54 protein-coding genes (2 of these 54 only partly in view) are annotated in these 55,916 nt (G+C 68.8%); 32 read left to right on the forward strand and 22 right to left on the reverse strand.

What is annotated here, in order from left to right; translation table 11 throughout:
• A protein-coding gene (locus tag QMG86_RS12845; RefSeq protein WP_281879723.1) for an ABC transporter permease crosses the window boundary here: on the reverse strand, positions 1-669 show its 5' portion. 216 nt of this gene lie to the left of the window's left edge; only the first 669 of its 885 coding nucleotides appear in the window; its start codon is at positions 667-669; the stop codon falls past the left edge of the window.
• Positions 669-1,454, reverse strand: a complete 786-nt coding sequence (locus QMG86_RS12850) for an MlaE family ABC transporter permease (protein WP_434086203.1) — start codon at positions 1,452-1,454, stop codon at positions 669-671. Before QMG86_RS12850 ends, QMG86_RS12845 begins: the two co-directional genes overlap by 1 nt.
• 369 nt (positions 1,455-1,823) lie before the next feature.
• Between QMG86_RS12850 and QMG86_RS12855 the strand changes: the two genes are divergently transcribed.
• Positions 1,824-2,708 carry an alpha/beta fold hydrolase gene (locus QMG86_RS12855; RefSeq protein ID WP_281879724.1) on the forward strand — a complete coding sequence of 295 codons (885 nt, stop codon included), beginning with the start codon at positions 1,824-1,826 and terminating at the stop codon, positions 2,706-2,708.
• Positions 2,709-2,725: 17 nt separating this feature from the next.
• On the opposite strand, the gene QMG86_RS12860 is transcribed toward QMG86_RS12855, so the two are convergent.
• Positions 2,726-2,932, reverse strand: coding sequence for a hypothetical protein (locus QMG86_RS12860; protein WP_281879725.1), 207 nt, complete (start codon positions 2,930-2,932; stop codon positions 2,726-2,728).
• 118 nt (positions 2,933-3,050) lie between these two features.
• Here QMG86_RS12860 and QMG86_RS12865 point away from each other — a divergent pair, with 118 nt between their 5' ends.
• Positions 3,051-3,725, forward strand: a complete 675-nt coding sequence (locus QMG86_RS12865; RefSeq protein WP_281879726.1) for a cyclase family protein — start codon at positions 3,051-3,053, stop codon at positions 3,723-3,725.
• A 162-nt stretch (positions 3,726-3,887) separates the two neighbouring features.
• Here the strand turns inward: QMG86_RS12865 and QMG86_RS12870 are convergent, their stop codons facing one another.
• Complete coding sequence (locus QMG86_RS12870) at positions 3,888-4,739, reverse strand: crotonase/enoyl-CoA hydratase family protein (protein WP_281879728.1); 852 nt, start codon at positions 4,737-4,739, stop codon at positions 3,888-3,890.
• A gap of 237 nt (positions 4,740-4,976) precedes the next feature.
• Here QMG86_RS12870 and QMG86_RS12875 point away from each other — a divergent pair, with 237 nt between their 5' ends.
• Positions 4,977-5,738, forward strand: coding sequence for a 3-hydroxyacyl-CoA dehydrogenase (locus QMG86_RS12875; protein WP_281879730.1), 762 nt, complete (start codon positions 4,977-4,979; stop codon positions 5,736-5,738).
• A gap of 431 nt (positions 5,739-6,169) precedes the next feature.
• Complete coding sequence (locus QMG86_RS12880; protein ID WP_281879731.1) at positions 6,170-6,484, forward strand: hypothetical protein; 315 nt, start codon at positions 6,170-6,172, stop codon at positions 6,482-6,484.
• A 425-nt stretch (positions 6,485-6,909) separates the two neighbouring features.
• On the opposite strand, the gene QMG86_RS12885 is transcribed toward QMG86_RS12880, so the two are convergent.
• A complete protein-coding gene (locus QMG86_RS12885; RefSeq protein WP_281879732.1) occupies positions 6,910-7,671 on the reverse strand; it encodes a bestrophin-like domain in 762 nt (253 codons plus the stop codon).
• A gap of 606 nt (positions 7,672-8,277) precedes the next feature.
• On the opposite strand from QMG86_RS12885, the gene QMG86_RS12890 reads away from it, so the two are divergent.
• The 5 genes from QMG86_RS12890 to QMG86_RS12910 all read left to right on the forward strand — a co-directional run bounded on the left by QMG86_RS12890 (position 8,278) and on the right by QMG86_RS12910 (position 14,330).
• The gene (locus tag QMG86_RS12890; protein ID WP_281879734.1) at positions 8,278-9,393 is read left to right on the forward strand and encodes a hypothetical protein; all 1,116 of its coding nucleotides are present in this window, start codon (positions 8,278-8,280) and stop codon (positions 9,391-9,393) included.
• A gap of 358 nt (positions 9,394-9,751) precedes the next feature.
• Positions 9,752-11,023, forward strand: coding sequence for a cytochrome P450 family protein (locus QMG86_RS12895; protein ID WP_281880933.1), 1,272 nt, complete (start codon positions 9,752-9,754; stop codon positions 11,021-11,023).
• A 166-nt stretch (positions 11,024-11,189) separates the two neighbouring features.
• Entirely contained in the window at positions 11,190-12,626 is a 1,437-nt protein-coding gene (locus tag QMG86_RS12900; protein WP_281879736.1) for a hypothetical protein, read from the forward strand.
• A gap of 185 nt (positions 12,627-12,811) precedes the next feature.
• Positions 12,812-13,633 carry a DUF4231 domain-containing protein gene (locus QMG86_RS12905; RefSeq protein ID WP_281879737.1) on the forward strand — a complete coding sequence of 274 codons (822 nt, stop codon included), beginning with the start codon at positions 12,812-12,814 and terminating at the stop codon, positions 13,631-13,633.
• Positions 13,634-13,946: 313 nt separating this feature from the next.
• Positions 13,947-14,330, forward strand: coding sequence for a VOC family protein (locus QMG86_RS12910; RefSeq protein WP_281879739.1), 384 nt, complete (start codon positions 13,947-13,949; stop codon positions 14,328-14,330).
• 124 nt (positions 14,331-14,454) lie between these two features.
• On the opposite strand, the gene QMG86_RS12915 is transcribed toward QMG86_RS12910, so the two are convergent.
• From QMG86_RS12915 to QMG86_RS12925, 3 genes are all read right to left on the reverse strand, one after another.
• Complete coding sequence (locus tag QMG86_RS12915) at positions 14,455-14,886, reverse strand: hypothetical protein (RefSeq protein WP_281879740.1); 432 nt, start codon at positions 14,884-14,886, stop codon at positions 14,455-14,457.
• A 132-nt stretch (positions 14,887-15,018) separates the two neighbouring features.
• Positions 15,019-16,578: a serine hydrolase gene (locus QMG86_RS12920; protein ID WP_434086204.1), complete on the reverse strand. Its 1,560-nt coding sequence runs from the start codon at positions 16,576-16,578 to the stop codon at positions 15,019-15,021.
• A 169-nt stretch (positions 16,579-16,747) separates the two neighbouring features.
• Complete coding sequence (locus QMG86_RS12925; protein WP_281879741.1) at positions 16,748-18,469, reverse strand: GMC oxidoreductase; 1,722 nt, start codon at positions 18,467-18,469, stop codon at positions 16,748-16,750.
• Positions 18,470-18,656: 187 nt separating this feature from the next.
• Between QMG86_RS12925 and QMG86_RS12930 the strand changes: the two genes are divergently transcribed.
• Positions 18,657-19,355, forward strand: a complete 699-nt coding sequence (locus tag QMG86_RS12930) for a TetR/AcrR family transcriptional regulator (protein WP_281879743.1) — start codon at positions 18,657-18,659, stop codon at positions 19,353-19,355.
• Positions 19,356-19,515: 160 nt separating this feature from the next.
• Complete coding sequence (locus tag QMG86_RS12935) at positions 19,516-20,397, forward strand: NAD(P)H-dependent flavin oxidoreductase (protein ID WP_281880936.1); 882 nt, start codon at positions 19,516-19,518, stop codon at positions 20,395-20,397.
• Positions 20,398-20,402: 5 nt separating this feature from the next.
• On the opposite strand, the gene QMG86_RS12940 is transcribed toward QMG86_RS12935, so the two are convergent.
• Positions 20,403-20,597 (reverse strand): hypothetical protein, encoded by a 195-nt coding sequence (locus QMG86_RS12940; protein WP_281879745.1) that lies wholly within the window; start codon positions 20,595-20,597, stop codon positions 20,403-20,405.
• 41 nt (positions 20,598-20,638) lie between these two features.
• On the reverse strand, positions 20,639-21,958 hold the full coding sequence (locus QMG86_RS12945; RefSeq protein ID WP_281879746.1) for a family 1 glycosylhydrolase: 1,320 nt from the start codon (positions 21,956-21,958) through the stop codon (positions 20,639-20,641).
• Between the two features lie 398 nt (positions 21,959-22,356).
• On the opposite strand from QMG86_RS12945, the gene QMG86_RS12950 reads away from it, so the two are divergent.
• The 5 genes from QMG86_RS12950 to QMG86_RS12970 all read left to right on the forward strand — a co-directional run bounded on the left by QMG86_RS12950 (position 22,357) and on the right by QMG86_RS12970 (position 27,838).
• Entirely contained in the window at positions 22,357-22,839 is a 483-nt protein-coding gene (locus QMG86_RS12950) for a nitroreductase family deazaflavin-dependent oxidoreductase (protein WP_281879747.1), read from the forward strand.
• Positions 22,840-22,957: 118 nt separating this feature from the next.
• Complete coding sequence (locus tag QMG86_RS12955) at positions 22,958-25,186, forward strand: molybdopterin-dependent oxidoreductase (protein ID WP_350356406.1); 2,229 nt, start codon at positions 22,958-22,960, stop codon at positions 25,184-25,186.
• A gap of 21 nt (positions 25,187-25,207) precedes the next feature.
• On the forward strand, positions 25,208-26,209 hold the full coding sequence (locus tag QMG86_RS12960; RefSeq protein ID WP_281879750.1) for a LysR family transcriptional regulator: 1,002 nt from the start codon (positions 25,208-25,210) through the stop codon (positions 26,207-26,209).
• The gene (gene lexA, locus QMG86_RS12965) at positions 26,206-26,868 is read left to right on the forward strand and encodes a transcriptional repressor LexA (RefSeq protein ID WP_281879752.1); all 663 of its coding nucleotides are present in this window, start codon (positions 26,206-26,208) and stop codon (positions 26,866-26,868) included. Before QMG86_RS12960 ends, lexA begins: the two co-directional genes overlap by 4 nt.
• Positions 26,869-26,938: 70 nt before the next feature.
• Positions 26,939-27,838: a Sir2 family NAD-dependent protein deacetylase gene (locus QMG86_RS12970; protein ID WP_281879754.1), complete on the forward strand. Its 900-nt coding sequence runs from the start codon at positions 26,939-26,941 to the stop codon at positions 27,836-27,838.
• Between the two features lie 20 nt (positions 27,839-27,858).
• Here QMG86_RS12970 and QMG86_RS12975 read toward each other — a convergent pair whose 3' ends face one another.
• Positions 27,859-28,422 (reverse strand): PadR family transcriptional regulator, encoded by a 564-nt coding sequence (locus tag QMG86_RS12975; protein ID WP_281879755.1) that lies wholly within the window; start codon positions 28,420-28,422, stop codon positions 27,859-27,861.
• Between the two features lie 122 nt (positions 28,423-28,544).
• Here QMG86_RS12975 and QMG86_RS12980 point away from each other — a divergent pair, with 122 nt between their 5' ends.
• From QMG86_RS12980 to QMG86_RS12990, 3 genes are read left to right on the forward strand one after another with little or no spacing between them, the layout of a single operon-like run.
• A complete protein-coding gene (locus QMG86_RS12980) occupies positions 28,545-28,961 on the forward strand; it encodes a nuclear transport factor 2 family protein (protein WP_281879756.1) in 417 nt (138 codons plus the stop codon).
• The gene (locus QMG86_RS12985) at positions 28,958-30,445 is read left to right on the forward strand and encodes a phytoene desaturase family protein (protein ID WP_281879757.1); all 1,488 of its coding nucleotides are present in this window, start codon (positions 28,958-28,960) and stop codon (positions 30,443-30,445) included. Before QMG86_RS12980 ends, QMG86_RS12985 begins: the two co-directional genes overlap by 4 nt.
• Before the next feature lie 14 nt (positions 30,446-30,459).
• Complete coding sequence (locus QMG86_RS12990) at positions 30,460-31,596, forward strand: 2Fe-2S iron-sulfur cluster-binding protein (RefSeq protein ID WP_281879758.1); 1,137 nt, start codon at positions 30,460-30,462, stop codon at positions 31,594-31,596.
• A gap of 161 nt (positions 31,597-31,757) precedes the next feature.
• Here QMG86_RS12990 and QMG86_RS33710 read toward each other — a convergent pair whose 3' ends face one another.
• Positions 31,758-31,883 carry a DAPG hydrolase family protein gene (locus QMG86_RS33710; protein WP_434086205.1) on the reverse strand — a complete coding sequence of 42 codons (126 nt, stop codon included), beginning with the start codon at positions 31,881-31,883 and terminating at the stop codon, positions 31,758-31,760.
• 339 nt (positions 31,884-32,222) lie between these two features.
• Here QMG86_RS33710 and QMG86_RS33555 point away from each other — a divergent pair, with 339 nt between their 5' ends.
• Together QMG86_RS33555 and QMG86_RS13005 are read left to right on the forward strand one after the other, a co-directional pair.
• On the forward strand, positions 32,223-32,876 hold the full coding sequence (locus tag QMG86_RS33555; protein WP_350356383.1) for a VldE C-terminal domain-containing protein: 654 nt from the start codon (positions 32,223-32,225) through the stop codon (positions 32,874-32,876).
• 146 nt (positions 32,877-33,022) lie between these two features.
• Entirely contained in the window at positions 33,023-34,102 is a 1,080-nt protein-coding gene (locus QMG86_RS13005; protein WP_281879759.1) for a saccharopine dehydrogenase family protein, read from the forward strand.
• A gap of 247 nt (positions 34,103-34,349) precedes the next feature.
• Here the strand turns inward: QMG86_RS13005 and QMG86_RS13010 are convergent, their stop codons facing one another.
• Entirely contained in the window at positions 34,350-34,790 is a 441-nt protein-coding gene (locus QMG86_RS13010; protein WP_281879760.1) for a hypothetical protein, read from the reverse strand.
• A gap of 656 nt (positions 34,791-35,446) precedes the next feature.
• On the opposite strand from QMG86_RS13010, the gene QMG86_RS13015 reads away from it, so the two are divergent.
• From QMG86_RS13015 to QMG86_RS13040, 6 genes are all read left to right on the forward strand, one after another.
• Entirely contained in the window at positions 35,447-36,292 is an 846-nt protein-coding gene (locus tag QMG86_RS13015; protein ID WP_281879762.1) for an ABC transporter permease, read from the forward strand.
• Positions 36,293-37,021, forward strand: coding sequence for an ABC transporter ATP-binding protein (locus tag QMG86_RS13020; RefSeq protein WP_281879763.1), 729 nt, complete (start codon positions 36,293-36,295; stop codon positions 37,019-37,021).
• Positions 37,018-38,610: an FAD-dependent oxidoreductase gene (locus QMG86_RS13025; RefSeq protein ID WP_281879764.1), complete on the forward strand. Its 1,593-nt coding sequence runs from the start codon at positions 37,018-37,020 to the stop codon at positions 38,608-38,610. The genes QMG86_RS13020 and QMG86_RS13025 overlap by 4 nt, the downstream gene beginning before the upstream one ends.
• Positions 38,607-38,948, forward strand: a complete 342-nt coding sequence (locus QMG86_RS13030) for a 4Fe-4S dicluster domain-containing protein (protein WP_281879765.1) — start codon at positions 38,607-38,609, stop codon at positions 38,946-38,948. Before QMG86_RS13025 ends, QMG86_RS13030 begins: the two co-directional genes overlap by 4 nt.
• 16 nt (positions 38,949-38,964) lie before the next feature.
• Positions 38,965-39,966, forward strand: coding sequence for an ABC transporter substrate-binding protein (locus tag QMG86_RS13035; RefSeq protein WP_281879766.1), 1,002 nt, complete (start codon positions 38,965-38,967; stop codon positions 39,964-39,966).
• A 214-nt stretch (positions 39,967-40,180) separates the two neighbouring features.
• Positions 40,181-40,771, forward strand: coding sequence for a 2-phosphosulfolactate phosphatase (locus tag QMG86_RS13040; RefSeq protein WP_350356384.1), 591 nt, complete (start codon positions 40,181-40,183; stop codon positions 40,769-40,771).
• A gap of 26 nt (positions 40,772-40,797) precedes the next feature.
• Here the strand turns inward: QMG86_RS13040 and QMG86_RS13045 are convergent, their stop codons facing one another.
• The 5 genes from QMG86_RS13045 to thrS all read right to left on the reverse strand — a co-directional run bounded on the left by QMG86_RS13045 (position 40,798) and on the right by thrS (position 46,554).
• Positions 40,798-41,415, reverse strand: a complete 618-nt coding sequence (locus QMG86_RS13045; protein WP_281879767.1) for a TetR/AcrR family transcriptional regulator — start codon at positions 41,413-41,415, stop codon at positions 40,798-40,800.
• A 31-nt stretch (positions 41,416-41,446) separates the two neighbouring features.
• Entirely contained in the window at positions 41,447-42,967 is a 1,521-nt protein-coding gene (locus QMG86_RS13050) for a flavin-containing monooxygenase (protein ID WP_281879768.1), read from the reverse strand.
• Positions 42,964-43,821, reverse strand: coding sequence for an SDR family NAD(P)-dependent oxidoreductase (locus QMG86_RS13055; protein WP_281879769.1), 858 nt, complete (start codon positions 43,819-43,821; stop codon positions 42,964-42,966). Before QMG86_RS13055 ends, QMG86_RS13050 begins: the two co-directional genes overlap by 4 nt.
• A 48-nt stretch (positions 43,822-43,869) precedes the next feature.
• Entirely contained in the window at positions 43,870-45,213 is a 1,344-nt protein-coding gene (locus tag QMG86_RS13060) for a cytochrome P450 (protein WP_281879770.1), read from the reverse strand.
• Between the two features lie 120 nt (positions 45,214-45,333).
• A complete protein-coding gene (thrS, locus tag QMG86_RS13065) occupies positions 45,334-46,554 on the reverse strand; it encodes a threonine--tRNA ligase (RefSeq protein WP_281879771.1) in 1,221 nt (406 codons plus the stop codon).
• Between the two features lie 272 nt (positions 46,555-46,826).
• Between thrS and QMG86_RS13070 the strand changes: the two genes are divergently transcribed.
• Genes QMG86_RS13070 through QMG86_RS13085 form a run of 4 tightly spaced genes read left to right on the forward strand, consistent with a single transcriptional unit; the run spans position 46,827 to position 52,268 of the window.
• Positions 46,827-48,119: an ABC transporter substrate-binding protein gene (locus QMG86_RS13070; protein ID WP_281879772.1), complete on the forward strand. Its 1,293-nt coding sequence runs from the start codon at positions 46,827-46,829 to the stop codon at positions 48,117-48,119.
• On the forward strand, positions 48,116-49,930 hold the full coding sequence (locus QMG86_RS13075; RefSeq protein WP_281879774.1) for a hypothetical protein: 1,815 nt from the start codon (positions 48,116-48,118) through the stop codon (positions 49,928-49,930). Before QMG86_RS13070 ends, QMG86_RS13075 begins: the two co-directional genes overlap by 4 nt.
• 37 nt (positions 49,931-49,967) lie before the next feature.
• Positions 49,968-51,665 carry a tetratricopeptide repeat protein gene (locus QMG86_RS13080; RefSeq protein WP_281879775.1) on the forward strand — a complete coding sequence of 566 codons (1,698 nt, stop codon included), beginning with the start codon at positions 49,968-49,970 and terminating at the stop codon, positions 51,663-51,665.
• Positions 51,666-51,686: 21 nt separating this feature from the next.
• Positions 51,687-52,268 carry a histidine phosphatase family protein gene (locus QMG86_RS13085; RefSeq protein WP_281879776.1) on the forward strand — a complete coding sequence of 194 codons (582 nt, stop codon included), beginning with the start codon at positions 51,687-51,689 and terminating at the stop codon, positions 52,266-52,268.
• A 32-nt stretch (positions 52,269-52,300) separates the two neighbouring features.
• Here the strand turns inward: QMG86_RS13085 and QMG86_RS13090 are convergent, their stop codons facing one another.
• Genes QMG86_RS13090 through QMG86_RS13105 form a run of 4 tightly spaced genes read right to left on the reverse strand, consistent with a single transcriptional unit; the run spans position 52,301 to position 55,238 of the window.
• Positions 52,301-53,110, reverse strand: coding sequence for an MBL fold metallo-hydrolase (locus tag QMG86_RS13090; protein WP_281879777.1), 810 nt, complete (start codon positions 53,108-53,110; stop codon positions 52,301-52,303).
• On the reverse strand, positions 53,107-53,514 hold the full coding sequence (locus QMG86_RS13095) for a hypothetical protein (RefSeq protein ID WP_281879778.1): 408 nt from the start codon (positions 53,512-53,514) through the stop codon (positions 53,107-53,109). The genes QMG86_RS13090 and QMG86_RS13095 overlap by 4 nt, the downstream gene beginning before the upstream one ends.
• Positions 53,515-53,550: 36 nt before the next feature.
• Entirely contained in the window at positions 53,551-54,114 is a 564-nt protein-coding gene (locus QMG86_RS13100) for an ester cyclase (RefSeq protein ID WP_281879779.1), read from the reverse strand.
• 14 nt (positions 54,115-54,128) lie between these two features.
• Positions 54,129-55,238 (reverse strand): MBL fold metallo-hydrolase, encoded by a 1,110-nt coding sequence (locus QMG86_RS13105; protein WP_281879782.1) that lies wholly within the window; start codon positions 55,236-55,238, stop codon positions 54,129-54,131.
• Positions 55,239-55,332: 94 nt separating this feature from the next.
• On the opposite strand from QMG86_RS13105, the gene QMG86_RS13110 reads away from it, so the two are divergent.
• Positions 55,333-55,916, forward strand: the 5' portion of a protein-coding gene (locus QMG86_RS13110; RefSeq protein ID WP_281879783.1) for a TetR/AcrR family transcriptional regulator. The gene runs 109 nt beyond the window's last position; only the first 584 of its 693 coding nucleotides appear in the window; it begins with the start codon at positions 55,333-55,335; its stop codon lies beyond the right edge, outside the window.

Consider the following 55,916-nt stretch of genomic DNA (forward strand, 5'->3'; position numbering starts at 1 on the left):
CATCGGGGCGACGACCAGCTGGAAGTAATGCGTGAACGCGCCGGACGCCTGGCCGTGTGCCGCGGTGACGGTGAGGCGGGTCGTGCAGAAGCCGAGCGCCAGCGCGATCAGATACGTGGGCACCACCGTGATCACCGCGGCGATCAACCGGGTGGACACCACATACGGGATCGGGTCGATCGCCTGGGCTTCGAGCGCGTCGATCTCCTCGGAGATGCGCATGGCCCCGATCTCGGCGGTCATCCGGCATCCGGCTTGCGCCGCGAAGCCCACCGCGGCGATCAGCGGGGCCAGTTCCCGCGGGTTCGCCAGGGCCGACATCGCCCCGGCCAGCGGCCCCAAGCCGAGCATGTCCAGTGCGGTGAAGCCGACGATGCCGATCATCGCTCCCGCCACCACACCCATGACGACCAGCACAGGCACCACGCCGCCGCCGACGATCACCGATCGGCCGCCGCCCCAGGCCAGATCGGTGAAGACGGCCACGACCTGCTTGCGGTAGCGGCGCAGTGCGTAACCGGCGCCCAGGCAGGCCGCGGTGGCGAAACGAAGTTGAAAACCCAACTCCTCCAGGGGATCCCACAGCCGTGCGAGACGTCGTGTCCAGCGCAGCCCCCAGGGGCGATACTCCGACGGCCGGGCGGTCCGCAGCCCACTGCGCAACGCCATCACAGGAACTCCAACGGCAGGAACAGCAGCACCACCTGCGTGATGACGAGGTTCACCACCAGGCACGTCAGCAGACCGAGCACGACCGCGGCGTTGACGCAGTCGGCCACGCCCTTCGGCCCGCCCTGCGCCTCCAGTCCGCGCTGGCAGGCGATCACCGCGACCAGATAGCCGAAGACCGCCGCCTTGCCGATACAGATGCCCAGGTCGGTGACGGTGGCGAAACTGCCGAACGACGACCAGTACGAACCCGGTGCGACGCCTTGCCCGAGGGAGGCGACGAGGAAGCCGGCCAGGATGCTCATCAGGATGACGAGCACGGCCAGCATCGGCGCCACCACGGTCATCGCGAGAAGACGCGGGGCGACGAGCCGGCGATGCGGGTCTATTCCCATGGTGCGCAACGCGTCGATCTCTTCTCGGATCGTGCGGGCCCCCAGGTCCGAGGCGATCGCCGACGCGCCGGCGCCGCCGACCAGCAACGCCGCGGCGAGCGGAGCGATCTGCTGCATGACGCCCATGCCGCCGACCGCGCCCGCCATCGAACCGGCGCCGACGTTCTCGGTGATGCTGCCGACCTGGACCGCGATCACCACGCCCATCGGCAGCGAGATCAGGATCGCGGGCAGCAGCGACACCGAGGCGAAGAACCAGGCCTGAACCAGCGCCTCGCGTGCCGGGAAGCGGCGCAGGAACAGATCGGAGACGAGCAACGCGGTGGAGCGGACGCCGAGCCGGACCGTGCGACCGAAATTGCGTGCGTTCGCGGCGGTTCGGCTGCTCAGCGCGACCAGGAGCGGAACCGGCTCCCGGCCTTCGCCGGGGAACCGCTGAGCGGGCGCCGCGTACTCGGACACGTTCTACTCCTCGGCGCGACAACCCATCCCGGCGCGCGAAGCGGTCGGCTGTCGCTCCGTGCGGGAGGGTTGAGCAATTGATAGTTCAACCGGGATAAGACTATCAATCAGGAGGCAGAGGCGGATCTGGATTCAGGAAAACGATCGAAGATTACCTGTCTAGGACTCGTGACGCGGGTATCGTCGCGCACGGAGAAGCCGCACGGTTCAGTGCCGTCGAGTCCGCCGGAATCGCAGCCGTTTCGACCAGAGGGCGATGCCCCGCGCCTGTCGGTGCCGTGCTCTACCGTCCGAGAGATGAGCAACAGAATCGCCGGCTTCAGCTACGAGCGGGTGCCGGTCGGTGACGTCGGTCTGCACGTCGCCATGGCCGGGTCCGGCGCTCCGATCGTGCTGCTGCACGGCTTCCCGCAGACCCATCTCGCCTGGCGCCATGTGGCGACCGACCTCGCGCGGGATCATCTGGTGATCTGCCCGGATCTGCGCGGTTACGGCGACAGCGACAAGCCCGTCGGCGAGCCGGATGGCGACATGTACGCCAAGCGGACGATGGCCGCCGACGTCATCGAGCTCATGCGGTCACTCGGCCATGATCGTTTCGCGCTCGCGGGTCATGATCGAGGCGGATTGGTCGCTTTCCGTGCGGGTCTGGACCACCCGGACTCGATCAGCCATCTCGCGATACTCGACGTGCTGCCGGCAGCGGACATGTGGTCCACACTGCGGGGCACCTCCGGGATCTTCGCCTTCCATCTGTACCTGCTCGCGCAACCGTCCGAGCTGGCCGAGCGCATGATCCTCGCCGACCCCGATCTGTTCTTCGGGCACTTCCTCGACGGCTGGTGCCGGATCCCCGGCGCGATCCCCGCCGACGTCCGCGCCGCGTATCTCGCGGCGTCCCGCGCCCCCGACGCTGTCCGTGCGATCTGCGCCGACTATCGAGCCGGCGCATACCTCGACAATGTCCACGACGAAGCCGACCGTCGTGCGGGTCGGCGGCTGAGCATGCCGGTCGCCGCGCTCTGGCAGGATCCGGGTGAGATCGTCCTTCCGTTCGACCCACGGTCCATCTGGTCCGGCTGGGCGCGCGATCTGCGGGCCGGCACAGTGCGATGCGGTCATTTTCTTCCGGAGGAGATGCCCGGCGTCGTCATCGAAGCCCTCCGCGACCTGATCGACTGACGCGGCGGCGAGAGTCCTCAGGGCAGACGCATCAGCTGCCGGGAGAGACTGAACAGACGGCGGGCGAGTTTCACGACCGGTAGGCCCAGCGGAAGCAGGAGGATCGTCACGCACAGTACCGCGCCGACCAGCCACAGCACGGCCGCCAACACCCCCAGTACCGTGCCGAGCACGGCCGTGAGGATTCCCAGCACCACGCCGAGTAGACCCTGTAGCAATCGCATAACGACCTTCCGGTTTCCATTCTGCGCTTCTTCGGACCGATTCGCATGTACCGATTTCGACCGGCACGGCGCCGCCGAAGGGAACGCCTCCCGGCGCGAGCGCGGTAGCGTCCCTGGCATGAGCCGAGCGATCATGGAGCTGTCGCATCCGATCTCGGACGGCATGCTCACCCAGCCGGGCCTGCCCGCGCCGCGGGTCACTACGGCGGTGGGGCGTGACCAATCGCCGCTGGTCGGCATGACCTACGACATCGCGCGCGTGGATATGGTGGGTCCCACCGGGACCTATATCGACGCACCCTTCCATTTCCACGCCGGGGGAGCCGATGTCGCCGAGCTGCCGGTGGAACGGCTGTTCAACGTGCCGATCGTGATGATCCGCGCCTCGGGCCTGCGCGCGGTCGGGCCGGATGTGCTCGGCGATCCCGCGCGCCTGTGGGGCAAGGCGGTGCTGGTGCACACCGGGTGGTCGGCCAAGTGGGGCTCGCCGGCGTATCGGGAACCCGGGCATCCGTTCCTGATCGGTGAGGTGGCGGATGCCCTGGTGGCGGCGAATGTGGCTCTGGTGGGTATCGACTCGCTGAACATCGACGACACGTCCCTGCCGACGCGGCCGTGTCACCACACGCTGCTAGGCGCCGGAATTCCGATCATCGAGCAGATGACGAATCTGGACGCGGTCCCCGGCGCAGGCGCCAGGCTGGTCGCACTGCCGGCGCCGGTGCGCGGAATGGGTTCGTTCCCGCTGCGCGCCGTGGCGTGGACCGAGCTCGGGGGAGCAGGGCACCGGTAACGGCTTTCCGGACTCAGTATCCGTCCGTGGGAACGTCGTGCGGGATTTCGACTTGATACGGCCGGTGGCGATCACCGCGTTGCCGCGGGAGTTCCTCGCGACGGTCGGCGGATCCTGATCGCGGCCGACCGGACCGTCGAATGTGCTTGTGCCGCGGACGATCTAGGGCCGAAACGGCGGGACCGCGAGATCGTCGCCGAAGATGTCCGGGAGGTCGCGCTCGACGCTGTCCGGGAAACGGGCGGGCCGCTTCTCCAGGAACGCCGTCACGCCTTCCCTGGCGTCGGCGGCGGCGCCGCGGTGGTAGATGCCGCGGGATTCGATGCGGTGGGCGATCATCGGATGCTCGGATCCGAGGTTGCGCCACAGCATCTGCCGGGACAGCGCCACCGAGACGGGTGCGGAATGCTCGGTCACGCGGCGGGCGAGCGCGCTGGCCTCGTCGAGCAGGGTGTCCGCCGGATACAGCGCGGAGAACAATCCGGCGTCGAGCGCTTCGGCCGCGTCCACGAGACGGCCCGAGTACACCCAGTCCAGCGCGGTCTGCATCGGTACCAGCCGGGGCAGGAACCAGCTGGAGCAGGACTCGGGAACGATGCCGCGCCGATTGAAGACGAACCCGATCCGGGCATTGTCCACGGCGAGCCGGAAGTCCGCCGCGAGCGTCATGGTGATGCCTACCCCGACGGCCGGGCCGTTGACGGCGGCGATGATCGGCTTACGGGATTCGAACATGCGCAACACGACTTCGCCCCCGCTGTCGCGGAAGGATTCGGCGGCATCCGGGTCGTCCGCCACGAAGGTCTCCGCGCCCGCCGACAAATCCGCGCCGGCACAGAAGGCGCGCCCGGCGCCCGTGAGGATGACCGCGCGGATCCGATCGTCGCGGTCGCAGGTGTCGAAGGCCTCGATCAGCTCGGCCCCCATCGCTGTGGTGAACGCGTTGAGCCGCGCGGGACGGTCGAGGGTGATGGTGGCGATGGCGTCGGAGACGTCCAGGCGAATATCGGCCATAACGGACAGCTTGCCATCACGCCGAGGTGCCCGCTCTTGCAGGGGGTTCGCGTCGCCCCGGGTGGCCTCCGCGCCATTTCGAAGGAGAATGGCTGTTTACTTAGTGCTCCCTGGGCGGTTAGCCTGTCGCCGTGTCCCGAACGGACACGGCGCCTGGCTCCCCGCACCGGGGTGACAGCGGAAACCGTCGGCCGGCGGCTCGCGCCGCCGTTCGACGACCCGGAGAGAAGGAGTGGGATGGAGATCAGCAACTCGGTCGCCGCGGTGACCGGTGGCGCGTCGGGACTCGGCTTGGCGACCGTGCGGGAGCTGCACGGCAAGGGGGCGAAGGTCGTGATCATCGACCTGCCGTCGTCCTCCGGGGAAGCCGTCGCCAAAGAGTTCGGTGACGGCGTGGTCTTCGCCGCGGCCGACGTCACAAACGAGGAGCAGGTCACGGCGGCCCTCGATGCCGCGCAGGAGCTGGGCGACCTGCGGATCGCGGTGAACTGCGCCGGTATCGGCAACGCCATCAAGACCGTGGGCAAGAACGGGGCGTTCCCGCTGGCGGACTTCACCAAGGTGATCAACGTCAACCTGATCGGCACCTTCAATGTGATCCGGCTGGCCGCCGAACGGATCGCGAAGACCGAACCGGTCGGCGAGGAGCGCGGTGTCATCATCAACACCGCGTCGGTGGCGGCGTTCGACGGCCAGATCGGGCAAGCGGCGTACTCGGCCTCCAAGGGCGGGATCGTGGGCCTGACCTTGCCGGTGGCGCGTGACCTCGCGGCGATCAAAATCCGCGTGGTGACCATCGCGCCGGGTCTGTTCCACACCCCGCTGTTCGCCACGCTACCCGACGAGGCCATCGCCTCCCTGGGCGCGCAGGTGCCGCACCCCTCGCGACTCGGCGATCCCGCCGAATACGCAGCGCTCGCGCGCCACATCGTGGAGAACCCGATGCTGAACGGCGAGACCATCCGTCTCGACGGCGCCATCCGGATGGCCCCGCGCTGACGTAGTCGCGGGCGTTGCCGAGGGTGCGGGTGTCGGGCTGAACCGACACCCGCACGAGCGTTTACGACCGTACCGTCCGGCAGCTCGCACCCGGGGCTGTAATTCGTGGCAGCGACCGGCTGTCCGCGCGCCCCGGCGCTCAGCGGGCTCGTCTCGCGCCGGGCGAGATGCGGATGCCGACGACGGTGATGACCGTGACCACCAAAACCGTCATCAGCTTCATGAGATTCCACGTTTCGGGGTCGTGGAGCGGTTCGACAGCTCGAACGTCTTTTCCCCGCGGGCGATTCGGCGGGGGCGTGGGCGACTGAATCGAAGGGCTCTCGGCTCGCGGCTGTGTCCGCATGGGTATGTCGGCCGGAGCAGGAACGATGCGGACTTCGGGGGGCGGCGGCCCGAGCTGGAGGGGGCTCATAGGCACCGGCGGGGCGGTGGGAAGCAGCAACAAGCAGGTCAGCAAAGCGCTGCCGGAGAAGGCGCTGCCGACGGCGGCGCTGCCCAGACTCGACCCGCTGGACCCGGGACCGATGAGGCCCGGCACGAGGGAGCTGGAGCCGAGGGAGCCGAAGCCGCTGCCCGTCGCGAGCCCGAGCAGCAACAGTGCGCTACCGGTGGCGGCGCTTCCGGAACACGCCAGCTGGACACTGCCCGTGTCGAGTTCCAATGTTTCGGCCGGACTCGCCGTCATGGCGGTCGGCGTGGGTGCGGCGTCTGCCGTCGGCGGTGTGCCGTTGCCGAGTTCGTGATCACCGGTGGCGAGCAGGCCACCGCGTGCACCGCCGGCCCCGGCGCTGCCGGTCGCGACATTGCCCGCACTGCCGGAAGGCAGTCGAATCGGCCCGAGCGCCAGAGATCCACCGCCAGTGGGACTTTCGGAACCGGGTCCGGAGGCGCTGCCGGATGAGAGAAGGTCGGAGCCGAAGCTCGGATCACTGCTCGCGTGGGGGCTCACGGGACCGGCAGCGTCCCCTGAACTTCCGGTCGCCAGGTCGCCGAGTGGCAGCCACGGCGGGGCTTCCGCCGATGCTTCCAGCGGCCGAGCCGCGAATACCATCACGGTCAAGGGCAGCATCGCCGTGGCCAAACCCTTTGCCCATCTCGGAGTTCGAGTTGCGTCTCGGTTGCTTCGCATGTGCAGTCGCCTCGTCGTAGTCGAAACCGGGCCGGAAGGTCACGTGGTGTGCTGATACCGGGACAGAGCGAGTTCGAAGGCTTCCTTCGGGACCACGTTCCCGCCGGAGAACGGCTCGTCGAGGTTGTAGATCGCCCGGATCACCACACCGACGATCGCGCCGAGCAGCGCAGTGGTCACGACGCTGCGCTTGGTGACCTGGACGCCGGAGAGAACCACGCTGAACAGCAGCAGGACGGTGCAGATCCACATGGCCAGGTAGAGGAAGCCGGGAACTCGGTAAGCAGCGTCGAGGGCACGGTCGGCGCGGGCTTGGGCCACCGCGTCGAGACTGGTCAGAGCGCTGGTGCGGAGTTCGTCGACCCCGTCGTCCGCCGGGTTCACCGCGGCCACCGCGTCACGCAGGTCGTCGAGGGTGTCCTGGGTGGATTGACTGAGACGACCGTCATCGGCCATGACCGCCCATTCCTCGGTGAGGACCTGCTCGGTGTACTCGCGGACCAGTCCCTGGATTCTCGCGTGGTCGGGCTCGGGCATGCCGTGCGCGGCCCAGTAGGTATCGATGAGCGCCTTGGCTTCGGCGATGGTGTGATTGCGCGCGTTGTCGTACTGCTGCCAGGCGATCACCACGATGAACGCGACCACCGCCATGAAAATCGTGTTGATCAAATTGAGCACCAGCGCGCCGACGGTGTCGTCGTCGGTGTGCCGCCACGCCTTCGGATGTAGGCGATCCCCGGCCACGAAGACGACCACCGCGACCAGCGCGGTGAGTGCGGGCACGAGAAATTCGAAGGCCATGCGGTACTCCGTTCTGTCTGATGGTTCTCGCGACCGTCGCGCGGGCGAGGCACCGCGGATCTACCGCGCCGACGGGTGGGTGAACCGGCGTACTTCGAGCACCGCAGGGCGCGCGGGTGCCGAAATTGCTTCGAATCGTCGATCGGATCGCGGGGAGACGGATTTCACCGGCGAACAGCCGGGAACGCCTCGACCCGAGCATTTCGATTGTCCTGCGTGGCCCTCACCCCCGAGATCTCTACCGAGACGATCGACGATGACGCTGTCGACAGTCTACGTTTGTTCGGCTCTGATCAGTGGTGCACAGCAAATCGGTACGCGACACACGGCGCCGGTACGAACCGGCCGCCGTCGGATTGTCCTACCCGGCGAACCGTTCCGGACGAGACCGATGGTAGACCGCGAATCCATCTGCGTGTGGCGAAATTTCGCAGATTCGGTGTGACGGTACGGATCCACGCGACCATCCTGCGCTTCTCCATAGCGGGTGGACATCAGGGGGTGCGGGATCGGAGCGCGTCCGTGTACGCTTGCACAGCTACCGATCGGCGTAACGGAGATGCCCTGGGTCGCGTATCCCGCGGCCCGACAACAGAAGAGCCACAGATGACCAGATTCGCGCATTATGTCGGCAGCCTGCCTGCCGAACTGATGACGGGTGATCGTGCCGTCATGCAATGGTTTGCCGACCACAGTGAGGGGCGGCCGGTCACCGCGCTGCCGTGCGACCTCGATCCGGACTGGATCATGGACTACCTGCGCACGCGCAAGCAGCACGCCGACGTCTTCGAGATCGTCCGGGCGGGCGAGTATGCCGACTACGGAGATTTCCCCAGCTACGGCCTGCGGTCCGGGTGCACGCTGGAGCCCCGGCATGTCTCGATGAATCGGGTCGAGCGAATCGGCCGGGTCGTGGAGGCGTTCGAGTCGCTGCGAAGCGATCGCCCGGAGCTGGCCACGACGAAAGTCCAGATCAGCCAACCCAACCCGCTGGATCTGGCGATGTTCGTCTTCGCGGCCGCCGCCGTCTCCGGTGGGCTCCCGGTCTGGCCCGCGGTGCGGCGCTCCGGGCTCGTGGTCGATGCGCTGCGGCAGCTGCCGGTGTTCACCGAAGCGGTGGTCCAGGAGATGGCCGAGATCGTCGAGCGGTACGGCGATCGTGTGGTCTGGCAGCTCGAGTCGCCCATCGCGTTGCTGAGCATGGTCAAAGCCGAGCAGCTGCGGTCGCAGTGGGCACTCGCCCCGCTGGTCGCGCGGCAACTCGCCGGTGTCCTCGGCCGCATGCACGAGATCGGGGCGGAAGCGATCGTCCACCTGTGCTACGGCGATTACCAGCACAAGAGCCTGCTGAGCCCACGCACTCTCGCCCCGGCGGTGAAGCTGCTCGGCCGCACCGCACGATTGCTGCGCGAACAGGGGACTCCACTACCCCCGGTGCATATCCCGTGCGCCTACGGCGCCGAGCCGGCTCCGCAGGACCCACGGTTCTACGCACCATTGCGCAAGCTCGATCCGGACTGGAAAGTGATCGCCGGCGTGGTCTCTCCGGACTCCGGCGAGGACAGCGCTCGCGCGCTCGCTCTGTTCGAGCAAGCGGCCGGACGCGCGGCCTACGGCGTCGCCACCGCCTGCGGGCTCGGCCGATGCACTGTGGACGCCGCGCGGCAAGCGGCCGCGACCACGGTGACCTTGGCCGGAGCCGGTGACGGCCGCGAACAGTGATCTGCCCCGCGATAGCCGACGCCGAATCGCCGTCGGCGGGTTGCCACGATAGCCACGGGCCGAGTACGGTTCCGAGCTGGTTCGCGATGACCGTGCCGTACCGAGTCGACCAGCGCGTTCGCCGGGATGCCGCCGGATGATTCGGCGAATTGCGTTGTCCGCTAGCGGCTCTCGTGGACCGGCCGATGCCGCCTTCGTCAGCGCCACGAACGGAGCGTTGCTATGTTGCTAGCGTAAGCGGGTCGCCCAGCTCTGGACGACAGGTCTTGGAAGGCACGTGCGCCCGCTCACCGATCACGTTCGTCGAATTGCTGTTCCATTACCTGGAGTCACGTTCTTGACCACACCACAGTCCCCGATGGCCGCGCCGCACCCCACTGGAACCGGAGCGTGCCCCGTCCAGCACGGATTCCCGACCGACGCGGATGCCTCGCGCGTGCAGCTGTACACGACGGAGTTCGTCTCCGACCCGCACCGCGCATACCGCGAGATGCGTCGCGAGCACGGCTCGCTGGTTCCGATCGAGCTGGCACCCGGCGTCCCGGCCACCCTGGTGATCGGCTACCAGACCGCGGTGCGCATCCTCAGTGATCCCGACCATTTCCCGGCCGATCCCCGCACGTGGCAGAAGACCATCCCGGAAGACTCGCCCGTCCGGCCGATGATGGAGTGGTATCCGGCCGCGCGGTACAACACCGGGCTCGCCCATGATCGCTATCGGCACGCCTCCGTCGACGCCATCGACGGAATCGATCTGTTCGACGTGCCTGCCATGGTCGAGCAGATCGCGGTCCCGCTGATCAATTCGTTCTGCCAAGCCGGATCCGCCGATCTGGTGAGCCAGTACGCCTTTCCGCTCGTCCTCGAAGTCCTCAACCAGATGGTCGGCTGCCCGGCCGAGATCGGCGAGCGGGTCGCGACCGGTATGGCCGCGCGCTTCGACACGGTGCGGGGGCCCGAGGGCATGAAGATGCTGAAAGAGGCGCTGATGCAGCTCATCCGGCTCAAGCGCCAACAGCCCGGCGAGGACGTCACGTCGCGGCTGGCGCATCACTCGACCGAGCTCGACGACATCGAGATATTCGCCCAGCTCATGAGTTTCTACGGGGCCGGATTCGAGGCGCAGCGCAACCTGATCACGAACGCCCTGCTGCTGATGATCACCGACGACCGGTTCCGCTTCGGCGACGTCCTCGGCCGGAATCTGTCCACCACCGACGCGCTCGACGAGGTCCTGTTCAACGACCCGCCGATGGCGAACTTCTGCACGACATACCCGCGGCAGCCGATCATGGTCGACGGTGTCTGGCTGCCGGCCGACCAGCCGGTCGTCATCAGCCTCGCCGGTTGCAACAACGACCCCCAGATCCGGGGGACCGACGAGCCCGGCGGCAGCCGGATCGGCAACCGCTCCCACCTGGCGTGGAGTGCGGGACCGCACGCCTGCCCAGCCAAATCCGTCGCCTACATGACGGTGCAGAATGCCATCGATCAGCTGCTCGACGCGCTGCCGGAGATCCAGTTGGCCACGCCCAAGAGCGAACTGCAATGGCGGCCCGGCCCGTTCCACCGGGCGCTCGGGGCCTTGCCGGTCGTCTTCCCGAAGTCCGCGCCGGTGCGCATCGTGTAGCGCTGCGGCGAGCCGTCGCTCGTCACCGGAACAGTCCGACGGCGGGGTGCGGGAATAGCGGATGTGCTCGCCCGGGCCCGGGTCCATACTGGTGCTCGGCGAGAAATGCGGCCGGAGTGCGCGGCGGCTCGTGGATGTTCGTCGGCAGGGGCGGGACGGTACGCCAGTGGTAGTCAGCGGAATCGGCGACAACGAGTTGTACAGGCGCGTCCGCGAGGAGGAAACCGCGTCGATACGCTCGGCGGCCGGGAACGCCGTCCGCTTCGCGGCGGCGGTGGCGGCTGTCGTCGTGGTCTGGGCTCGCGGGCCGCAACTGCTGGCGGTATGGGTGCCCGTGGTGGATCTGTCGTCGTGGCGGCAGCTGGTGTTGTTTCCGCTGGCGGTGCTCGGTGTGGGGGCCTTCGCCGCCGGTGCGGAGGCCGTCGGCGACGCATCGCGCGGATTGCGAGCGAGGTCGATCCGGCGGCGCGTGGAGCGCGCTCCCGATCAGATCGCGATGCTGGTGCCGCCACGGGAGACGCACATGGCCACGGTGCAGGCGGTCCGGAGTCATCGATCGGCTGCGGTGCGGCGCCTGCTCTGGGTAGGCGTGCCGGTCGCGCTGTTCGTCGGGGTCCTGGTCGGCGGTGTGTCGGTGGAGGAGCCCGACGGGACGCGGCGTCCCGCGCCGGAATTGGAGCCGGCCGTCCTCGGGTTCGTGACACTGCTTGCCGCCGTGCTGTTGGTGTCGGTCGCCCTGCGGTGGCGGCGGTGGAATGCGAGCCGAACTGTCGAGAAGTGGTCCACGGACCCCGCGTACAGCGCCCGGATCAGTCCGATCGGACCGGATCCGGCCTGGTCTCGCGCAGCGGAGATCCCGGCGCTCACCGTGAAGTTCATTACCCCGCCGCGAGGCGGGGGCGCTCTTCGGCAGGTGTCGCTGCGATCCAACGTCATCGGCGCGAAGCCGGTACAGATCGTCTATCTTCGCCTGTTCGACAATCGGGCGCGCGCCCGCGAGTTCCTGCGCGGCGCGTGGCGAGAATTCGGGTATGTGCACCTATTGCGCAGCGCCGCGTCGGTCAGCCCGGAAGAAGTCCGGAAAATCCGCCAGGACAATACCTTCCGCACCATGTTCGTGGCTTCGCCCCGCATGCTGCGCGAGGAGCTGGCCAAGCACCCGGCCGAGCCGTTCCCGCCAGGGCGCAGGCGGCTGATGGGCGTGACGGATCTAGGGGTGCGGGTCCGCGACCCTGCGGGCAGTTACCCGGTCCGTCCCATTCTCTGCCACGTCAGTTTCTGGCAAGCGGCAGTGGACATGCTGCTGTCCCGCGTCGATTACGTCGTACTGGATCTGGCCGGATACGTCCCGGCCAACGCCGGAACGCGGTTCGAATTGCAACGCGTGATCGACCGCTTCCCCATCACCAAGGTCGTCTTCCTCTGCGACGACAAAAGCGATCGAGCATTCCTGAAAGCGCAGGTGCTGCACCACTGGTCTCGAATGGACAGCCGTTCACCGAATGCCGGTACCACCCCGCGGGTCGCCCGGATCGCCGTGACGGATGGTCATCGGGCCACGACCCGGTATCTCATGGCGGATCTGCAGGTCCGTCATGGATGACGCGCCGCGTCGCGTGGAACACGGATCTTCGGCGCGCGCAATCGCAATTGTGAAGCTGCGCAAATCGTTTCGAGAAGTAGCACCCGACTGCTACCCTTCGGCCATGTCGGTTCGAGGGGGGTGCGCGGCCTGTGCAGCACGCTGACGATTATCCCGGGCTCTTCCAGTCCGCGGACACGGCGGCAATGTACGGCCAGAAATTCTATCTCCGCGCCTATGGGGCCCGGCTCTGGCTGGCTGTGGTGGCAGCGGCATGCGCGGCCTTCACCGTCCGCGTCGGCTCGTCGGGCACCGACATAGCGGCCATCCTGACCGCGATGGCGTTCGTCGGAATCCTGGCCGTCGACGTCGGGGTCTTACGCAGCCGTCCGGGCAAGTCGTGGTACGAAGGCCGCGCGCTCGCCGAGTCGGTGAAGACCTTGACCTGGAAGTACGCCGTCCAGGGTGCGCCGTTCGTCGGCACGCTTTCCCCGGCCGAGGCCGATCGGATGCTGATCGACCGCATACGGCTGTTACGTCAGGACATTTCGGCGCTCGCGCTGCGGCCGACCACCGCCCCGGCGATCAGCGATCGCATGCGGCAGTTGCGTTCCGCCCCGTTCGACGAACGCCGCCGCGTCTACCTGGACGACCGCATCCGGGAACAACAACGGTGGTATGCCACCAAATCCGACTACCATCAGCGCAGATCCCAGATATACGGCACGATGTCGCTCGTTTTCGAGGTCGCGGGTGTCGCCGGGGCGCTGGCAAAGGCGTTCAACGCGGTCAATTTCGACCTGGCAGGCATTTTCGCGGCGGCCGTCGCGGGTCTGGCCGCGTGGTCGTCGGCCCGGCAGCACAGCACCGCGGCCGCCGCCTATGCCGTCGCCTCGAACGAATTGAGCATCGTCGCTGAAGTTCTGGAGCAGAACCACACCGAAGGCGACTGGGCCGTCGCGGTATCCGACGCCGAGGAAGCGATCAGCCGCGAACACACCCTCTGGCGAGCCTCGCACGGCGAATAGCGCCCACTACTGTGACCGGGGCGGCCTTATCGGACATCCGATGATCCGGCGTGGCTGCCGGAGATGACCCGATTCGGCGCTTACGATGATCGGGCTGTGTGACGTGGCGGCGTCGCATGGCGAACGGGGAAGCGGCCCGCCCGGCGTGATTCGTGACGCCGGGCGGGCCGTTGCATTCGGCCAGGCCGACCGGTCGTTTGCTGCGCTCGCGCAGTCCTTCGGCGAGGCAGAGGGTGGGCTCCGGACCGCCGTGTTTGTGGATGGGCGGTGCGGGTAGGCAACGACGAATGGCGTAGGTCAGGAAGGTCGGAGTATGGCATCGAACAATGGGGTCGGTCAGTTGCGCAGCGTCGTGCTGGATTGCCCCGAACCGCGCAAACTCGCCAGGTTCTACCAGGAGCTGCTCGGGGGAGATCTGCTCGAGGACGATGACGAGAACTGGGTGGTGCTGGTCGAGACATCTGGGCGGCGCATCGCATTTCAGACAGCGCCCCAGTACAAGCCGCCGCGTTTCCCCGACCCCGAGGCGTCGCAACAAATGCATTTCGACGTGTTGGTCGACGATATCGAGCGAGCCGAGCCGGCGGCGCTCGCGTTGGGTGCGACGCTGGTGCAAGCCGACACCGATGGAGCGTTCCGCGTCTACGCCGACCCGGTTGGGCACACGTTCTGTCTGGTCTGGCTTCCGGACGAGTGAGGTAGGCGATCGGAGCGCCACCGCTCGGCCCGCCCCGGAAGCGATCGCGCGATACGCGGCGATGGCGATCACCGGCGGCGGGCCGAGCGGCGGCGTGTCCTTCCGATCGGCTCGACGGCTGCTGTTATTCGGGCGGAGCGGGTCGCCGGATGTCGTCGGCTACCGAACCGCCCGCGACGTCGGCGGCCACACCGATCTGCTCCTCGTAGCGGTGCTCGGCGCGCACGGCGTCGCTGTCGCTGCTGATGTCCTCCAGCTTGCGATCGTTCTCGAGCTTCTCGGTGTCCCCGGTCTCTCGGTCCGGATCGATGTCGGGCTCCTCCTCGGCGAGCCGGTCGCCGATCGGTCGAGGATGCGCTTGCTCCCACGGGGTCACGCCGTACTTGGTGACACCGCTCCAGTGCTCCGGCGGGTCCATCCCGGCCTCGAGCGGGTCGGAACGCAGTCGGTCCTCGTCGAGATCCTCGGCGCTGTTCAGGGCCGCCGGATCGGATTCGGTCGAGTCGGGCGCGCCCGTGTCCTGCGGCGGGTCGTAGGTCTCGTTCGGTTCGGTCATCACTGCCTCCTCTCCTGCATCCAGCGACTTCCCGCAACCGTCGTCGGCAAACCCCTGGAAACGCGCGACGCGTCCGCGATCGGCTGTGCGCAGCCTCCGGAGCGCGAGATCCCGGCTGCGTCGCAGTGACCGTCAGCGACGCGTGAATACGCCGAGGTGTTCGGTGTCGTAGTACTCCAGGGTGAGTTCGGTGCCGCGGAAGATCGCCTTGGAGACCGAGCCGTGATTGGCGTTCTCGCCAGGGGGCGTGAAAACGAAAGTATCGCCGTCCCAGTGCTTCAGGGGGAAGGTCATGTTGTTGGGGCCGAGGGTGAGGGTGAGGGAGTTGTCGGTGGCACTGATCGTCGCCGGGCCGTAGTAGGCGTTGTCGTAGGTGCCCGCGTACGCCGCGGGCGGCCGCGCGGGAGCCGGATGACTAGGCGGCTGCTTGCCGGCCAGCGCCCCGGACGGGGCGCCGAGTGGTTCGAACGCCGTGCGATACAGCGAGCGCCAGTCCTGCTGGATCTTCCCGAACTGGACCAGATCGGCGAACTCCGCGTTCAGTGTTTCCGGCACACCGATCGGCGCCGCGTTGGTGAGTGTCACGATGCCGACGTCGGCGGAGGGAATCAGGGTGAACGCGGTACCCGCGCCGAGACCGAACGCCCCCGAATGCCCGAGGACGACCCGGCCGGAGGCGGAATCGCTCACGTTGAAACCGAATCCGTAGAATCCGGCGCGTGCGTCCGGCGTTTTCGGCGGCGCCGAGACGACTTGTGGGGAAATGGCGGGCAGGAGATCCTCCGGTGGCACCAGCACCGAGCCGCCCGCGGAGCCGTCGGCGAGCACCATCGTCATCCACTTGGCCACGTCGGTCACCGAGGAGCTGACGCCTCCCGCCGGAGACTGCGCGTCCGGTTGACGCTGCGGGTTCGCCGGCTCGTACTTCCCGTCGATCAGAACGTGCCCCTCGGCGCGGTTCGCGCGAGACGCGAAGTCGGCGTACCGCGAGCTGGTCGAGGTCATGCCGAGCGGGCTGTAGATCATCTGCGCCGACAACGTCTCCCAATCGGTCCCCGCCGCCGTGGCCACGGCGACAGCGGCCGCGGTCAGCCCGAAATTGGTGTACTCGTAGGAGTCGCGGAAGGCGCCCAGCGGCAGCAGCCGAAGGCGGTCGAGGATCTGCTGACGGTCGTAGCCCAGATCCTCCAGCAGGTCGCCCGCGTGGTCGGGCAGTCCGGAACGGTGTGCGTACAGGTCGCCCACCGTGACATGCTCGGTGACGTAGGGGTCGGCGAGCGTGAAGGACGGCAGCAGCCGACGGACGGGCGTGTCCCATTCGACACCCCCTGCGGCGATCCGCCGCGCGACGACCGTCGCTCCGATCGGCTTGGATACCGACGCCAGCTGGAAGACCGTATCCGGGTCGACCTTCTCCTGGGTGACGACGTTGCGGACACCGAACCCCCTGCTGTAGATCACCTTTCCGCCGTGCACGACGGCGACCGCCATGCCGGGGATGCCGGAGGAGGCGAGCAGGCCGTCCGCGAGCTGGTCCAGTTCGCCCACAGCATCGTCGATCCGGCCCTCCGGTATCGGCACACCGGCGACCTGGTTGGGCATCGCCGCGGAACTCGGAGACGCTCCCGTCTCCGTGGAGCCCGACTCGCCGTCGCCGCACCCGGTCATGGCGAGGATGGCGGCCGCCGCCATGGCCGTGGGAGCGAGCAGTGCCCGGCGCAGTGTGCTCACGGGTCGCCTCCTGGCTTTTGTAGCGACAAAAGACCAGATAAAGGCTAGTCCAGCGGAGATTGCTGTGCGGTCGGTTCAGGGTTTCGCGGCGGGCGCTCACCCGCCGCTGTCCCCGGTCGGCGCCTAGGACCTATCCGGCGGCGGGTGTCTCCCTGATCTCCACGATCGGCAACACCAGGGCAGCGGGCGAGCTCGCCGGAACGGCCGGGTGCGCCGGCGCGATCGGAGCGATGCGCCGGTATCCCGTGCCTACCGGCGGTCGGGTGTCCACCTCGCCCTTGTTCGGCCAGTACGCCGCCGCCCGTTCGGCCTGCGCGGTGATCGTCAGCGAGGGGTTGACGCCCAGGTTGGCCGAGACGGCCGCGCCGTCGACGACGCTGAGCGTGGGATAGCCGTACACGCGGTGGTAGGCGTCGATCACGCCGTGCTCGGCATCGGCCCCGATCACCGCGCCCCCCAGGAAATGGGCCGTGAGCGGGATGTTGAAGATCTCGCCCCAGCTGCCGCCCGCGATGCCGCCGATCTTCTCCGCTACGCGCCTGGTCACGTCGTTGCCCACCGGGATCCACGTGGGATTGGGCTCGCCGTGCCCTTGCCTGCTGGTGAGCTTGCGGCCGAACAGGCCCCGCTTGGTATAGGTGGTGATCGAATTGTCCAAGTGCTGCATGACCAGCGAGATAATGGTGCGTTCGCTCCAGTTCTTGGTGCTCAGGAAGCTGAGCAGGTTCATCGGATGCCGCAGCACCATGCCGAGGAAACGCAGCCAACGCGGGATGCGTCCGCCGCCGTCGACCATGAGCGTCTGGAGCAGGCCCATGGAGTTCGAACCCTTGCCGTAGCGGACCGGCTCGATGTGCGTGTCGGGGGTGGGATGGATGGACGAGGTGATCGCGACGCCCTTGGTGAAGTCGGTGCCGGGACGCACCTTCTTGGTGGCCGCGCCGACGATCGATTCCGAGTTGGTGCGGGTCAGCACGCCGAGGCGATCGGACAGGTCGGGCAGCACGCCCTTGTCGCGCATGGCGAACAGCAGCTTCTGGGTGCCGCGCGTGCCCGCGGCGAGCACGACGTGCGCGGCGGTGAATGTCCGGGGCTGTTTGCGTATCCAGGCGCCGGTGCGCGCGGTGGAGACGTCCCAGGTGCCGTCGGGGTGCGGACGCAGCTCGGTGACCGTCGTCATCGGAATGACCTCGGCTCCGGCCTGTTCCGCCAGGTAGAGATAGTTCTTCACCAGCGTGTTCTTCGCGCCGTACTTGCAGCCCACCATGCAGTCGCCGCATTCGACGCATCCGGTGCGCTCCGGGCCGACGCCGCCGAAGTACGGGTCCGGCACGGTCTTGCCCGGCTCGCCGAAGAACACGCCGACGGGAGTCTGCACGAACGTGTCGCCGACGCCCATGTCGTCGGCGACGGCCTTGAAGACCTCGTCGGCGGGCGTCATGTGGGGATTGCGCACCACGCCGAGCATCTGCTGCGCCCGCTCGTAGTACGGGGTCAGTTCGTCGCGCCAGTCGGTGATGTCACGCCACTGCGGATCGCGGAAGAACGGCTCCGGCGGCACGTACAGCGTGTTCGCGTAATTCAACGAACCGCCCCCGACACCGGCGCCGCCGAGGATGAGGACGTTGCGCAGGGGATGGATGCGCTGGATCCCGTAGCAGCCGAGCGCGGGCGCCCAGAGGAATTTCTTCAACTGCCAGCTGTTCTCGGGCAACTCGTCGTCGGCGAAGCGCCTGCCCGCCTCCAGTACGCCGACCTTGTACCCCTTCTCCACCAGCCGAAGCGCGGTGACGCTGCCGCCGAACCCCGAACCGACGATCAGCACGTCGAAATCCGTCGTCCGCTGGTCCATGTGGAACTCCTCGATCGTGTCGCCAGTGACTCGGCTAACACTACTCCCGGGTAAGTAACGGTACGCAAGTCGGCTGGAATCAGCGGACGGTTCCGGTATCGGGGTTTGCTTGCTGTTATCCGGCCCGTTTATAGAGCGGTGCTCACCTTAGTTGATAATGCTCTCTGAAACGCGCATAGTTGCTGCTATGCCGACGACACCCCGAGCCCGTGCGAGGGCCCAGACCATGAACGACATCGTCCGGATCGGGCGGGAACACTTGGCGACCGAGGGCGCCGCCGCCCTGTCGCTGCGTGCGGTCGCGCGTGACCTGGGTGTGGTCTCCTCGGCCGTCTATCGGTATGTCCGCAGTCGCGACGAATTGCTGACCTTGCTCGTGGTCGACGGATACAACGCCCTCGGTGACGCGGTCGACGGCGCGCTGGCCGAGTCGGGAGACGATCCGATCGAGGGGCTGCGGATCCTCGGACGCACGGTGCGGCGATGGGCGCTGGCCGAAACGGCCCGGTACGGGCTGCTGTTCGGCACGCCGGTCCCCGGCTACGACGCACCCGCCACCGAGACCGTCGCACCGGGCACCCGGGTGATCGCCGCGATGCTGACGTTGTTCGCCACTGCCCACCGAGCCGGCCGGCTCACGGCGCCGGTCGCGGAGCCGCGGATATCCACCGCGCTCGCGGGCAGTTTCGCGCGCATCCGCGACGAGTTCCAGCTCGATGTGCCCGACTGGCTGATCGCCCGCGGCGTGACGTTCTGGGTCGGGCTGTTCGGGGCGGTGAGCGCGGACGTCTTCGACATGTACGGCGCCGACACCTTCGCCGACCGCGACGAGCTGTTCGAACTCCAGGTGGACGGGCTGCTGGACATGCTCGGTCACCGCGCGTGAGCCGCCGCCGGAACGGGGGAGCACGCGACCCGTCGCGGCGGCGTGTGCTGCGATGGAGCGCGTGACGACTTCCAGCCAGCAGTCTCCCGGCCCCGGCATCAGCGCCGCGCTCGCGTGGGCGAATCGGATCGGTGCGCGGATCCCACTGGTCAACGCCCCGATGGGCGGCGTCGCCGGCGGACGGCTCGCCGCGGCGGTGACCGCGGCCGGTGGCCTGGGCATGATCGGGATGGGCAGCGCCGGATCGGTGCGGGCCCTCGAGCAGGAGTTGCCGCACGTTCGCGGCATGGCCGGTCCGTTCGGCATCGGTCTGGTCGATTGGGTGGTCGCCGGGCAGCCGGAACTGTTGGAGGCGGCGATCGAGGCCCGTCCCGCACTGATCTCGGTGAGCTTCGGCGAGGACTTGGGCTGGGCGGCCCGCGTCGCGGACGCCGGGATCGTGCCTGCCATCCAGGTCTACAGCGCGCAGGACGCGCGGCGTGCGCAAGACGCGGGCATCGGCGTCCTCGTCGCCCGCGGCGTGCAGGGCGGCGGGCACGGAGCCGTGAACGCGCCACTGCTGCCGCTCCTGGACGAGGTGCTGGCCGTCGCGTCGGTCCCGGTGCTCGCCGCGGGCGGCATCGGCGCACCACGAGACCTGGCCGCCGTGCTCCGGGCGGGGGCGAGCGGGGCGTGGCTCGGCACCTGCCTCGCGGCGTGCTCGGAATCGCTGCTACCGGAGGCGGGCCGTCGCGCCCTGCTCGACGCGAGCGGCGCGGACACCGTACTCACCCGCGCCTACGACGTGGGCATGGAATTGCCCTGGCCCACGCGATTTCCCGCGCGGGTACTGCGCACCGGATTCACCGACCGGTGGACCGGACGCGAAGACGAACTCGCCGCCGATTCGGCGGCCAGGCACGCGCTCACCGCCGCGCTCGCCGCGAACGATCCGGCCGTGACGCCGATCGACGCGGGGGAGGGCGTCGGCCTGGTGACCGCCGTGGAACCGGCCGCGTACGTGCTCGAGCGGCTGTGGTCGGGGGCGGCGGGCCTGGGCTGAGCGGTTCAGTCCTCGCTGCTGTCGCGCTCGCCGAGATAGCGCAGCAACTCGGTATCGGAGGAGGTCAGCCGGTCGACCTCCTCGCCACCGGTGCACTGGTAGAACGCGATGGTGACCGAGCCGGACCTGCGCCCTGCGACGCGCCAGATCCCGCCCGAATCAGCCCAGCGCCGCAGCACCGCGACGGGATCGTCGGTCATCATCTACCTCCGCTCGGTCGAGTACGGTCAGGACTCCTGTGTCACCGCGGGATGGTGACCGGGTCGGAGCAGCCGGCCGGTACGTCGACGAAGGAGCAATCCTTCGGCGCTCGGGTCGGCCGATAGTCGGGAGCGACGCCACCGGCACGCGTGATGTCGGTGTACGCGGCCACCGCGTCCGTGGGTTTGCGGGTCAGCGCCGGATCGCTCAGCACGTCGACCGTGTACAGGCCGAAACGTGGAGTGTAGGAACCCCATTCGTAGTTGTCGGTGAGACTCCAGTAGTTGTAGCCGATCAGGTTGATGCCGTCCGCCTTGGCGCGCTGCAGCCAGTAGACAGTGTCGCGCAGGGAGTCCGCCCGCCCGTACCCGTCCGCCCGCGGCAAGCCGTTCTCGGTGGGCATTCCGTTCTCGACGATGTAGAGCGGCTTTCCGGGGAACTGACGGGCATAATGCTGCAGCGCGTAATAGATTCCTTCCGGCTGCAGCGGGTTCTTCCACAACTCCGTGAAATTCACCGTCGTGGTGAGGCTGTCAGGGGAGAGGCCGTAGTAGTAGTCGATGCCGATGTAGTCGAGCTTCGTGCCGATTCGGTCCACCAGCGGCTTGTTCACCACGTCCTCGGCGGCCGGGATATAAGCGACATTGCTGGTCACCATGGCGTCCGGCTGAACCCGGTGGATGTGGTCGTAGATGCCGTTGTGCGCCTGGGCGATCCGGTCGTGCATCGCGGGCGCGGCGGCGAGCGGCAATCCGCCGTTGCGCAACTCGTTCACCAAATAGAAAGTCGGCTCGTTGAAGGTGACCCACAACGGTCGATAGGGGGCGTAGCGATCGACGACCGTGCGCGCGTTGGCCAGCCAGTCCTCGACGATGCCCGGGTTGTTCCAACCCCCGCGGTCGACCGCCCACCCCGGATAGACCCAGTGGTCGATGGTGATCATCGGGCGCATGCCCGCGGCCGTGATCGCGGCGACGACGTTGTCGTAGAACTTCAGTCCCTCGGGGTCCCACTGGCCCGGCTCGGGCTGCAGACGCGCCCACTCGACGCCGATGCGATACACCTTCACGCCGAGTCCGGCCGCCAGGGCGATGTCCGAGCGGTAGCGCGTGTAGAAGTCGATCGAATCCCGATAAGGGTCCGGCGTTTTCCCCGACGCGACATAGCGAGACCAGTTGCTGTCCGGAGCGTGGCCTTCCGATTGATATCCCGAGGCGGCGACGCCCCAGAGGAAATCGGGGCCCATCGGCGTGACCACAGCGGGTGGCGCGGGCCGGGCGGCGGCCGGAGCGATGCCTCCGAGCAGGACCGCGGCGACGGCCGCGAGCGCGGCCGAGACGTGGCGGGAGTGTGCACGCATCGAACTCCTGTTCCGAGACGGGTGACGGGCGCTCGCCGACCTCGGCGCACGGACCGGGGGAGTGGGTACCACGGGGACAGGGTAACTGGTCGCTTGTCCGTTTTGTGGGAGACGGGGAGGGGCAGCGAGGCGGCAAGTCTTAGTGGACCCGGAGTTCGAACGGGAGGGGTAGGAGTCGTGATGGAAGTGCGTATGGAGCGGGCGGCGACCCGTATAACATCTAGATACGTGGATATGCGCATCTAACTATGTTACTCCATCACGAACTTCTCCGACCTCACGTCGCATCAACCGAATAGCAAGGAGGAAGAGGAGTGCCTGAATGCCCTCCTGTGAGATGTCCCTCGGTCCCGGCGTGCGGATCCGGTCCGGAAGGTAGGCCGTGTCAGGATGCGTATATGGTCCCCAATCCGCTGCCACGACTGGCCCGACGCCTCGCGCAGCAACGCTGGGTGATGCGGACGGCGCCGCTCGTGGTGCGGGCCGAACGCTTGATTCGGCGTGCGAGCGGCGGGCGGAAGGGCGTCCTGGATCTGGCGGGGCTGCCGTCCGTGGAGGTGACCGTGCCGGGGCGGAAGACCGGAATTCCGCGGACCACGTCGTTGCTGTACGTGCCGCGCGGTGCGGACTTCGTCGTCCTCGGTTCGAATTGGGGCAGTCCCACTCATCCGGCTTGGTCGGCGAACCTGCGTGCGGCACAGACCGCTTCGGTCCGGCACAAGGGCGAGCATTTCGTGGTCACGGTACGCGAGATCACCGGCGTGGAGCGAAAGCCCTACTGGGATCTGGCGGTCGAGTTCTGGCCTGGCTACGCCATGGAGTACGAACGCTCCGGCGGGCGATTGTTCCGGATCTTCGAGCTGCGCCGCGTTTGCGATTGAGCGCCGTGGCGAGCGTCGTCCGGTTGTCGGCGGGGGCGGTTACGGTGGGACGGTGACCACGCATCTGACTCACTGGGGCGCGTTCGAGGCGGACAGCGATGGCGAACGGCTCACGGCCGTGCGGCCGTGGCGTGGTGACCCGGAGCCGACGCCGCTTATCGACAATATCGCTTCGGCGCAACATCATCCGACCCGTATCGCTCGGCCGTATGTTCGCCGAGGCTGGCTGCAGCACGGCCCGGGTCCGGGAGCGCGAGGTTCGGATTCTTTCGTTCCGGTTTCGTGGGACCGTGCGTTGGATCTGCTGGCCGGAGAGCTCGGCCGCGTGTACCGGCAGTACGGGCCGGAGGCGGTGTACGGCGGCTCGTACGGCTGGGCCAGCGCGGGGCGCTTTCATCACGCGCAGAGCCAATTGCATCGCTTCCTCAACTGTCTCGGCGGCTACGTCCGGCACGTGAACAGCTACAGCCTGGGCACTTCGGCGGTGTTCCTGCCGCACGTCATCGGTGACATCGGCTGGGTGACGCAGCAGGCGACGGCGAAGAGCGTGCTGGCCGAGCACTCCGAGCTGGTGGTGGCGTTCGGAGGTCTGTCACCGAAGAACGCGGCCGTGTCGCCGGGAGGGGTCTCGCGGCACAACGCGCGCGGCTGGATTGCGGCGGCGCGGGCGCGTGGGTGCCGGTTCGTGTCGATCAGCCCGCTGCGCGACGATACGCCGCCGGAGAGCGGGGGCGAGTGGATCGCGCCCTTGCCCGGCACGGACGTGGCGATCATGTTGGCGCTGGCTCAGGTGCTGGACGCGGACGGGTTGGCGGACGAGGAGTTCCTGCGCGAGTACACGGTCGGCTACGACCGCTTCGCGCAGTATCTGCGTGGTGTGGTGGACGGAGTGGTCAAGGATCCGGAGTGGGCTGCGGCGATCACCGGCGTCCCTGCCGGTCGTATCCGTGGGCTGGCACGTGAGATGGCCGCCGCGCGCACGCTGGTGACGGTGAGTTGGTCGCTGCAGCGGGCGCGACATGGCGAGCAGCCGTTGTGGGCGGCGGTCGCGCTTGCGGCGATGCTGGGGCAGATCGGACTTCCGGGGGGCGGGTTCGGGCACGGGTACGGGTCGGCCGCGAGTGTGGGGGAGCCGGCGCGCGTGCCTGCGCCGCGACTGCCGCAGGGGCGCAATGGCGTACAGGTGTTCATCCCGGTCGCGCGGATCGCGGACATGCTGTTGAATCCGGGGCGGTCGTTTCGCTACAACGGGCAAGAGCTGGTGTATCCGGATGTGCGGTTGGTGTATTGGTGCGGCGGCAATCCGTTTCACCACCATCAAGATCTGGCTCGGTTACGTACGGCGTTCGGGCGTCCGGACACGGTCGTCGTGCACGATGCCTTCTGGACGGCGACCGCGCGGCACGGGGATATCGTGCTGCCGTCGACGATGTCGATCGAGCGCGACGACTACGGCGTGGGCGAGGGTGATCGTTCGTTCTTCCCGATGAAGGCGCTCACCCGCCCGCACGCCGAGGCGTGGGACGATTATCGGATTTTCGCCGAGACAGCCGATCGGCTCGGTGTGGGTGCGGGATTCACCGAGGGGCGCTCGGTCACGGAGTGGCTGCGGCATCTGTACGAGCGCTGGCGGGTCGAGCAGTCCCGGGCGGGCCACGCGTTGCCGGACTTCGACGCGTTCTGGTCCGGCGATGTGCTCGAGCTGCCGGTGCCGGATCCGGAGCAGGTGCTGGCGGCGGACTTTCGCGCCGATCCCGACCGGTATCCGCTCAGCACACCCAGTGGAAAGATCGAGATTTTCTCCGCGACCATCGAGGGGTTCGGGTACGCCGATTGCCCGCCGCACCCGGTGTGGTTGGAGCCGGAGGAGTGGCTCGGTGGCGCGGTGGCGGAGCGGTTTCCGTTGCAGCTGGTGGCGAATCAGCCGCGGACCAAGCTGCACAGCCAGCTCGATGTGGGTGCCTACAGCCGGTCGGTGAAGATCTCCGGGCGGGAACCGGTTCGGATGCATCCCTCGGACGCCGAGGCGCGCGGCCTTTGTGCCGGTGAGATCGTGCGGGTGTTCAATGATCGGGGCAGTTGCCTGGCCGGCCTGGTGATCGATGAGGGGGTGCGGGCGGGTGTCGTGCAGCTGTCCACTGGGGCGTGGTACGACCCCGACCCGGCGGACCCGACGTTCTGCCGCCACGGCAATCCGAACGTACTCATCGCCGACCGTCCGTCGTCGACGCTCAGTCAGGGGTGCGCCGGGCAGCTCACGCTGGTGGAGATCGAGCGCTACGCGGGCCCGCTCCCCGATGTGGCGGCGACCATGCCGCCGGACATGATGGGGCCGGAAGCGCTGTGAGGTCGTCGAGAGCGGGAGGTGATGGTGGATCTGGATCTCGCAGCATTGCGCGCGTTCGTGGCGGTGGTGGAGGAGGAGCAGTTCGGTCACGCCGCCGCGGTGCTGGGGATCAGCCAGCAGGCGGTGTCGAAGCGCATCGCGAAGCTGGAATCGCAGCTGGGGGCGGAACTTCTGGATCGTGGGCACGGCAGGAGCGTGCCGACCGATGCCGGTGCTCGGTTGCTGCCGCATGCGCGGTCGCTGCTGGCGGGGGCCGAGGCGGCGGCGCGGGCGGTGCGGGAACAGGTGCGGCCGTTGCGGGTGGCGGTGCTGGGCAAGCGCATGGCGGCGACGGAGTTGATGGAGTTCTATCTGGCGCGTCATCCGCACTCGCAGACCGAGATCGTCATCTCGAACATGATCACGACCTCGCGGGAGGCGCTGGGTAGCGGTCTCGTCGACGCGGCCTTGGCCCGTGCCTACGGTGGCCCGGTGTCGTTGCCCGACGATATCGTCGCCGCTCCGGCGTATTTGGAGCCACTGTATTTGCTTGTGGGCAAGGATCATCCGTTCGCGAGCCGGTCGATGATCGCGTTGCGGGAGATCGCGGGGCAGCCGGTGTGGGTGCCGGGGGCGGCGGTGCCGTCGGAGTGGGCCGATTTCTATCGCGATCTCAGCGCGTTCAGCGGGATTCCGATCGACACCAGGGGTCCGCTGGAGGGTATGGCGGGCATCGTCGAACGTATCGCGGGTTCGTCGTCGTTGACGACGTTCACCGGAGACGGGGGGCAGACGCCGTGGCATCCGAACGTGCGGCGTCTGTTGATCGTCGATCCCACTCCGGCGTATCCGCTGGCGCTGCTGTGGCCGGCGGGCAACCGGCATCCGGGACTGCGGTCTTTGGTCGAGCACGTCGCGGACAACTACAACCGCGATACCGCCGCCGCCTGCTGGGTTCCCGAACCCGATCAGGCGTTGTTCGGTGTGCCCGGTGCGGTGGCCGGTCCGTCGTGTCGGCCGGTGCCTCTACGATTCCCCGGGTGACCGGATACGACCCGCTCGACGCGTTCGAGCACCTCGACACTTCGACGTTGCCGCCGCGGCAGCAGCGGATTCTCGCCACGATCCGGGACTGGGTGCTCCGGCACGGGTATCCGCCGAATACGCGCGAGATCGGTGACGCGGTGGGTTTGCGGTCGGCGTCGTCGGTGTCGAAGCATTTGCGGAATCTGGAGGAGCGGGGTTTTCTGCGGCGCAGCCGGACGGTGTCGCGTCCGATCGACGTGCGAATGTTCCTGCAGGCGCCGGCGCGGCGGGAGGTCGCGGAGGATTCGGTGGCGGTGCCGGTGGTCGGCGACATCGCGGCGGGCGCTCCGATTCTGGCCGAGGAGCACGCCGACGACGTGATGACGTTGCCGCGTGAGCTCGTCGGGCGGGGCACGGTGTTCGGGCTGCGGGTTCGCGGCGATTCGATGATCGAGGCGGCGATCTGTGACGGCGACATCGTGGTGGTGCGTCGGCAGCAGGAGGCGCATTCCGGTGAGATCGTGGCGGCGATGATCGACGGGGAGGCGACGGTGAAGGTGTACCGGCGGCGCAACGGTCATGTGTACTTGGAGCCGCGCAACCCGGCCTACGAGGTGATCGATGGCGACGAGGCGGTGGTGCTCGGCAAGGTCGTGTCGGTGATGCGGCGGGTTTGAGCTGGGCGAAGGCGGCCCGGGTGGGATACCCGGCCTGCCTTCCCGCGTGGGCCGCCGTACCCTGAACGGCATGCCGGACTTCGTGCAGACGCCGCTGGGCGCCGGGTTCGAGCGGCTGGTGGGCTTGCTCGACGGGTGCCGGGTCGTCGCGTTGACCGGTGCGGGGATCTCGACCGACAGCGGGATCCCGGACTATCGCGGTCCCTCGTCACCGCCCCGCAATCCGATGACTTACCAGCAGTTCGTCGGCGATCCGGTGTTCCGGCAGCGGTACTGGGCGCGCAACCACGTCGGTTGGCGGCGGATGGACGGGTCGCGGCCCAATCCGGGGCATCGCGCCTTGGCGCGGCTGGAGCGGATGGGCGTGGTCACCGGGTTGATCACCCAGAACGTGGACCTGTTGCATACCAAGGCGGGGCATCGGCGGGTGATCGATTTGCACGGCACTTATGCGCGGGTGCGCTGTCTGGGGTGCGCGCTGCTGGTTTCGCGGATGTCGCTGGCCGACCGGCTGGAGGCGGCCAATCCGGGTTTCGCGGAGGCCGTGAGTACCGATGGGCTCGAGGTCGCGCCCGACGCCGACGCGGTGGTGGGCGACACCGGTAGCTTCCGGATGGTGGACTGCGCGCGCTGTGGCGGCATGCTGAAGCCGGACATCGTGTACTTCGGGGAGAACGTGCCCAAGGATCGGGTCGCCGCGGCCTACGAGCTGGTCGACGCCGCGGACGCGCTGCTGGTCGCCGGGTCGTCGCTGACTGTGATGTCGGGGCTACGTTTCGTGCGCTATGCCGCCAGGCACGGTCGTCGCGTGGTGATCGTCAATCGTGGCCGCACGCGCGGTGACGATTTGGCCGCGCTCATGCTGGACGCCGGATGCTCGACGGTTCTGCCTGCCCTCGCCGAGCGTTTGCAGGAGATTCGAGTGGCGGCGGCGCCGTCGGCAGCTCATCCGGCCGTCGGTCTGTCTTGAAGCGCGTTGTGTCGTAGTCGTCACAGTCGCGCGGCGATCCGCCGATCGATCACCGCCAGTGCGAACTCGGCCCAGCGAATGTTCTCTTGTTCGAAGGAGATTCCGCGCAGCAGGGTGAGGTAGGGGCCGACTCGTTCGGCCTCGGCCAGGTACGCCTGCTCGCTGCGGCCGTCCAGCAGTCGGGAGCGCAGGCGTTCGTAGCGGGCCAGTTTCGCTTTCGACCATTCCAGTTTGTCGGCTACCGCGGCGCGCACGGTGGGGGCGTCCTCGATGTCCATGCCCTGCACCTTCACCATCATCTCGTCGCGGATGGCGGTGGGCTTGGCCTGCGTTGCGATGAATTCGTGCAGCGCTGCCCGCCCGGCAGGGGTGATGGCGTGCAGGCGCTTGTTGGGTCTGCGCTCCTGCTCCACGATCCGGGTGGTGATCAGGCCGTCGGCCGCCATGCGCTCCAGCTCCTTGTACAGCTGCTGGGGCGTGGCCATCCAGAAGTTGGCCACCGAGGCGTCGAAGCTCTTGGCCAGGTCGTATCCGGACGCCTCACCTTCCAGCAGGGCGGCCAACACCGCGTTGCGTAGCGCCATCTGCCCAGGCTACCAGTGGAGGGGATTATTCAAGAAGTTGACCTTTTCCCTCTAGACATGTGCAGCTGGCCTCGTTAGTGTCAGCATTGATTACTAAATTAGTTGCATATGAGAGGTGGGTTATGCATCCCTTCCGGGCAGCCGTGGAGGCTCGTGACGAGGCCGCCATCGAGGCGCTGCTGGCCGACACGGTGGTGTTCACCAGTCCGGTGGCGTTCAAGCCGTATCCAGGCAAGGCGATCACCGCGGCCATCCTGCGCGCGGTGATCCGCGTGTTCGAGGACTTCCGCTATGTGCGTGAGATCGCCGACGCGAACGGTCGCGATCACGCGTTCGTGTTCGAGGCCACCGTCGATGGCAAGCAGCTGACCGGCTGCGACTTCCTGCACTTCGACGAGCACGGCAAGATCGACGACTTCATGGTCATGGTGCGCCCTCTGTCGGCGGCGCAGGCGCTCGCGGTGCGCATGGGTGAACAGTTCGAGCGCATCAAGGCCGAGGCCGCCGCGCAGTTCGAGGGTGAGGCGCACGGAGGGTGAGCGACTACGACGTCATCGTCATCGGTGCGGGCAATGCCGGCCTGACCGCCGCCGCGACGCTGCAACGCGCGGGCGTGCGCACCCTGCTGCTGGAGCGGCACAATGTTCCGGGTGGTTGCGCGACCTCGTTCCGCCGCGGGCGTTTCGAGTTCGAGGTCGCGTTGCATCAGTTGTCGGGCGTCGGTGTCGAGGGGCAGCCGATCTCGTTGCGAGAAGGTCTGTTCCAGCAGCTCGGAATCGCCGACAAACTGGAGTTCGTCCGCGAGCACGACCTGTACCGCGCCGTGATTCCCGGCGAATTGGACTTCACCCTGCCCGCGGACTGGGACAGCGCGATCGACGCCGTCGAGGCCGAGTTCCCGGGGCATCGCGATCGGGTCGCGAAGTTCTTCGACCTGCTGAAGGCGGTGACCTTCTGGCAGATCGCCGCCATGCGCGGGATGCCGGTCGAGCAGATCGACCCGGTGCTGTTCGAGTACGGATTGCGGCCGCTGAAGGTCGTGCTCGACGAGTTCTTCGACGACGAACGACTCAAGGTCGCGCTGGGCATGTACTGGACCTACATCGGACAGCCGCCGTCGAAACTGCGTTTCCAGGATCTGGCGCTGACCTTGTACGCCTACTTCGAATTCAAACCCTGGCATGTGCGCGGCGGGTCGCAGGCGATGTCCACCGCCATCCTGGACGCCTTCCTCGCCGCCGGTGGTGAGGTGCGGTTCAACGCGGGCGTCGAGGCGGTGCTCACCGAGTCCGGGCGGGTCCTGGGTGTGCGGCTGGAAGACGGTTCGGAGGTCACCGCGCCCGACGTGGTGTCCAACGCGTCGCTGCCGAGCACCTACGGCATGCTCGAAGGGATGGACGTGCCGGCCGAGGTGCGCGACGACCTGGCGGGCAGGCGGATCGGCGTCTCCGGGTTCGTGCTGCACATGGGCTTGGACGCCACTCCCGCCGAGCTGGGGTTCACCACCAGCACCACGTTCGTCAACAGGGACACCGACGACGACCGCACCTACAACGCGTGGAAATCGTTCGAGCCCGCGCGGGGCATCTGCGTCAGCTCCTACGATGTCGCGCCCATCGGGTTCGCCCCCACCGGAGCCACGCATGTCAGCCTGATGACGCTGCAGTACGCCGACATCTGGAAGAACGTCGCTCCCTCGCAGTACGCGCGCACCAAGTTCGCCTACGCCGAAACCCTGCTCGACCTGTGCGAAACCATCACTCCCGGCATCCGCGACGCCATCGAGGAGGTCGACGTCGCGACACCGCTGACCATGATGCGTTACCTCGGACACCCGGGCGGAGCGATCTACGGCTACGACCAGGACGCCACCGAGGGTTGGCTGTTCCGCGACAGCGAGCGCCGAACCCACGTTCCCGGACTGCATCTGGCCGGATCCTGGGCCGGTATCGGCGGATTCCAACCCACCCTGGAGGCCGGCGCGCGGGTCGCCCGCCGTCTCCTGCGCACCAAAACCGCCTGACCCGAGGACGACTCATGAAACACCCACTCGCCGCACGGTTCGACGGAGCGGCGGAGATCCTCGCGGAGATCGATGCCCGCGTCCCCGACACCCGCGACCACCTCGCCGAAACGCGCGCCACCATCGACGCCTACCATCCCGAACGCCTCCGGCTGGTAGTCACCGACATCATCGACGAGACCGCCTCCACCAAAACGATCCGACTCGAAGGCCTCGACAAGAAACAGCTGCCCCCTTTCCTGGCGGGCCAGTACATCAACGTCTTCATCGACGGCACCAGCCGCCCGTACGCCATTTCCTCCAGCCCGGCGCGGTTGACCCGCTACGACCTGACCGTCCGTCGTGTCCGTGGCGGGCGCGTCAGCAATCTGCTGCTCGACAGCGCCCGGATCGGTCAGGTGCTGACCACTACCGGGCCGATGGGCACCTTCCACCACAACCCGCTGTTCCACGGCAGCGCCGTGGTGTTCCTCGCGGGCGGCTCCGGCGTGGTCCCGGCCATGAGCATGATCCGCGAGATCGCCGAACGCGGTCTGGACCGCTCGTTTCACCTCGTTTACGGCTCCCGCGACGCCTCCGACATCATCTTCGGCCCGGAACTGAACGAGATCGCCGCCGCGCACCCGGGCATCCACGTCGACCACGTGATCGCCGAACCCGGTACCGGCTGGACCGGGGCCACCGGCTTCCTCACCGCAGGCACCATCGCCCGGCTGGCGGGCGAGCTCGACGGCCGGATGGTGTACGTGTGCGGTCCACAGGCGTTGTACCCGTACGCCCTCGAGCAGCTCACGGCGCTCGGTCATCCGCGCAAGCGCATTCGTTTCGAGGCCAACGGCGCACCTACCGACCCGACCGTCCAGTCGCACTGGCCCACCGATGTCGATCCCGCGGCGGAGGTCACCGTCACAGCCGGGAGCGTGTCCTTCCGCACCCCCCGCAACCGGCCGCTGCTGGATGCTCTGGAGGACAACGGCATTCGCCCCGAGGCCGCCTGCCGATCCGGCGAATGCAGCCTGTGCCGGATACGGATTCTGAAGGGTGAGGTGCACACCGCCGAAGAAGCGAAGCTGCGGCTGTCCGACGCGCAATTCGGTTACACCCATTCGTGTGTGGCGTATCCGATCAGCGATGTGGAGCTGAGCCTGTGACCTCGAGCCGGTCGGTTCTCGGCTGGACGGGCAACTCCCGGCTCGAGCACTGAACTGGCTGTAGAGCTCGAGCAGGAACTGGGCGAGGTGGCTCATCTCTCGGCCGCAGTGCAGCATCAGGTCCAGGGGCCGGGCTTGTATCTGGCCGACTCCACCGAGTGTCAGCCGAACCACCAGTCCCACATCGCCGCCGTCACCCGCGGCATCCCGGTACGGACGGTAACCCGCGCGAGTCCGGAACGCCTTCGGCCGTAGCCGCGGGCGCCGAATACCCGTGGGCGCGAGATCGGCGACCGGTGCCGGGAAGTAGGGGATCCGTTCGCCGGGCCTCGGAGGGTCGGTGTCCGCGGCGGCGGCCGGCGGGTGGGGGAGCCCGCCCCTCCGTCGGTCTCGGAACGCGTCGTCGGGCAGAACCATCAGCATCGTGAACCCGGACGGCCGCCATTCTCGGAGTCACCCACGCGTCATCACGGGCACCGGGCATGTCGCCGCCGCGCTGCTGTTCGCCATGGAACGAGCGGGCATCGGCCATGGGTGTGACGCGCGGACGGCTGGGCGTGACATTTCCGCGACCATTTCGTAATGTATCGGTGACCTATTCTCGACAGTAACCGGTAAGCGACATCATGCCTGGTCAACACCGCAAAAGAACCGATGCCCGGAGGCTCGTACTCCTGGCCGTCTGCGGCATCGCGGCGGGCGTCGCTGTCGTGGCGTGGGCGGTGATGCGGCCGGGCCCGGTCACGCAGCACGCCGCGGCGGTCCATTCGCCGCCGTCCGCGCCCGTCGCGTCGAGCACGGTCACGACCACCGCGCCGGCGGTGCCGCAGCCGGTCGCGGGCGCGGCCGCGGCTGCTGCCGGGCAACCACCACCATCTGCCAGAGAAGCCGTACAGCACCCGCCCCCACCGCCCCCGCCGGTGTCTTGTTCTACGGAACTCGCCGGCACTCGGCCGCACGTGGCACAGGTCGGCAACCTTTTGAAGAAGACATTCGCCCTCACCGACATCGGCGGCGCCAACGGCCGCAGCGACGGCGACCACGGCGCCGGCTTGGCGCTGGACCTCATGACACCCGATCCCGCGCGCGGCGACGCGATCGCCGATTTCGTACTCGCCAATCAGCAGCGTTTCGGCGTGACCTACGTGATCTGGCGGCAGCGGTACAACGATGGCCACGGCTGGTCGTATCTGGAAGACCGCGGGAGCCCGACCGCCAATCACTACGACCATGTTCACGTGTCGTTCGACAAGGCGGCGGTAGGGGACGTGACCTGCTGATCGGGTGCCCGCGCTGACGCTCTCGCGGCGCGCGGTCGACGAGGAGTCGGCCACGCGGTCATCCAGTCGGCACACGCGACCCTGGAAGGATGCACTCGAGTCGTCCATGCGACGAGAGCTATCGACCAGAACGTAGGTGACTGCCAATGCCGAAGATCGTGCTGTTCGGCGCCACCGGGTACACCGGCCGCCTGACCGCCGAAGCCCTGATCGCCCGTGGCGCCGCGCCCGTGCTGGCCGCTCGGAACGCGACCGCGCTCGAGAAGCTGGCTGCCGACCTCGGCGGCGCGGAGATCGCGGTCGCCGACGTGACCGACCCCGGATCGGTGCGCGCCCTGCTGGACCGGGGCGACGTGCTGGTGACGACGGTCGGGCCGTTCCTGCGCTACGGCGGACCCGCCTTGGCGGCAGCCGTGGCGGCGGGTGCGCACTACTTCGACTCCACGGGGGAAGGCCCGTTCATCCGCAGCGTGTTCGAGCGGGACGAGGAGGCGCGCAAGGCGGGAGTGGGCTTGCTGACCGCGTTCGGGTTCGATTACGTGCCCGGCAATCTGGCCGCCGGTCTCGCGCTACGCGAAGCGCCGGAGGCCGTCCGCGCGGATATCGGCTACTTCATGGCCGGCCCCGGCACCAGCGGTGGCACCCGCGCCTCCATGGCCGGGATGCTGTTCGAACACGGCTTCGCCCTGCGCGGTGGCCGGGTCGTGCCCGAGCGGACCGGCTCACGGATTCGCACTTTCGACGTCGCGGGCCGCGCGCGTACGGGAGTGTCGATCCCGGGGTCGGAACATTTCGCGCTCAGTCGCTCCGCCTCGCGGCTGCGCGAGGCCGACGTCTTCCTCGGCCTGCCGCCCGCGGCCGCTCGTGGTCTGCAAGTGGGCTCGCTGCTCACCGGCGCCGTCGCACGAGTGGCGCCGGTGAAACGGCTGGCCGACGGTGTGCTGGAACGCGTCGTGAAGGGCTCGACCGGCGGACCGACGCCGGAGTCGCGGGCCCGCACACGCTCCTGGGCGGTCGCCGAGACCTTCGACGACTCCGGACGCGTCCTCGCGTCGGTGACATTGACCGGCGGCGACCCCTACGACTTCACGGCCGCGATTCTCGCCTGGGGCGCGCAGACTGCGCTGGACGACGGCCTGCTCGCCGCTGGCGCGCTCGGTCCGGTGGACGCCTTCGGCCTGGACGCGCTCACCGCGGGCGCGGCCGACGCGGGGTTCGATCGGTAGCGATCGACCCGGCTGCTCCGCATTGCCGCGCTGCGGAAGCCTGCTGCTGTCGGATTCCGATCAGCGTCGACGCATGCACATCACCTGTACCGATTCGACGGAGAGCGTGACGCTGCGACTGACTCCGGATGACCGGAGAGCGGTCGCGGGCTGGCTAGATCCGAGCGGAAGCCGCCTGCTAGGACGGGTGGGGCCGGAATAGGCGAACGCACTTGTCGAGGCTTCCCCCGGCAAGCGCGTCCCCGTTTCAGTGTGCCGCGGTCGAGGTCTCGATCGATCTTTCCGACGGCATATTGTGCGACCTCGCTCCGAGCGCGCCGGATAGGTGCCCACCGATGCCGTGCAGGCCGGTGCCCGCACCCGAAGTGCGGAGCGTGCGTGCCATGACGATCGGTGTGGACCTGCGGTGACCCCAGGTTCGAGTGCCGACCACCGCGGGGTTGAAGACTTCGTGCACGAGCACACTCTGCTGGGTCGAGAACGCGATCTCGTACACGCGCGCTGCGGCGGCTGCGGGAAAGAGCCCGAACGGATGACACGTCACGCCGGTGGCGACAATGCGTCTGCGTTCGAATGCGCCCAGCCGACGGATATGGATTCCGAACGGGACACCGTCCGGCGGCATCAGCGTCGACTCGTCCGCTTCCCGGTAGGTGATCAGGTTCTCGCTGAGGACATTCCCAGCCACATCCCGCAATCTGGTGTGTCGCACCCTGAGCGTACTGGGGGCCGGGTCGTCGCAAACCGAGCAGGAAATGCGGAGTTCGTCGGCATCGATAGTGCGCGAGGGCAATACATCGGCAGCGATATCCGACCCCGCGATCTGCTGGAGAAGTAGCGTGGTGGAGCCGTCACCGTACAGCAGCATTCGCGTGGTCAACGGTAGATGAATTTCGGGCGTGAGCTGAGGGTAGACGGCTGCCGCGACGACCGGAAACGTCGTCGGTCCGGCCGTTCGTCCGGGAAGGGAAGTGGTGATGAACGGTGCGAAGTGGTTGCCCAGCCAAGCTGCGGTTCGGGTGATGCTGACCATCGGTGTGACTTTCTCAACGGCGCTAGGTCCGGCAAGGCTAAGAGACGTAGGTAGATCCGCCGCATCGGTACCTTGTAGGTGACTCGAGTCTCACCTGGCTTTTCTGCCTCCGGAGGAGCGTCTGCGCGGCGCTCCGGATTCCCGGCATGGGACAGGAGAGGCTGGGGTGGCGAGGGGCAACTCTTTCGAGCGCAGACCTTCGGGGGTTGACACGGTCGGCGGTTTCAGGTCGCGCTGATCGCAATCATTCTGCGCACTGGTCGCGCACCTTACTGTTCGGGACAGTACTTCTCATGTGAGGACTGTGTCCGATGACATTGCAGTTGGATCCGATCACATCGGCGCCATCTTCCGACCCGGCCGAGGCGGCGACCACCGAAAACCCGGCCCCGTTCACTCGCAAGCTGCTGGGCCCGGCCCGAGCATCCTCCGGACTGATTCTTGCGGTACTGATCTGGCAACTCGGGGCACGATCCTGGCTCGGCACGACCACCCCGGCGCCGACCGAGGTGCTCGAGGCCGGATGGGAGCTGGTCCGCTCGGGTGAGCTCTGGCAGCATCTGGCCGCCTCCGGGCGCCGGGTGGCGGTCGGGCTGACGATCGGCATCGGCATCGGCCTGGTATTCGGTGTGGCGGCCGGACTGTTCCGGATCGCGGAGGATCTGGTCAACGGTCCGTTGCAGGCTTTGCGGATGTTGCCGACACTGGCGCTGGTGCCGGTGTTCATCATCTGGTTCGGCATCGGTGATTCGTTCAAGATCGCGTTGATCATCGTCGCGCCCATCTTCCCGATCTACCTGAACGTGCTGGCCGGGATCCGCGGGGTGGACCGGCGGCTGGTGGAGGCGGCGGAATCGCTGGGCCTCAACCGATTCGAGCTGACCACGAAGATCATTCTGCCCGGCGCGCTGCCGCAGATCTTCGTGGGACTGCGGCAGGCGCTTGGCATCGGCTGGCTCACCCTGGTGGTCGCGGAGATGCAGACCACGCCGGTCGGGCTCGGCTTCTTGATGAACGATGCCAAGGAGTTCCTGCGCACCGACCAGATCTTCCTGGTCCTGGTGATCTACGCGGTGCTCGGGCTGCTCACCGACCTGGTGGTGCGCGTGCTGGAACACCGGTTCCTGTCCTGGCGCACCGGATATGAGGGGAAGTAGATGACCGCGACCATCGGGACCGGTGTCCGCATCCGTGGGGCGGCGCGCGCATTCGGCGGCCGCACGGTGCTGCGCGAGGTCGATCTGGATATCGCGCCGGGCGAGTTCGTGGCGCTGCTCGGCGCCAGCGGCTCCGGTAAGAGCACGCTGCTGCGCGGGATCGGCGGCCTGGACCGCGGCTTCAGCGGGTCGTTCGACGTGCCCGGATCGAAAGCGATCGTGTTCCAGGAGCATCGGCTGATTCCCTGGATCAGCGTGTGGCGCAACGTCGTTCTCGGCGTCGACGGGGCGACCAAGGCGCGTGCGCGCACAGCGTTGGAGGAAGTGGGGCTCACCGCGAAAGCGGATGCGTGGCCTGCCACGTTGTCCGGCGGTGAGGCGCAGCGTGTGGCCCTGGCCAGAGCGTTGGTCCGCAATCCGGAGCTGCTGCTGCTGGACGAGCCGTTCGGCGCGCTCGACGCGTTGACCCGGCTGAAAGTGCAAGCCCTGGTGGCTCGCCTGTGGACGCTGCACCGGCAGTCGGTGCTGCTGGTGACCCACGACGTGGAGGAGGCGCTGTTGCTGGCCGATCGCGCGCTCGTGTTGCGCGACGGCCGCATCGCCGAATCCTTCGACATCACCGTCGCCCGCCCGCGGTCGGTGGTCGACCCCGCATTCTCCGCACTCCGCCGCCGGCTGCTGCTCGCACTCGGCGTGAATCCCGAGGCACCGACAGGAGCAGAAGCATGAGTGAACCGTTGCAGATCAGCACCGACGTTCTGGTGATCGGCGGCGGGCCTGCTGCCTGCTGGGCCGCGATCCATGCCCGCGAGGCCGGCGCCGAGGTGACGTTGGTGGACAAGGGGTACTGCGGGACCAGCGGCGCCACCGCCCCGTCCGGCACCGGCGTGTGGTACGTGGCGCCGGAAGCGGCCGCGCGGGCGAACGCGAAGGCCAGCCGAGAGGCGCTGGGCGGGCATCTGGCCGACCACTACTGGATGGACCGGGTGCTCGATCAGACCTACGCGAACATGAACCGGCTCGCGGTGGAGGGGCGCTATCCATTCCCCGTGGACCCCGCCACCGGTGAGCAGATCCGCACCGGCGTGCAGGGCCCGGAATACATGCGCCGGATGCGGGCGTGGGTGAAACGGATCGGAGTGCGCATCCTCGACCACTCGCCCGCGCTGGAATTGCTGGTGGACGACGACGGCGTGGTGCGCGGCGCGGCGGGCTACCAGCGCCAGGCCGACCGCGATTACCGCGTTGTGGCCGGTGCCGTGGTCCTCGCGACCGGCGGTTGCGCGTTCCTGTCCCGGGCGCTGGGCACCAACGTCGACACCGGTGACGGCGCGCTGATGGCGGCGGAGGTGGGTGCTCGCTTCTCGGGCATGGAGTTCTCCAACGCCTACGCGATCGTGCCGAAGGGGTCGACGATCACCAAGACCGCCTACTACGGATACGCGACGTTCTTCCACGAGGACGGGCGGGTGCTCGAGGGTGCGGGCTCGACCAAGGGGCGTTCGGTGATCGCGCGGACGTTGTTGCGGGAGAAGGTGTTCGCGCAGCTCGATCGCGCCGACGCGACGGTGCAGGCGCAGATGCGGCTGGGGCAGCCGAACTTCTTCCTGCAGTTCGACCGGCGCGGCATCGACCCGTTCACCGACCGGTTCGAGGTGGACCTGCTCGCCGAGGGCACCGTCCGCGGCACCGGCGGCATCGATGTCGTCGATGACGACTGCGCCACCACGGTCGCGGGTTTGTACGCGGCGGGGGACGCGGCGACCAGGGAACGGATCTGCGGTGGGTTCACCGGCGGCGGCAGCCACAACTCGGCGTGGGCGATGTCCTCGGGCAGCTGGGCAGGCCGTGGAGCGGCGGCGTTCGCATTGCGCACGGCCCGCGCTCGCAGTGCCGATCTGCACGGGGCCGGGCGCGCGGGGTTGCGCCCGCAGCACGGTGCGTCGGTCCGTGCCGAGGACGTGGTCGAGGCCGCGCAGCGGGAACTGATTCCGTTCGAGAAGAATTACCTGCGCCACGGCGACCGGATCCGGCCCGCGCTCGCCGAGCTGGACAGCGTCTGGGAGCACGCCACCCTCGGTCTGGGCGGCGGCACCGGAGACGAGCGGGTGCGCGCCCGGCAGGCCGCCGCGATCACCGCCGTGGGACGGTTGATGTACCGGTCCACGCTGGCGCGCACGGAGACGCGCGGAATGAGCAAACGCGCCGACCACCCGGATCAGGATCCGAAGCAGCACCACCACATCCTGTCCGGCGGGCTCGACGAAGTGTGGACGGCGACGGCCGCGGCCTCCGGCACCCTGGCGGTGGCGGGATGATCGAGATCCTGCGCGCGGGGGACTGCATCGCCTGCGACAAATGCGTGGACGTGTGCCCCACGAACGTCTTCGACCGCACCGACAGCGGAATCCCGGTCATCGCACGGCAATCCGATTGCCAGACCTGCTTCATGTGCGAGGCGTACTGCCCTACGGACGCGCTGTACGTCGATCCGGAGGCGACTCCGCTGGCCGATCACGAGACGGTCCGCGACGAGAACATCGGCCGCTACCGCAGGGAACTCGGCTGGGGCCGTGGGCGCAAGCCCGGCAGCCTGGTCGCGGTCGGGCCACGCCTTCCGCACGGCGCTCCGCCGCCGCGGCTGTCCGAACTCTGAACAACGAAAGCGAATCATGCGCATCATCCGGCTGATCGTGCCCGCTGTCGTTTCGGCTCTGCTGCTGGTACTCACCGGCTGCGGGGCCGACGACGCGGGCTCGGCGACCCGCGCCGAGATCAAGACCCTCCGCATCGGCACCATCGGCACCGGCAACGTGCTCACCGGGCCGGTGGGCTTCGCCCATCAGCGCGGCGCCCTGCTGCCCGCGCTGAAGCCGTTGGGTGTGGACAGCATCGAGGTCTACAGCTTCCCCAACGGGCCCGACCTGAACCAGGCGCTGGTCGGGGGCCGCCTCGATGTCGCCACCTACGGTGACACGCCCGCGCTGGTCGCGCGCGGCAGCGGGTTGAAGACGCGGCTGCTGGCCATCGCGGCGGTGAACTACAACGCTGGTGTGGTGGCCAAGGATCCGTCGATCCGGACGCTGAAGGATCTGGCGGGCAAGAAGATCGGGGTGCAATCCGGTTCCTATATCGACCGCTACCTGCAGGGTGCGCTGAAGGCCGAGGGGATCCAGGCGCAGCTGGTGCACCTGCTGGCCACCGACGCGGAGGCGCCGCTCAACGGCGGTGATGTCGCGGCGGTCGCGTTGCCGGATGTGAACCCGTCGTCGTTCTTCCACGCGTTCCTGGCCAAGGGTTTCCACCAGGTCGACTCGATTCAGGACAACCATCCCGATCTCGCGGGTACCAGCTCCTCGGTCAGCAGTCAGGACTTCCTCGACAGCCATCCGCGGTTCGGCGCCGCGTGGCAGTCGGTGATCGGTGAGGCCAACCGGTATGCGAAGCAGCATTGGGACGACTACGTGAACTACGAAGTTACCCAGTCGAAGTCACCGGAGGCGGTGGTGCGGGCCACCGCGCGTCAGAGCTACATTCCCGACGAGATCTTCGCGCCGTCGGGCATCCAGTTGCTGACGGGGACCAAGCAGTTCCTCGTGGAGCAGAAGAAGATCCGGGAGGATTTCGGTCTGGAGGAGTGGTTCTACCGGCCGGAGCGGACCGAGCAGGGCTGAACGGGTGGACGGGTCAGCAGTGGGAGGGAAAGGGCATGCCGGAGATCGCCGAGTGGGCGCGTCAGCGGTCGTGGGGTGTGCGGCTGGAGTGGGGTTCGGCAGGTGCGGTCGCGCTCGGGCCCGGTAGCGCGTGCGTAGTGGTGGTCGATGTCCTGTCGTTCACGACGGCGGTGTCGGTCGCTGTCGAAGCGGGGACGCGGGTGCTTCCTTACCCGTGGCGGGACGGCGGCGCGGCGGATTCGCCGCGCGGCAGGGCGCGGCGCTGGCGGTGGGGCGGCGAGCGGTGTCCGAGCAACAGCCGTGGTCGCTGTCTGCGGCGGCGTTGCGCCGTGCACCGGTCGCCGAGCGGCTGGTGCTGCCCTCACCCAACGGGTCGGCCATCTCCGCCGCCGTCAACGGCGTGCCGGTCGTCGCGGCGTGCCTGCGCAACGCGAGCGCGGTCGCCGGCTGGATCGCCGGGCAAGGATGGGGCAGCGCACGGCAGCCGGTCGCCGTGATCGCCGCCGGTGAGCAATGGCCCGGCCGCGCCGGCCTGCGGCCCGCGGTGGAGGATTGGCTCGGCGCGGGGGCGGTCGCCGCGGCGCTGGCGCGTCTCGGAGCCGGACCGCTGTCTCCGGAAGCCCATGCCGCCGCCGTGGCGCACGACGGGATCGCCGACGTCGCGGCGCTGATCCGGGACTGCGCCTCGGGCCGGGAACTGATCGAAGGCGGGTTCGCGCAGGATGTCGCGGTGGCCACCGAGCTCGACCGCAGCGAGGTGGTGCCGGTGCTGACCGACGGAGCGTTCGCCGCCGCCGGCCGGTGAGCCGGGCGGTCGCCGTCGAGTGGGTGCTAGCGGTGCGGTCCGACCAGCGCGATCGCGGATTCGACCGCCACGTCGACGATGCCCGCGATGTCGTCGCCGTCCTCCACGGTGGTGGCGATGAGTTCCCGGAAACCGCCGAACAGGATCGTCGCCACCTGCCGCGACGGCGGCCGCAGTCCCGCGGCGGCGAATTCCGGTGTGTCGGCGAGTTTCTGGATCAGCGTCACGAACGCCTCGCCGACCTCGCGCTGCAACTGGCGGGTGTCGTCGCCGAGGGCGGGGACGACGCGGATCCAGCTGAGCGTCAAGGACGGCTCTTCGCGCGCGACGCGGATCCACGCTTCGATGGCCTGACGCACCTGGCTACGCCAGGGCTGGTGCGGGTCGACCGCGGCATCGATCCGCTGGATCATCTGCTTGTGGTGCTCGCTCAGCAGGGCGATGAAGCAGTCCTGTTTGCTGGTGAAGTGCTCGTAGAAGGTGCGGCGCGAGGTGCGGGCGTGGCGGACCACGTCGGCGACGGTCGTGTCCTGGTAGCCGCGTTCGCACACCGCCATGGCCATGGCGTCGAGCAGGCGGCGGCGGAACCCCGAATCCGAGTCGTTGTCGGCGGAGGTGCGGGTTACGGGCGCGGCGCGGGTCACGAGAATCAGGTTAGTTACTCCCTTCGGTTGCTCATGCCCGGCCCGAACCCGTGGCCGGGCGGTTGTCGTGTCCCGATGCCACGGTGTGGTGATCGTCGGGCGGTGCGCCGCCGCGGGTGAAGCGGATGGTGCCGTCATCGATGCGGCCGTAGCGGAGGGTGAGCACGTCGTGGGCGTAGCTCATGCCCAGCCGCCACGGAGCCCGGGAGCCCGCTTTGGGGAATCGGTCGATGTCGCGCAGCACGTACCCGGCTTGGAAGTCCAGCAGCGGTGCGGGCGTCACGGTGGAGTCCGGCCACGGAGTGGTCTGCCGGTAGCCGCCCGCGTCCATGTGCCGCAGCAGCCGGCAGACGAATTCGCTGACCAGATCGGCTTTCAAGGTCCAGGAGGCGTTGGTGTAGCCGATGGTGAAGGCGAAGTTCGGCACTCCGCTGAGCATCATCCCCTTGTAGGCCATGGTGTGCGGCAGCGCGATCTGCTGCCCGTCCACCGTGAGCCGGATGCCGCCGAGCGCGAGCAGCCGCAGCCCGGTGGCGGTCACCACCACATCGGCCTCGAGCTCGCGGCCGGAGGCCAGGAGCAGCCCGGTCGGGGTGAACCGTTCGATGCGATCGGTGACCACCGAGGCGCGGCCGCCGCGGATCGCGCGGAACAGGTCTGCGTCCGGCACCAGGCACAGCCGCTGATCCCACGGCTGATAGACGGGCTTGAAATGGGTGTCGACGTCGTAGCCCGGCGGCAGTTGCTTGACGGTCAGGTCGCGGATGAACTTTCGTATCAGTCGTGGACGTCGCCGGCTCAGCTGGTAGATCACGGTGCTGACCAGCACGTTCTTCCACCGGACGACGGTGTAGGCCCGTCTCGGCCCCAGCAGTGCGCGCAGCCGGCCGGCCAGCGCGTCCCGCGCGGGCACCGGCAGGATGTAGGTGGGGGAGCGTTGCAGCATCGTCACGTGCGCGGCGTTGTCGGTCAGCGCGGGCACCAGGGTCACCGCGGTGGCGCCGCTGCCGATCACGACCACCCGTTTGCCCGTGTAGTCGAGGTCCTCTGGCCAGTGCTGCGGATGCACCACCTTTCCGCGGAAGTCGCCGATTCCGGCGAACCGCGGCGTGTAGCCCTCGTCGTAGTGGTAGTAGCCGCTGCACACCAGCAGGAAGTCGCAGGTGAGTTCGCACGTGTCGCCGTCGTGTTCGGCCAGCACGCTCCAGCGGGACTCGGCGCTGGACCAGGACGCTTCGATCACCCGATGCCCGTACCGGATGTGCCGGTCGATGCCGGCGTCGGCGGCCGTCTGGCGGATGTAGCGCAGGATCGCGGGCCCGTCGGCGATGGCTTCCGCTTGCGTCCACGGGCGGAATCGGTACCCGAGGGTGTGCATGTCGGAGTCCGAGCGCACTCCGGGGTAGCGGAACAGGTCCCAGGTACCGCCGAGGGTGTCGCGCGCCTCGAGGATCGCGTAGGTGCGGTGCGGGAAGGCCGCCCGCAGGTGGTGGGCCGCGCCGATGCCGGAGAGGCCGGCGCCGACGATCAGGACGTCGAGGTGTTCGCTCATGCCCGCGCCCCTTTCGCGTCGCGGGCCCGCAGGCGGCGCTCCAGCAGCGCGACCACACCGTAGTAGTGGGTGGGCGTCACCCGCGCCAAGGCATCGAACAGGTAGGCGTCGGGACCGACCAGGATCCGGGACTTGCCGTGTTCGACTCCGCGGCAGATGATTTCGGCCGCCTTCTCCGGCGTGGTCAGCGCCAGTGTCTCGAATTCCGCGGCCATCTGCTCGTGCGTCCGGCCCCGGCCCTCGGGGTCCTTGCGGACGCGGGCGTTGCGCGCGATGTTGGTTTTGATGCCGCCGGGGTGGACGTTCACCGCGGAGACACCGGTGCCGCGCAGTTCCTGGCGCAGGGCGTCGGTGAATCCGCGCACCGCGAATTTGGCCGCGCAGTAAGCGCTTTGATTGGGCATGCCCAGCAGCCCGAATACGCTCGAGGTGTTGACGATCACGCCGTGATCCTGCTCGACCAGGATGGGCAGGAAGGCGCGCGTGCCGTTGACGACGCCGTCGAAGTTGATCCGCCGCAGCCATTCGTCGTCGTCGGCGACGGCGTCGAGCACCGAGGAGGACATCGCGACACCGGCGTTGTTGAACACCGCCGCCAGTGGCGCGGTCAGCCAGTCGCGGACCTCGTCGGCGAAAGCGAGCTGGTCGGCGGCGTCGCGCACGTCCAGGACGCGGGGGAGTACGGGGCCGGTCAATGCGGCCGCGGTCTCCTTCAGCCCCACCGCATCGGTATCGGCAATCGCGACGGGAGAGCCGGTGCCCGACAGCAATCGGGCCAGGCTGCGGCCGATGCCGGAGGCCGCGCCGGTGATCATGACCGGGCGGCCCGACAGCGGCCTACGGGTGCGGGGCATGGGTGCTCCTGCTTTCGGACGTGCGGATGAGATCGGCGAACCGCTCGCTCATGCGGTCGCCTCGACGGCACGGTCGAGTGTTCGCTCGCCGGGACGCGGCGTGCGCCGGTGCACCACGGCGCGGCCCTTCCCGGCCGGGACGAGTGCGACGCCACGGAAGTGGGTGCGCTCGTCGCGGGCGTCGGTGGGTTCCAGCGTGAAGTCCCGCAGCAGCGTGCGCAGCACGACGTTCATCTCCATCGTGGCGAACGCGGCGCCGATGCAGCGGCGGCTGCCGCCGCCGAACGGGATCCAGCTGAACGTGCCCGGACGGACGCCGACGAACCGGTCGGGGTCGAAGGCACGGGCGTTCGGGAAGAGGTCCTCGTTGTCGTGCATCAACCGGATGTTGACCACGATCTTCTGGCCCTCGGGCAAGGTCCATCGGCCCAATTGCAGCGTCTCGGCCCGGACCTGGCGCAGCGTGATGTCGATGACCGGCCGGACGCGTTGCACTTCCAGCAGCGTCGCCTCACGCAGTTGCGAGCCCCCGGCGTCGGCTTCGGCCACCAAGCGCCGCAGGACGTCCGGGTGCCTGCGCAGCCGCTCGATCGTCCACGACAACGTCGTCGCCGTCGTCTCGTGCCCGGCGGTGAGCAGGGTCAGCAGTTCGTCGGCGATCTCGCCGCGCGACATGGCCGTGCCGTCGTCGTAGCGCGCCTGCAGCATCATCGCCAGCACGTCGTCGCGCTCGTCCAACCCTTCGCGGTTGGCGCGGTCGATGAGTTCGCCGACGATTTCGTCGTAGCGGCGGCGGTAGGCCGCGAAGCGGGCCCAGGGACCGAATCTGCCCAGCGCTCGCCGGGGAACCGGGATCGCGGCGAGGGCTGAGGCGATCAGGACGAGTTTGGGCAGCAGCCGGCGCAATTCCTCGAATTCCGCGCCCTCGGCGCCGAAGACCGCGCGCAGGATCACGTTCAGCGTGATCCGCATCATCGAGTCCATCGTCGCGAACTCGCGGCCCGACGGCCAGTCGGCCATCTCGCGGACCGCCTCCTCTTCGACGAGCGATTCGTACACGGCCAGCCTGCGGCCGTGGAACGGCGGGGTGAGCAGTTTGCGCTGCTTGCGGTGTTCGACGCCGGTCAGCGCGAACAGCGACCCCGGTCCGAGGAACTGACCGAGGTTGACGTCGATGTTGTCGACGAGGTCGGTGCTCGTGGTGAACAGGGCTTTGATCTCGGCCGGGTCGGCGAGCACGACGCAGTCTCCGAATCGGGGCATCTGGACGCGGAAGGCCGATCCGTAACGGTCGTGCATGCGCCGCCAGGTCCGGGTGCGCCCGGTCAGTATCCGCAAGTTCTGCACGATCGGCGGGGTGGATGGCCCGTCGGGAAGTCGCACAGCGGGCATGCGCCCACCTCCTCGTGTGGTACTCCGATGTACCATTCGTACGGTACGCGCCTGTACCAGGCTGTGACAAGGGTTACATCGAACAAGCCCGGGGCGCGTCGGCCACCCTCGGCCGGGTTCTCACGCGTCCTCCCACAGTTCGGCGCTATGGACGGCGAGCAGCGCGTCGATGCGCCGGAGCGCTTCGGCGGCGGGCAACGAGGCGAGGCGGCGTCCGTCGCGCAAACGCAGCGCCACCGCGTCGGCGGCGGCCTCCTCGGCGCCGATGATCGCCTGATACGGCACGAGTCGGTGATCGCGGATGCGTGCACCGAGGCTGCCGCGATCCGGCGGCGACACCGCCACGCGCAGTCCGAGGTCATGGCAGCGGCGCTCGAGGTGCGCGGCCGCGGGCTGCTGGGCATCGGTCACCGGCAGCACCACCACCTGGGTCGGCGCCAGCCAGGCCGGGAACCGGCCGCCGTGGCATTCGATCAGGTGGGCCACGGCCCGCTCGACGCTGCCGACGATGCTGCGGTGCACCATGACCGGCCGGTGCGCAGCGCCATCGGCGCCGGTGTAGCGCAAGTCGAACTGCTCGGGTTGATGGAAATCGACCTGCACGGTGGACAGGGTGGACTCCCGTCCCGCGCTGTCGCGGACCTGCACGTCGATCTTGGGCCCGTAGAACGCCGCTTCGCCTGCCACCGCGTCGTAGCTCAGGCCGCAATCGTCCAGGGCGGCGGTGAGCAGGGCGATCGACCGCTCCCACAAGTTCGGCGCGGCAACGTATTTCCCCTCCGGCCCGGGCAGCGACAACCGGTAGCGGGCGGCACGGATGTCCAGCGCGGCGTAGGCGTCGGCGATCATCGCCAGCGCACCGGTGACCTCGGCGGCTACTTGATCGAGGGTGCAGAAGATATGCGCGTCGTTGAGCTGGATTCCGCGTACCCGGGTCAATCCGCCCAGCACGCCGGACAATTCGGAGCGATACATGCCACCCAGCTCCGCGATCCGCAACGGCAGCTCCCGATAGCTGTGCGCGCGGGACCGGAACAGCAGCGCGTGGTGCGGGCACAGGCTCGGGCGCAACACCACGTGCTCACCGCCGAGGTCCATCGGCGGGAACATGTCGTCACGGTAATGCCGCCAGTGCCCGGAGATTTCGTAGAGCTCGCGTTTGCCGAGCACCGGCGAATACACGTGGCGGTAGCCCGCGCGGCGTTCGGCGGTGCGGATGTAGTCCTCCAACGCCTGGCGCACGGCCGCGCCGTCCGGCAGCCAGAACGGCAGGCCGGAGCCGATCAGCGGGTCGGTGTCGAACAGGTTCAGCGCACGGCCGAGGGTGCGATGGTCGGGCATGGTGGTCTCCTCGTCGACAGGGGGCGAGTGACCACGAGACGAAGCCCCAGGGCACTCGCCCCGGGGCTCGGACAAACGTGGATCAGCGCGCCGGGACGGATTCCGGCGTCGTCGTCACAGCAGCGCGCTTCACGCGGGCGACGGTAGCAGAGGCCGCCGCAGCCACGCACGCGAGTTTCCCGGGAAAGCGGCGAAGATCGCGAAGCGCCCACCGGCGCGAGGGCTTTGACGCATAATCGGGTTCGATTGCCACGCAATGACATCGGGGGTCGATGGGGACGCGCAGGGCGGTGCTGCAAGCGGGAACGCTGCTCCCGCTGGTCGCCGCGTGCGCGCCGGACCTGCTGCTGGGCAGCTCGGACGCGGTGCGCGTCGGGGTGTCTTGGAGCGGGCAGGAACTGGCGGCCTTCCACGCCGTCCTCGACGGCCTGGACCTCGGCTTCGCGATCGAGGTGATCCCGCTCGGCGACAACACCGACACCGCGTTCACCGCGGGCGGACCGTCCGCGCCGGACGTGGTGCTGCTTCCGCAGGCGGGCCGGGTGCGTGAACTCGCCGGAGACCACAAACTGCGGCCCGTCGCCGACAGGGTGTGGACCGACGAACTCGGCAGCCGCTACGCCCAGCCCTGGCAAGCGTTGCTGCGCTCGGAGGGGCGCCTGTACGGGGTGCCGTTCAAAGCCGCCGACAAGTCGCTGCTGTGGTTCGACCGGCAGCAATTCGACAGCTACGGCCTCGGTGCGCCGGCGGCCTGGACTCTCGCCGACTGGGTCGACCGGATGGAGGTGCTCGCCCAGACGCCGATCCGCCTGCTCGCGCTGCCCGCCGCCGACGGATGGGCGCTGACCGACTTCTTCGAAAACGTTCTGCTCGCCGAATCCCCGCGCATCTACGACGATCTGGCGTCCAAAGACAGCCGGGAGTGGGACAACCCGGCCGTGCGCGCCGCGTTCGGGCATCTGGGCGTGCTGTGGGGGCAGCGGCACGCGTTTCCGGGCGGCGTCGGCGTCGCGTTGACCAGGCAGTTCTCCGACGCCGTCCGGGAGGTGTTCCAGCACCGCCGGGCCGCGGCGGTCGTCGCCCCCGACTTCGCGGAACCGATCGTGCGCAGCGCGGTCCGCGCCTCCGGGCGCACCGTGGAGGACGCCGTGGGCGTGGTGCCCTTCCCCGCGGTGACCAGCGCGTCGGGGCGGCCGAAGATCGTCGGAGGCGACGTCATGGTGGTGACCCGGCAAGCCACTCCCCGCGCGGACGAACTGGTCGAGAGACTGGCCGGCGCACGCGCTCCGCTGCCGTGGATCGAGCGCTACGGCGGCTTCCTGGCGCCGAACCTGCGCACCGAGGCGGACTACTCGCCGTTGCTCGCGCCCTCGGCGCGGGAGCTCGCCGCGCGCAGCACCTTCGACCTGTCCGACCGGATCGGTCCGGTCGGCGGCCGGGAAGGGCTGTGGCGGGTGCTGACGGAGTTCCTCATCGCGATCGGCGACGGCGCCCAGCGGCGGGTGGCCGAGTCCACCGACCGGGCGATCGCCGCGCTGGACGACGTCGAGCGGCGGCGCCGATGACCTCGCCCTCGGATTTCGACGTCAACGGTCTGCGCATCGAGCTGGCCACCCGCCGCATGCGCGGGCCGCTGGTGCCCGGCGGCCGGCCGCGGCGCTGGCTGGGATGGGCGGCGGGTCTTCCCGCGACGGTGCTGACGGTCGCGCTCCTGGCGCTGCCCGCCGCGTGGACGCTGCTCATCGCCACCCGGGCACGTCCGGTCACGGTGCTGGCCTGCGCGCTCGCCGCGGCCGGTGCGCTCCTGCCCGCCGTGCTGCGCCGACGGTTGGGTGTGCCCTGGATACGAATCGTGGTGTGGCCGTCGGCGATCGGCGGCACGATCGGCGGACTGTGGCTGCTGGGCGGCACGATGACCGCCGACGACCGCGGCGCCTACCTGCGCACGCTGCTGTGGGTGGCCTTCGCGATCGGACTGCTGATCCTCGCGCTGGCGATCGCGTGGTGGGGGCGCTCGGCGCGCTGGCTGTGGTTGCCGCTGATCGTTCCGTTCGGAGTGTCGGCGTTCGTGTCGGGCGTGGCGTTCCGGGTGATCTTCGGCAGCGGCGCGCGCTGGCTGGACATCGAGGACGTCGGGCTCTACCGGTGGTGGCTCGCGGCGATGCTCGGCTCGGCATTCCTGTGGACCTGGCTGGGTTTCCTCACCGCGCTGTTCCGTGCCGGAATCCATGCGATAGAAGCCGATCCGGCGCGCGCGGGCTACCTCTACCGCGACGACGGCAGGCCGCTGGCGGTCCGGCTGTACGAGTTGCTGCGGCCGGTGCTGCTGATCGCCGGGCTGGCCGTCGGCGTCGCGGCCGCGCGCGTGTTCGATGTGGTGCTGATCGGGGTGCCCGGGGCGCTCGAGTACCAGGTCGACAGCGCGACCGTGCATTGGTGGCGGCTGTCGGCCGACGCCGAGCCCGGGGTCGCGGCCGCCTACGCGCTGCCGCTGGCGGTGCTCGTGGGCGCGGTTGCCTGGCTGCTGCAAGTGGACGTGCGCCGGCACCGCGCGAGCTGGTCGGCGGTGCGCGCGATGTCGGTGGCGGGCCGCAGCCGCGTCGGTCCCGTGCGCGCGGCGGGCATCGTGCTGGTCTCGGTGCTGGTGCTCTACCCGATCGGCGTACTCGCCTATACCGGGTTGCACGGGCACGACGGGTTCGGATTCGCGGCCATCGGTCTGCTGTGGGGTGACGACGGACTGTGGCGCTCGCTGCAGACCACCGCATGGGTCGCGGGGATCGTGACCGTGGTCGTGGTGGCCGCGGCCGCGCCGGTGGCCTACCGGCTGGCGGCGCTGCGACCCAACGGCACCGCCGCCCGGGTGGCCGTCGTGGCGCTGGTGGTGCTCGCGGTGATCCCGGCGCAGACCTACCTCGGGCCGATCGACGGTCTCGTCGACGCCCACGAGCTGTCGGGCACGCGGATCCCGCTGATCCTCGTGCACGCCGCCGCCGGCCTGCCGATCGCCATCCTCGTGCTGCGCGGCGCGATGCTCGCCCCGCCGGGCAGCGCCGCCGCGGACGCCCTGCACGGCCTGGCCAGCCCGGGCACCATCGCCCAGCGCGTGCTGGCCTCGTCCGGGCCCGCGCTGGGGGCGGTGGCGGTGCTCGAGTTCGTCCAGGTGTGGAACGACTTCTTCATCGGGCTCGTCGTCAGCGGAGCAGGCGCGAGCCCCTGGTCGCTGCTGTTGTGGGGCGAGGCGCGGCAATTCGGTGAGAACACCGCGCAATTGGCCGCCGGGTCGCTGGTGTCGGCGGTGCTGCCGGTGGCGCTGCTGCTGGTGACCTGGCGGCGGTGGGTGGTGCCGGGCCTGACCGGTGGAGTGCTGCGATGACAGCGGCCGCGCCGGGACGCGGGGAGGGAGAGCGACGGTGAGTACCTCGACCGAACCCACCGAGCCGGTCGGGCAGACCGCGACGCCGCGATCCTCGATCTGGATCGGGTTTCTCGGCACCGCGTCGCTGGTCGCCTACACGGTGCTGTTCGAGCTGGTGCGCACCCTGGTGGTGAACTCGTTCGGCGAGAACGCCGTCGTCCAGTTCTTCAACGGGCCGCTGCGCTGGCTGTCGGTGCTGTTCATCGTCGCCGCCGCGGCCTACGCGCTGTCCCGGTTCGCCCGCGGGTATCGCACCAGAGTGCGGACCGCCCGGGAAATGGACCTGATCGCCGGTCTGGTCGAACCGGGCCCCGCGCTCGCCGACCGCAGACCGCGCGCCGCCGCACCGGCCCCAGAACTGGACGCGGTGCTCGACGGGCACCTCATCGCCGCGGTGCTGCGGGACCTGCCGGTGCACGACTACGAAACCATCGCGCTGCTGGCCGTGCTCAACGCCATTCGTGACACGCCGGGACGGCTGCCGCTGGCGCGCGAACCCTCCGCGCGCACTGCGGCGAAACTGCTGGAGGGTCTGTGCCGCCGGGAGATCATCACCGAGCATGGCGCGCAGCGATTCCGCGTGCGGCGCGTGCCCGAACTGCCGGATCGATCCACGGTGACCGCAGGACCGCAGTGGGCCGCGGCGCTCACCGCGCTGCTGCACCACTACGCCGACCGCGCGGGACGCTGGGCGATCGCGCTGGAATCACGGCGCTTCGCCGTGGGCGCTCGCCGCTGGTTCGAGACCGAGGAACCCTATCTGCGCGCCCTGGTGGCCGCCTGCGCGAATCCCGGCCGGGAGTTCCCCCCGGCGGCGGTCGCGCACCTGGTTCGCCTCGGCAATGCCCTGGACGTGTGGTACGCGCGAATCGGATTGGGGGAGAACGAGAGCGGGGTGGCCGACGATCTGTGCTCACTCCCGGGAATCGACGAGCTGAATCGCGACCTGGTGTTGCTGCGGGCGGGACGGCTGGACGAGCGGCCGCGCGGCTACCGGCCGCGGCGGCTGTCGACGAGCTTGGCCGCCCGCTGGGAACATCAGACGGCGCTGCGGCGGCTGGGCGCCGCCCCGGTGGATCTGGACGAGGTCGCCGATCAATTGGAGACCGCGTGGTGGCTGCTGCCGCGTGACGACGTCGCCGGGGAAGTGTGCGCTCTGATCAACCTCGCCGTCGTGCACATCCGGCAGGGCCGCCTCGACGCCGCGCAGGACCGTCTCGAACTGGCCGAATCCCTCACCCGCACCGGTCTCGATCCCGACGGGCGAGCGCAGACCCACGAGACCATGGGCGCGCTGTGGTGGGCCCGCGGCGAACCCCGCCGAGCCCTACGCTGCTGGCAGCTCGCGCTGAGCGCCTACCGCGTCCTGGACGACGACCCCGGCATCGGCCGCTGCCTGCAACATCTCGGCTCCGCGGTCGTCGCCGACCCCGACCACGCGACCCTGCTGCTGCCCGCCGACCCACCCCTCACCCGCGCCGAAGCCATCCGCCAAGCCAGCGGATGGCTGGCCGAAGCCCGCCGCAGACACCCGCTCGTTCGCCACGCCGGATACTATGCGGCACAAGCACGTTCGGACCTGCGCGCCGATCGCGGCCTGCTCGGCCTCTTCCCGGCTCGCCGCCGCGGCCCGCTCGCGCGCATCGATCAATGGCCCGCGTCCGTCGACGACCACGCCCACCGGCCACGCTGACCACGAGCCTGCGACCGTCTGATGCTCCCCGCGCCATCCACGCTCGTCCTGGTCCGTCATGCCCAGCCGTTCTTCCCACGGCCGGGCGGACCGGGCGAGCAGGAGCGCTCGCTGACCGACGAAGGCCGAGACCAGGCCGAGCGGCTGGTCGCCATACTGGCCGCCGCGGCACCCACCGCCATAGTCTCCAGCCCCTACCTTCGGGCCGTGCAAACCGTCGAACCTCTCGCCCGTTCCATCGGCCTGCCCGTTGTCACAGACCACGCATTGCGCGAATGGGACTCCGGAATCGGCCCGACTCCCGATTTCGCCCGCTACTACCGCGAAAACTGGGCCGAACCGGGGTGGGCCAGGCCAGGAGGGGAGAGCCTGCGAGAGCTCTCCGGGCGCGCCACCGCGATCCTGACGCAGCTGGCGCAGCGGCACCGCGGCGGGACGGTCGTGATCGGCAGCCACGGCACCTTCATCTCGCGCGCATTGGCCGGGTTCGGCTGTCGAGAGGTGGACTGGGCCTTCCACCGGGCCATGCCGATGCCCGCGATCTACCGGCTGGTCTTCGAGGACTCCGGCGTGCGAGCCACCGGGCCGGGTCTGGCGGAGTGAGCCGTGTGCAGACGTCGTCGAGGCAGGGCATCTCAACTCGCGATGCCGGCGTCGATCTGCTGGGCACGGCGAAGCAGCGTGGGATCGTGTGCGTTGACCAGCAGCAGTTCCGAGGCCTGGGTGGTCCATAATTCGGTGAGCCGTTCGTGGTTGGCGCGGACTCGAGGCATGTCGTGGGCGATGAAGCGCTCCATGAGGATCAGGGATCGGGGCACGCGGCCGGTGCCGTCGATCTGCCCGTGGTGATGGAACGCATCGCCCGCGTGCAGGATCCATCGCTTGCCGGTATCGATGGCGATGGCGGCGTGGCCGCGGCTGTGGCCGGGCAGGCCGATCATGACGAGGCCGGGCGCGACGTCGGTGAGCTCATGGGCTGCGGCGAAGCCGTTCCACGGCTCGCCGTGGCCGGGAAGGTGGCCGACCAGCGTCGGGTGGTGGTCGCGTTGGGTAGCCAGGTAGCGGACCTTCTCGACGAAACCGCGCGGGTGCAGTGCCGCGTCCGCTTCGTCCGCGGTGAGATGCACTCTGGCCCAGGGAAAGTCCGCCAGCCCGCCGGTGTGGTCGGCGTCGAAGTGGGTGAGCACGATATCGCGGACCTCACGCTGGTCGAACCCGAGGCGTGCGACCTGCCGGACGGCGGCTTCGTTCTCATCGAACCGCGGGCGGACGTAGTGGCGTCCGGGCCCGAACCGGGCACCGGGTTCGGCGGCGTCGCGCAGCCCCAGTCCGCTGTCCACGAGCACGAGGCCGGTGGGCGTCTCCAGCAGCAGGACATGGCAGACCAGGCCCTCAGGGGTGCACGGCGGGCGCATGGTGCCGCAGTTGAGGTGGTGGACCTTCATCCCAGTGCCTCGAGCATCGCGGTCATTACCGCCGGATCGCCTCCGAGGAGGCCGGTGTCGATGGTTCGGATCGGGTGGCTGCCGTCCCAGTGCGCCGCGGCCATCTTCACCAGGTCGAAGACGAACTTCTCGGTGCCCCCGACGTCGGAGATCTCGATGACGGTGCCGGAGTGGTGCTCGGTCTGCAGGTAGGCGAATCGGCCGTCGGCCCCGCCGATGCGGCCTTCCTGTCCGACGGTGCGTCCGGCGGAGAGGGCCCGGTCGCAGAGCTCGATGGCGGCCACCGGATCGGCGGCCGGATGCGGCCCGGTGTGCGCGTCGGCGAAGGACAAGACGATCTTGCCGGTGGCCGCGTTGTCTCGCGGTCGCTGTACGGCGGCCGCCGCGTCGGCGCGCATTGTCACGGTCTTCTCCTGAGTTCTATCGGGTGAGAGTGGCGGTCAGTCGCCGAGGTCGGGCGGTGTGGTGGCCAGCAGGCGCGGGTCCGGTTCGTGTCCGGCTGTGGTGGCGGCTCCGGCGAGGGCGCGGGCGAAGGTGAGCAGGCCGCGGGGACTGCGTTTGTCCAGTCCGCCCAGCAGTTGCTTCAGGACGGTGAGCTGATCGAAGTAGATCCGTTCAGTCACCAGGTTCTCGTGCTCGTCGAAGACGAAGTAGGCCGTCATCCTGGTCCTGTGGGTGGACCCGGTCGGCGGGATCTTTCCGAGCGGCCCCGAATGGGTTCCCAGTAACCAGAATTCGACGATCACCGCGTCGTGACTGTGCCGCAGGGCGATGATCTCGTGGTCTTGGTCGGGAAAGGCGCGGCGGGTGTCGCGATAGTAGTCGCGCACCTCCTCGTCGCCGTCGTGGACGACCAGCGGCGCGATCAGCTCGTAATGCGGGTGCGGGAACGTCGACAGGGTGGCGTCCCAGTCCTGGGCCACTTCGTCGTGGAAGTGGTCGAGAACGAGTTTCTCCCGGGCGCGCAGAACGGGTTCGGGGGGCAAGGTGAAACGTGACGACATGGGTAGGTCTCTCCTCAACGCTGCGGCCCGTGGGTGATGTGGCCGTGATGGAAGGTGGGGTGGGCGCCCGGGTTGGTCCACACGCCGGTGAGTTCGCTGGAGGGGAAGAACTGCAGGAACCGTGCGTCGGTTCGGCTGCGGTCGGCCAGCGTCTTCTCGAGGACGATCGAGTTGTATTGATCGGCGGTGGTTTCGATCGTGTTCGCGTTGAGCACGACCTCCTGCTGCCACTGCTGGGCCCAGCGCGCCAGGCCGGGCATCCGGGAGTGTTCCGGGGTCAGCGCTTCGGTCGCGATCACGTTCTCGCTGCTGACCCAGATCCCGGTCGATGTGTTGAGCACCAGGCTCTGGTTACCGAACACGTGGCCCGGGGTCTTGACCACGGCGACACCGGGACCGAGGACGACCGAGCCGTCGATGGGCCGGAACGCTTCCGCGGGCACGTCACGATAGGTGGCGGGCTGGTACCACGGCTTCTGCAGTGGATGCAGCTCGGCCATGCCGACCAGCTCGTCACGCTGGACGATGACCTGCGCGTTGGGGAAGATCGCCGCCGGTGTGGTGCCGAGGTCGTCCTGAGGCGCCGTGGTGCCGATCCACCGCCGCAGATCTTGGGTGTGCAGGTGGTCGAACATCAGGTAGTCGACCTCCTCGGGCGCGATCCCCAGGCGCGACAGATGCGCTTGCACCGTGCCGTGCTCGCGGACCATGCGCCGTTGGATCACGGCCGGGGTGCGCTGGGCGAGATTGTCGAAATACGGTGTGTAACGCCCGCGTTCGACGTCCGAGGGTTCGAACAGCAGCGTGCGGCGGCGGCCGTCGGAATCGTGCCAGCGGATCACCAGCATGCGGTTGGTGATCGACAGGAACGGTGCGATGGCGCGGGAGGCGCGGAACAGTCCGAAGCGGGTCGGATACGGCAGTGTCACCAGATCGCAGGTGGTGACGCTGTCGGGGGTGCCGGTGCTCGGGAACTCTCGGCGGAACGCCGCGGCCCGGGCGCGAGCCAGTCGTAGGCGCGCGCCGGGGCCGCCGTCTGCGTGGGCGAGATCGGTGAAGGTGTCGATGGGGTCTCCGATGGTCCGAAGATCGGCGACGTCGGAGGTTCCCCAGGGGAAACGCATATCGGACTCCAATATCCACGGTGTGGGTTTGGTGTGGCTCCGACACTATATCCACGATGTGGATTAAATCAAGGGGGTGCGGCAGAATGACCACATGACCAGCCAAGCTCCCTCGACGCGCCGCGGGCGACCCCCGAAAGGCGCGGGACAGCTCACCCGCGCGGGGATCATCGAGGCGACCCTCGACGTGATCGGCAGCGACGGTGTCGGCGCGGTGGGTATCCGAGCGGTCGCGCGCGCGCTCGGAGTCGATCCGAAAAGCCTGTACAACTACGTCGACGGGAAAGACGGGTTACTCGATGCGGTAGCCGAGCATCTCTTGGGCTCGATCGAGTTGCCCGCGCTCAGCGGTGATCTCCGCAGTGATCTGCGTGCCATCGCGGAGGCGTTCCGCGATCGCGCTCTTCGGCATCCCGCGGCCGCCGCGCTGGTCCTCACGCGGCAGCTGGGATCGGTGGAGGGCTTGTCGCCGATCCAAGCCGTCTTGGAGGTGCTGCGCGCCGCGGGGTGCGACTCGGAGGAAGCGGTTCATCTCTTGCGGGCGATGTTGGCCACGCTCATCGGCACTCTGCTGCGCGAAGTCAGCGCGGGCCCCACCTACGGAATCAGCGACACCGCCGGCATCGCCGCACGGCGGACGACCCTGGAACAATCCGGACTGCCGGCCGTGGCCGAGGC

The sequence above is a fragment of the Nocardia sputorum genome (assembly GCF_027924405.1).
GTDB classification, from domain to species: domain Bacteria; phylum Actinomycetota; class Actinomycetes; order Mycobacteriales; family Mycobacteriaceae; genus Nocardia; species Nocardia sputorum.

Bases quoted from the DNA above. Each gene is read 5' to 3' on its own strand.
- QMG86_RS12855 (WP_281879724.1), top strand. From the start codon at position 1,824: ATGAGCAACAGAATCGCCGGCTTCAGCTACGAGCGGGTGCCGGTCGGT.
- QMG86_RS12860 (WP_281879725.1), bottom strand. From the start codon at position 2,932: ATGCGATTGCTACAGGGTCTACTCGGCGTGGTGCTGGGAATCCTCACG.
- QMG86_RS12865 (WP_281879726.1), top strand. From the start codon at position 3,051: ATGAGCCGAGCGATCATGGAGCTGTCGCATCCGATCTCGGACGGCATG.
- QMG86_RS12870 (WP_281879728.1), bottom strand. From the start codon at position 4,739: ATGGCCGATATTCGCCTGGACGTCTCCGACGCCATCGCCACCATCACC.
- QMG86_RS12875 (WP_281879730.1), top strand. From the start codon at position 4,977: ATGGAGATCAGCAACTCGGTCGCCGCGGTGACCGGTGGCGCGTCGGGA.
- QMG86_RS12885 (WP_281879732.1), bottom strand. From the start codon at position 7,671: ATGGCCTTCGAATTTCTCGTGCCCGCACTCACCGCGCTGGTCGCGGTG.
- QMG86_RS12890 (WP_281879734.1), top strand. From the start codon at position 8,278: ATGACCAGATTCGCGCATTATGTCGGCAGCCTGCCTGCCGAACTGATG.
- QMG86_RS12895 (WP_281880933.1), top strand. From the start codon at position 9,752: ATGGCCGCGCCGCACCCCACTGGAACCGGAGCGTGCCCCGTCCAGCAC.
- QMG86_RS12905 (WP_281879737.1), top strand. From the start codon at position 12,812: ATGTACGGCCAGAAATTCTATCTCCGCGCCTATGGGGCCCGGCTCTGG.
- QMG86_RS12910 (WP_281879739.1), top strand. From the start codon at position 13,947: ATGGCATCGAACAATGGGGTCGGTCAGTTGCGCAGCGTCGTGCTGGAT.
- QMG86_RS12915 (WP_281879740.1), bottom strand. From the start codon at position 14,886: ATGACCGAACCGAACGAGACCTACGACCCGCCGCAGGACACGGGCGCG.
- QMG86_RS12920 (WP_434086204.1), bottom strand. From the start codon at position 16,578: ATGGCGGCGGCCGCCATCCTCGCCATGACCGGGTGCGGCGACGGCGAG.
- QMG86_RS12925 (WP_281879741.1), bottom strand. From the start codon at position 18,469: ATGGACCAGCGGACGACGGATTTCGACGTGCTGATCGTCGGTTCGGGG.
- QMG86_RS12930 (WP_281879743.1), top strand. From the start codon at position 18,657: ATGCCGACGACACCCCGAGCCCGTGCGAGGGCCCAGACCATGAACGAC.
- QMG86_RS12935 (WP_281880936.1), top strand. From the start codon at position 19,516: ATGGGCGGCGTCGCCGGCGGACGGCTCGCCGCGGCGGTGACCGCGGCC.
- QMG86_RS12940 (WP_281879745.1), bottom strand. From the start codon at position 20,597: ATGACCGACGATCCCGTCGCGGTGCTGCGGCGCTGGGCTGATTCGGGC.
- QMG86_RS12945 (WP_281879746.1), bottom strand. From the start codon at position 21,958: ATGCGTGCACACTCCCGCCACGTCTCGGCCGCGCTCGCGGCCGTCGCC.
- QMG86_RS12950 (WP_281879747.1), top strand. From the start codon at position 22,357: ATGGTCCCCAATCCGCTGCCACGACTGGCCCGACGCCTCGCGCAGCAA.
- QMG86_RS12960 (WP_281879750.1), top strand. From the start codon at position 25,208: ATGGTGGATCTGGATCTCGCAGCATTGCGCGCGTTCGTGGCGGTGGTG.
- QMG86_RS12970 (WP_281879754.1), top strand. From the start codon at position 26,939: ATGCCGGACTTCGTGCAGACGCCGCTGGGCGCCGGGTTCGAGCGGCTG.
- QMG86_RS12975 (WP_281879755.1), bottom strand. From the start codon at position 28,422: ATGGCGCTACGCAACGCGGTGTTGGCCGCCCTGCTGGAAGGTGAGGCG.
- QMG86_RS12980 (WP_281879756.1), top strand. From the start codon at position 28,545: ATGCATCCCTTCCGGGCAGCCGTGGAGGCTCGTGACGAGGCCGCCATC.
- QMG86_RS12990 (WP_281879758.1), top strand. From the start codon at position 30,460: ATGAAACACCCACTCGCCGCACGGTTCGACGGAGCGGCGGAGATCCTC.
- QMG86_RS33555 (WP_350356383.1), top strand. From the start codon at position 32,223: ATGCCTGGTCAACACCGCAAAAGAACCGATGCCCGGAGGCTCGTACTC.
- QMG86_RS13005 (WP_281879759.1), top strand. From the start codon at position 33,023: ATGCCGAAGATCGTGCTGTTCGGCGCCACCGGGTACACCGGCCGCCTG.
- QMG86_RS13015 (WP_281879762.1), top strand. From the start codon at position 35,447: ATGACATTGCAGTTGGATCCGATCACATCGGCGCCATCTTCCGACCCG.
- QMG86_RS13020 (WP_281879763.1), top strand. From the start codon at position 36,293: ATGACCGCGACCATCGGGACCGGTGTCCGCATCCGTGGGGCGGCGCGC.
- QMG86_RS13025 (WP_281879764.1), top strand. From the start codon at position 37,018: ATGAGTGAACCGTTGCAGATCAGCACCGACGTTCTGGTGATCGGCGGC.
- QMG86_RS13030 (WP_281879765.1), top strand. From the start codon at position 38,607: ATGATCGAGATCCTGCGCGCGGGGGACTGCATCGCCTGCGACAAATGC.
- QMG86_RS13035 (WP_281879766.1), top strand. From the start codon at position 38,965: ATGCGCATCATCCGGCTGATCGTGCCCGCTGTCGTTTCGGCTCTGCTG.
- QMG86_RS13050 (WP_281879768.1), bottom strand. From the start codon at position 42,967: ATGAGCGAACACCTCGACGTCCTGATCGTCGGCGCCGGCCTCTCCGGC.
- QMG86_RS13055 (WP_281879769.1), bottom strand. From the start codon at position 43,821: ATGCCCCGCACCCGTAGGCCGCTGTCGGGCCGCCCGGTCATGATCACC.
- QMG86_RS13060 (WP_281879770.1), bottom strand. From the start codon at position 45,213: ATGCCCGCTGTGCGACTTCCCGACGGGCCATCCACCCCGCCGATCGTG.
- thrS (WP_281879771.1), bottom strand. From the start codon at position 46,554: ATGCCCGACCATCGCACCCTCGGCCGTGCGCTGAACCTGTTCGACACC.
- QMG86_RS13070 (WP_281879772.1), top strand. From the start codon at position 46,827: ATGGGGACGCGCAGGGCGGTGCTGCAAGCGGGAACGCTGCTCCCGCTG.
- QMG86_RS13075 (WP_281879774.1), top strand. From the start codon at position 48,116: ATGACCTCGCCCTCGGATTTCGACGTCAACGGTCTGCGCATCGAGCTG.
- QMG86_RS13085 (WP_281879776.1), top strand. From the start codon at position 51,687: ATGCTCCCCGCGCCATCCACGCTCGTCCTGGTCCGTCATGCCCAGCCG.
- QMG86_RS13090 (WP_281879777.1), bottom strand. From the start codon at position 53,110: ATGAAGGTCCACCACCTCAACTGCGGCACCATGCGCCCGCCGTGCACC.
- QMG86_RS13100 (WP_281879779.1), bottom strand. From the start codon at position 54,114: ATGTCGTCACGTTTCACCTTGCCCCCCGAACCCGTTCTGCGCGCCCGG.
- QMG86_RS13105 (WP_281879782.1), bottom strand. From the start codon at position 55,238: ATGCGTTTCCCCTGGGGAACCTCCGACGTCGCCGATCTTCGGACCATC.